Source organism: Stutzerimonas kirkiae, assembly GCF_004327335.1.
Taxonomy (GTDB): Bacteria; Pseudomonadota; Gammaproteobacteria; order Pseudomonadales; family Pseudomonadaceae; genus Stutzerimonas; species Stutzerimonas kirkiae.
In genome coordinates, this window is record NZ_QJUO01000034.1 from 1 (window position 1) to 44,230 (window position 44,230).

General features: G+C 64.5%; 35 protein-coding genes and 2 pseudogenes. 16 read left to right on the plus strand and 21 right to left on the minus strand.

The window, feature by feature from the left end:
- Nucleotides 1–106, plus strand: a pseudogene (locus tag DNJ95_RS19835) (IS110 family transposase); the annotation flags it as partial.
- Between the two features lie 15 nt (nt 107–121).
- Here DNJ95_RS19835 and DNJ95_RS15955 read toward each other — a convergent pair.
- Both DNJ95_RS15955 and DNJ95_RS15960 read right to left on the minus strand, forming a co-directional pair.
- Nucleotides 122–1,048 (minus strand): FecR family protein, encoded by a 927-nt coding sequence (locus DNJ95_RS15955; protein ID WP_131185720.1) that lies wholly within the window; start codon nt 1,046–1,048, stop codon nt 122–124.
- A gap of 5 nt (nt 1,049–1,053) precedes the next feature.
- Nucleotides 1,054–1,560 (minus strand): RNA polymerase sigma factor, encoded by a 507-nt coding sequence (locus DNJ95_RS15960; RefSeq protein WP_242671988.1) that lies wholly within the window; start codon nt 1,558–1,560, stop codon nt 1,054–1,056.
- Nucleotides 1,561–1,959: 399 nt separating this feature from the next.
- Between DNJ95_RS15960 and DNJ95_RS19710 the strand changes: the two genes are divergently transcribed.
- The 5 genes from DNJ95_RS19710 to DNJ95_RS15985 all read left to right on the plus strand — a co-directional run bounded on the left by DNJ95_RS19710 (nt 1,960) and on the right by DNJ95_RS15985 (nt 10,643).
- Nucleotides 1,960–3,273 (plus strand): methyl-accepting chemotaxis protein, encoded by a 1,314-nt coding sequence (locus DNJ95_RS19710; RefSeq protein ID WP_276330893.1) that lies wholly within the window; start codon nt 1,960–1,962, stop codon nt 3,271–3,273.
- 455 nt (nt 3,274–3,728) lie between these two features.
- Nucleotides 3,729–6,296 (plus strand): sensor domain-containing protein, encoded by a 2,568-nt coding sequence (locus DNJ95_RS15970; RefSeq protein WP_131185722.1) that lies wholly within the window; start codon nt 3,729–3,731, stop codon nt 6,294–6,296.
- 178 nt (nt 6,297–6,474) lie between these two features.
- Nucleotides 6,475–7,854, plus strand: a complete 1,380-nt coding sequence (gene dbpA / locus DNJ95_RS15975) for an ATP-dependent RNA helicase DbpA (protein WP_131185723.1) — start codon at nt 6,475–6,477, stop codon at nt 7,852–7,854.
- A 132-nt stretch (nt 7,855–7,986) separates the two neighbouring features.
- Nucleotides 7,987–9,924 (plus strand): putative nucleotidyltransferase substrate binding domain-containing protein, encoded by a 1,938-nt coding sequence (locus DNJ95_RS15980; protein ID WP_131185724.1) that lies wholly within the window; start codon nt 7,987–7,989, stop codon nt 9,922–9,924.
- An 11-nt stretch (nt 9,925–9,935) separates the two neighbouring features.
- Nucleotides 9,936–10,643, plus strand: a complete 708-nt coding sequence (locus DNJ95_RS15985; RefSeq protein ID WP_131185725.1) for a 3'-5' exonuclease — start codon at nt 9,936–9,938, stop codon at nt 10,641–10,643.
- An 88-nt stretch (nt 10,644–10,731) separates the two neighbouring features.
- On the opposite strand, the gene yrfG is transcribed toward DNJ95_RS15985, so the two are convergent.
- Complete coding sequence (yrfG, locus tag DNJ95_RS15990) at nt 10,732–11,403, minus strand: GMP/IMP nucleotidase (RefSeq protein WP_131185726.1); 672 nt, start codon at nt 11,401–11,403, stop codon at nt 10,732–10,734.
- Between the two features lie 74 nt (nt 11,404–11,477).
- On the opposite strand from yrfG, the gene nudE reads away from it, so the two are divergent.
- From nudE to DNJ95_RS16010, 4 genes are read left to right on the plus strand one after another with little or no spacing between them, the layout of a single operon-like run.
- The gene (nudE, locus tag DNJ95_RS15995; protein ID WP_131185727.1) at nt 11,478–12,044 is read left to right on the plus strand and encodes an ADP compounds hydrolase NudE; all 567 of its coding nucleotides are present in this window, start codon (nt 11,478–11,480) and stop codon (nt 12,042–12,044) included.
- A complete protein-coding gene (cysQ, locus tag DNJ95_RS16000) occupies nt 12,041–12,874 on the plus strand; it encodes a 3'(2'),5'-bisphosphate nucleotidase CysQ (RefSeq protein ID WP_131185728.1) in 834 nt (277 codons plus the stop codon). Before nudE ends, cysQ begins: the two co-directional genes overlap by 4 nt.
- 3 nt (nt 12,875–12,877) lie before the next feature.
- A complete protein-coding gene (yccS, locus tag DNJ95_RS16005; RefSeq protein ID WP_131185729.1) occupies nt 12,878–15,064 on the plus strand; it encodes a YccS family putative transporter in 2,187 nt (728 codons plus the stop codon).
- Nucleotides 15,065–15,094: 30 nt separating this feature from the next.
- Complete coding sequence (locus DNJ95_RS16010) at nt 15,095–16,276, plus strand: BaiN/RdsA family NAD(P)/FAD-dependent oxidoreductase (RefSeq protein ID WP_131185730.1); 1,182 nt, start codon at nt 15,095–15,097, stop codon at nt 16,274–16,276.
- Nucleotides 16,277–16,419: 143 nt separating this feature from the next.
- Here the strand turns inward: DNJ95_RS16010 and DNJ95_RS16015 are convergent, their stop codons facing one another.
- From DNJ95_RS16015 to DNJ95_RS16025, 3 genes are all read right to left on the minus strand, one after another.
- Nucleotides 16,420–16,677 carry a hypothetical protein gene (locus DNJ95_RS16015; RefSeq protein ID WP_131185731.1) on the minus strand — a complete coding sequence of 86 codons (258 nt, stop codon included), beginning with the start codon at nt 16,675–16,677 and terminating at the stop codon, nt 16,420–16,422.
- 273 nt (nt 16,678–16,950) lie between these two features.
- Entirely contained in the window at nt 16,951–19,134 is a 2,184-nt protein-coding gene (locus tag DNJ95_RS16020) for a putative bifunctional diguanylate cyclase/phosphodiesterase (protein ID WP_131185732.1), read from the minus strand.
- Nucleotides 19,135–19,624: 490 nt separating this feature from the next.
- The gene (locus DNJ95_RS16025) at nt 19,625–19,903 is read right to left on the minus strand and encodes a DUF3509 domain-containing protein (RefSeq protein WP_131185733.1); all 279 of its coding nucleotides are present in this window, start codon (nt 19,901–19,903) and stop codon (nt 19,625–19,627) included.
- Between the two features lie 419 nt (nt 19,904–20,322).
- Between DNJ95_RS16025 and DNJ95_RS16030 the strand changes: the two genes are divergently transcribed.
- Nucleotides 20,323–20,700 carry a response regulator gene (locus tag DNJ95_RS16030; RefSeq protein ID WP_131185734.1) on the plus strand — a complete coding sequence of 126 codons (378 nt, stop codon included), beginning with the start codon at nt 20,323–20,325 and terminating at the stop codon, nt 20,698–20,700.
- A gap of 99 nt (nt 20,701–20,799) precedes the next feature.
- Here the strand turns inward: DNJ95_RS16030 and fba are convergent, their stop codons facing one another.
- The 7 genes from fba to DNJ95_RS16065 all read right to left on the minus strand — a co-directional run bounded on the left by fba (nt 20,800) and on the right by DNJ95_RS16065 (nt 28,246).
- Entirely contained in the window at nt 20,800–21,864 is a 1,065-nt protein-coding gene (fba, locus tag DNJ95_RS16035; RefSeq protein ID WP_131185735.1) for a class II fructose-bisphosphate aldolase, read from the minus strand.
- A gap of 108 nt (nt 21,865–21,972) precedes the next feature.
- On the minus strand, nt 21,973–22,305 hold the full coding sequence (locus DNJ95_RS16040; protein WP_165491648.1) for an MliC family protein: 333 nt from the start codon (nt 22,303–22,305) through the stop codon (nt 21,973–21,975).
- Nucleotides 22,305–22,496 carry a hypothetical protein gene (locus tag DNJ95_RS16045; RefSeq protein ID WP_131185736.1) on the minus strand — a complete coding sequence of 64 codons (192 nt, stop codon included), beginning with the start codon at nt 22,494–22,496 and terminating at the stop codon, nt 22,305–22,307. Before DNJ95_RS16045 ends, DNJ95_RS16040 begins: the two co-directional genes overlap by 1 nt.
- A gap of 122 nt (nt 22,497–22,618) precedes the next feature.
- Nucleotides 22,619–23,779: a phosphoglycerate kinase gene (locus tag DNJ95_RS16050; protein ID WP_131185755.1), complete on the minus strand. Its 1,161-nt coding sequence runs from the start codon at nt 23,777–23,779 to the stop codon at nt 22,619–22,621.
- A gap of 11 nt (nt 23,780–23,790) precedes the next feature.
- On the minus strand, nt 23,791–24,846 hold the full coding sequence (gene epd / locus DNJ95_RS16055) for an erythrose-4-phosphate dehydrogenase (RefSeq protein WP_131185737.1): 1,056 nt from the start codon (nt 24,844–24,846) through the stop codon (nt 23,791–23,793).
- Nucleotides 24,847–24,946: 100 nt separating this feature from the next.
- Nucleotides 24,947–26,944: a transketolase gene (tkt, locus tag DNJ95_RS16060; protein WP_131185738.1), complete on the minus strand. Its 1,998-nt coding sequence runs from the start codon at nt 26,942–26,944 to the stop codon at nt 24,947–24,949.
- A gap of 162 nt (nt 26,945–27,106) precedes the next feature.
- A complete protein-coding gene (locus DNJ95_RS16065) occupies nt 27,107–28,246 on the minus strand; it encodes a TDT family transporter (RefSeq protein WP_131185739.1) in 1,140 nt (379 codons plus the stop codon).
- A 110-nt stretch (nt 28,247–28,356) separates the two neighbouring features.
- Between DNJ95_RS16065 and DNJ95_RS16070 the strand changes: the two genes are divergently transcribed.
- The 3 genes from DNJ95_RS16070 (at nt 28,357) to metK (ending at nt 31,506) form a co-directional block, all read left to right on the plus strand.
- Nucleotides 28,357–29,238 carry a LysR family transcriptional regulator gene (locus DNJ95_RS16070; RefSeq protein WP_131185740.1) on the plus strand — a complete coding sequence of 294 codons (882 nt, stop codon included), beginning with the start codon at nt 28,357–28,359 and terminating at the stop codon, nt 29,236–29,238.
- A gap of 73 nt (nt 29,239–29,311) precedes the next feature.
- Nucleotides 29,312–30,319 (plus strand): ArsR/SmtB family transcription factor, encoded by a 1,008-nt coding sequence (locus tag DNJ95_RS16075; protein WP_131185741.1) that lies wholly within the window; start codon nt 29,312–29,314, stop codon nt 30,317–30,319.
- A complete protein-coding gene (gene metK, locus DNJ95_RS16080; protein ID WP_131185742.1) occupies nt 30,316–31,506 on the plus strand; it encodes a methionine adenosyltransferase in 1,191 nt (396 codons plus the stop codon). Before DNJ95_RS16075 ends, metK begins: the two co-directional genes overlap by 4 nt.
- 218 nt (nt 31,507–31,724) lie before the next feature.
- Here metK and DNJ95_RS16085 read toward each other — a convergent pair whose 3' ends face one another.
- From DNJ95_RS16085 to DNJ95_RS16110, 6 genes are all read right to left on the minus strand, one after another.
- Nucleotides 31,725–32,105 (minus strand): diacylglycerol kinase, encoded by a 381-nt coding sequence (locus tag DNJ95_RS16085; protein ID WP_131185743.1) that lies wholly within the window; start codon nt 32,103–32,105, stop codon nt 31,725–31,727.
- Between the two features lie 122 nt (nt 32,106–32,227).
- A complete protein-coding gene (locus DNJ95_RS16090; protein ID WP_131185744.1) occupies nt 32,228–34,072 on the minus strand; it encodes a sulfatase-like hydrolase/transferase in 1,845 nt (614 codons plus the stop codon).
- A 125-nt stretch (nt 34,073–34,197) separates the two neighbouring features.
- Complete coding sequence (locus tag DNJ95_RS16095; RefSeq protein ID WP_131185745.1) at nt 34,198–35,037, minus strand: alpha/beta hydrolase; 840 nt, start codon at nt 35,035–35,037, stop codon at nt 34,198–34,200.
- Nucleotides 35,038–35,047: 10 nt separating this feature from the next.
- Nucleotides 35,048–37,438, minus strand: coding sequence for a TonB-dependent siderophore receptor (locus tag DNJ95_RS16100; RefSeq protein ID WP_131185746.1), 2,391 nt, complete (start codon nt 37,436–37,438; stop codon nt 35,048–35,050).
- A 140-nt stretch (nt 37,439–37,578) separates the two neighbouring features.
- A complete protein-coding gene (locus tag DNJ95_RS16105; protein ID WP_131185747.1) occupies nt 37,579–38,517 on the minus strand; it encodes a FecR domain-containing protein in 939 nt (312 codons plus the stop codon).
- A 4-nt stretch (nt 38,518–38,521) separates the two neighbouring features.
- The gene (locus tag DNJ95_RS16110) at nt 38,522–39,031 is read right to left on the minus strand and encodes a sigma-70 family RNA polymerase sigma factor (RefSeq protein ID WP_131185748.1); all 510 of its coding nucleotides are present in this window, start codon (nt 39,029–39,031) and stop codon (nt 38,522–38,524) included.
- A gap of 315 nt (nt 39,032–39,346) precedes the next feature.
- Between DNJ95_RS16110 and mntP the strand changes: the two genes are divergently transcribed.
- A complete protein-coding gene (mntP, locus tag DNJ95_RS16115; protein WP_131185749.1) occupies nt 39,347–39,913 on the plus strand; it encodes a manganese efflux pump MntP in 567 nt (188 codons plus the stop codon).
- A 171-nt stretch (nt 39,914–40,084) separates the two neighbouring features.
- On the opposite strand, the gene DNJ95_RS16120 is transcribed toward mntP, so the two are convergent.
- Nucleotides 40,085–40,846: an ABC transporter permease gene (locus tag DNJ95_RS16120; RefSeq protein WP_131185750.1), complete on the minus strand. Its 762-nt coding sequence runs from the start codon at nt 40,844–40,846 to the stop codon at nt 40,085–40,087.
- On the minus strand, nt 40,843–41,769 hold the full coding sequence (locus DNJ95_RS16125) for an ABC transporter ATP-binding protein (RefSeq protein WP_131185751.1): 927 nt from the start codon (nt 41,767–41,769) through the stop codon (nt 40,843–40,845). The genes DNJ95_RS16120 and DNJ95_RS16125 overlap by 4 nt, the downstream gene beginning before the upstream one ends.
- 572 nt (nt 41,770–42,341) lie before the next feature.
- Here DNJ95_RS16125 and ligB point away from each other — a divergent pair.
- A pseudogene (gene ligB, locus DNJ95_RS16130) lies at nt 42,342–43,994 on the plus strand (NAD-dependent DNA ligase LigB); the annotation flags it as partial.
- Nucleotides 43,995–44,230 lie beyond the last annotated feature (236 nt).

Here is a 44,230-nt window from a genome sequence, read left to right on the forward strand (position 1 = left end):
CGGTAAACAGATCATCTGCGCGGCGATGCGCAAGCTCCTGTGCATCGTTTATGGCGTGCTGAAATCCGGTGTGCCCTTTAACCCCGAATTGGCACTTGCTCGGTGAGGGCCAAGACGGTATCTACGGTAGAGAACGTGCGTCGAGCACCAGCAGGTAATCCGTGTAGCGCTGGATCTTCAATGGAAATGCCTGTTCCAGGGCGGCCAGGCCTTCGTCGAGGCGGTCGAGCTGGAAGGTGCCGCTGACCTTGAGGTCGCGTAATTTGTCGTCGCCGATCAACAGATAGCCGGGACGGTAGCGCTGGAGCCGCGCCAGCACATCCGCCAGCGGGGCCATCTCGAATACCAGGCGCCCGTGTCGCCAGGCCAGCGCCTTGTCGGTGTCCACCTCGAGCTTGGCGCCAAGGGCGCCGCCCAGCCAGGCGACCTGCTCACCCGCGACCAGCGTGGCCCTATCGGCAGCCCCCTTCACCGCTACACGACCCTGGGCGACAGTGACTTCGATCGCATCGCCCAGGCGACCAACGGCATAGACAGTGCCCAGCGCCGTGGCGCTCACTTCACCCGCCAGGACACGAAAGGGCCGGCTCGGGTCATGGGCGACCTCGAACAGGGCGACGCCCTTGCGCAAGGTGATGACGCGGCCATCGGCGGAGAACGCCACATCCACCGCCGAGCCGGCATCGAGCAGTATCCTCGAACCATCCTCCAGCTCGATGCGCCGCTGCTCGCCCTGGGCGGTGCGGTAGTCGGCATCCCAGGCGGCATGCCGCGCCAGCCCCAGGCCGACAGCGAGTACCAGTACGGCAGCGGTAGCCCAGCGCCATATCGGCCGGGCCCGCCGCCGCGTCTCGGGCAACGCAACATGCGCACTGAGCTGCCAGAGCCGGCGCGCGGCGACGAAGGCCTGCCGGTGCTCGGGGTGCTCCTCGCACCAGGCCCGCGCCGCTTCGACATCGCCGGGCTGTACGTTATCCGAGGTCAGGCGCACCACCCAACGCTGGGCGATGTGCTCGATCTGCTCTTGGCGGTCTTCGGGGCTCGACATGGGCGTCAACGCTGCAGGCATCGGCGTAGAAAGTCCAGCGCGCCGGCCAGGTGCTTTTCCACGGTACTCAGGGAAACCCCCAGCTCGCGGGCGACATCCTTGTAGGCCATGCCTTGCAGACGGCATTTCATGAAGATGCTGCGCCCCGGCTCACCCATGCGCTGCACGGCTTCGCTGAGCACCCGCAGGTCTTCGTCGGCGGCGACCAGGTCGATCAGTTGCGGGCTTTCCCCGGTGACTTCGTAAAGGTAGGCCAGCCCCTGGTCGTGGCGCTCGCGGGAGTCACGGATACGCACATGATCGATGGCCAGGTTGCGGCCAATGCGGAAGATCAGGGCCCGCAGGTTTTCCACCGGTTCGCGCGGTGGCTGGCGGAGCAGACGCAGGTAGGTTTCCTGGCTCAGGTCGGCAGCGGTTTCCATGCTCTTCAGTCGCCGATAGAGGAATACACGCAGCTCGCGTGCATGGGCCTTGAAAGCCTGCTCCAGTTCCTCGGTGGTCATGTTCGACATGGCAACTACCGCCATTGCGCTGCGCAGCGGCGGACTCTAGCGATAAGCATTAACAGACGCAAGTCATTCGGATACAGCGACCAGGGCGATCGCGCTATGTCGTTATTCACCGGCAAGGTGCTTCGATAAAAGCGCTGGAGGCTGGAAAGCTGGACGAAAAGCACCGCCTGAGCCATTTCGTCCAGCCAAGCCTCCAGCGCTGTTTTCGGCTGTTTGCCGTGCATGGCGCGACCGCCCTGATACAGCCGCGAGGCCGGCGCCGCCAGCGAAGCGACGAACAGCCCATGAATCGCGACTGCTACAACCGATCCTCACTTATATTATGTACCGTCAGGCTTCAGACCCTGCCCACGCCGCCGATGACCATTCGATAATCACTCATCCAGAGAAGCGACCATGCTGTTCAATCGCCATAAAGCAGAAAACGATCGCCTCAAGCAGTCCCTCTCACTCTATACGGAGGCGATACACCGCCTGGACGATGAGCAGATCTCCGCCCACTTCGATGCCACCGGGCGCTTCCTTCGTGTCGGTCCGATCTTCCGGCAGGAGCTGCAGTACGAACAGGCCGATGTGCAGGGCCGCCATCTGAACGAGTTCGTACCGAAGCATGTGCTCAACGACCCGCATCACCAGCGCATCGACGATGCGTTGAAAAAGGGCCAGAGCTTCAGCGGTGCCCTGCGCCTGCTGCGCAAGGACGGCCACGAGGCCTGGCTGCGCGTGGTCATCGTGCCCGTGCACAACACCGACGGCAGCGTGGAATCCTTCTACCTGTACGGCAACAACGTGACCCGCACCATCGTGGCCTCGCTGGAAAACGAGAACATGATGAAGGCCCTGCTGCGCTCGACAGCCGTCATCGAATTCTCCATGGAAGGCAACGTACTCACCGCCAACCAGCGCTTCCTCGAAGCCATGGGCTATCGCCTCGACCAGATCAAGGGCAAGCACCACAGCCTGTTCTGCTCCAGGGAGGAAACCGAATCCCCGGCCTACAAGGAGTTCTGGGCCCAGTTGCGGGCCGGGAATTTCTTCAGCGACCGCTTCCGCCGCATCGACAGCCAGGGGCGCGATGTCTGGCTGGAGGCGTCCTACAATCCAGTCTCGGATGTCTATGGCAAGCTCTACAAGATCGTCAAGTTCGCCACCGTGATCACCGAGCAGGTGAACCGCGAGCACTCCGTGGGCGAAGCGGCCCGGATCGCCTACAGCACGTCGCAGGACACCGACCACCACTCGCAGCAGGGCACGCGGATCGTCGAACAGACATTACAAGTGGTACGCCAGTTGACCGAGCAGATGCAGCAGGCCTGCGACTCCATCGAAGCGCTCGACCAGCAGGGCCAGCTCATCGCCAGCATCATCAAGACCATTGGCGATATCGCCGGGCAGACCAACCTGCTGGCGCTCAATGCCGCCATCGAGGCGGCCCGCGCCGGCGACCAGGGACGCGGCTTCGCCGTCGTCGCCGATGAAGTCCGGCAACTCGCCTCGCGCACGACCCTGGCCGCCCAGGACATCATCGAAGTCATCAAGCAGAACCAGAACCTCACCGCCAACGCCGTTTCGACCATCAACCAGGGCAAGGTGCAGGTCGAACAGGCACTGTCGCTTTCCACCGAGGCAGGCGCGGTCATCGGCCAGATACAGGAAGGCGCGAAATCGGTGGTGGAGGCGGTCAGCCGCTTCGCCAACGAATACTCGTCCTGAAGTGCGGCACAATGTTGCAAGGCGCTACCTTGACGGCCCTCCGGGCGCTCCTAATAATGCCAACGGTTCGCCTTCAACGTTCCGACGCGGCTGGCGTGATACGACACCCAGGCCGCCCCGAGCGGTTGCCATCCCCCCAGGAAGCTGTTCACGATCTTGCGAGCCAGGTCCTGCAAGGCGCAACGACCAACGGGAGTAACAGCCAGAGGCTGGCCCTGAGGATGAGCGTTGCGAATCAAGCGGACTTTACAAGTGGTGAATGAGCATGACTCGCTCCGCTCACCCCTTCGGGGCCGCACTGAAGCGCATTAGCCGCAAGCGGCTTGCCGGGCCTGTTTCTGACGTGGCAGGGCCGACGCGCAGCAGATCGTGAACAGGTCCCAATGGCGCAATATTTGCCTCGCATCGGCACTGGCGGCCTGTTCGTCGTGCGCACAAGAACAGGAAGCTCAAGCATGTCCGTTGCAGCACCCCGCGAAGCCCAGCAACAAGCACTGCTCACGGCCCTCGACCGCTCCATGGCCATCATCGAGTTCGCGCCCGATGGCCAGGTGTTGCGCGCCAACCGCAACTATCTCGATATCTTCGGTTACAGCGAGGAACAGATACTGCAACGAAGCCATGGCAGCTTCTGTGTCGAAAGCCATGCCCGCTCCGAGGATTACCGTATCTTCTGGGACACCCTGCTGAGCGGCCGCTTCTCCACCGGCCTCTACCAGCGGGTCGCCGCCGATGGCCACTGCGTCTGGCTCGAGGCCAGCTATAACCCGATCCACGACAGCACCGGCGCCCTGCTCAAGATCGTCAAGTTCGCCAGCGACGTCACCGCCCGTATCGAGCATGAACGGCAGCAGCGGGAATATATCCAGCGCCTGGCGCTGAGTGCGGACAAGGCCTCCAACACCCTGATCATGACCGACCGGCATGGCGCGGTGGTCTACGCCAACCAGGCCCTCACGCAGTTGTTCGGCTTCCAGCCGGGCGAATTGCTCGGGCAGCCCATGGAACAGGTGTTCAACCTGCCCCATGCCGGCAGCGATGTATTCGAACGGATTCACAGTTGCCTGCTGGAAGGCCGGAGTTATCACAGCGAAGAGATGATCATCGGCAAGTTCAACCAGCCCCTGTGGTGCTCGCTCAGCGCCAGCCCGGTCCTCGACGAACAGAACCAACTGAACCACTGCATCATCGCACTGACCGACATCACCACGTCCAGGATGCGCGAAATGCTGCAGCACAAGGTGCTGGAAGCCATGGCCCGCGAAGCCTCGCTGACCGACGTGATGCTGCTGATCTGCCGTGAGGTGGAGCGTATCGCGCCCGAAGTCATCGCCTCGATCCTGCAGGTCGACGAGCAGGATTGCCTGCGGCCACTGGCCTCTCCCAGCCTGCCTGAAAGCTACGCCCAGGCCCTCGATGGACTGCCCATCGGCCCCTGTGTCGGCTCCTGCGGCACCGCCGCCTTCCGCAACGCGCCGGTGCTGGTGCGCGATATCGCCACCGACCCGCTCTGGAGCGAATACAAGGCCCTGGCCCTGCCACTGGGGCTGCGCGCCTGCTGGTCGACCCCCATCCCCGGCGGCGACGGCAAGGCCATCGGTACTTTCGCCTTCTACTACCGGGAAAGCCGCGGCCCGGACGACTTCCACAAGCGCCTGGTGGAAATGAGCACCCACCTGTGCAGCCTGGCCCTCGAACGCGAAAGCGCCCGCCTGCGCATCCGCCAGTTGGCGTTCTACGACAGCCTGACCGGCCTGCCCAATCGCAGCCTGCTGCTGGCGCAGGCCGAGCAGGCCATCGCCAACGCCAAACGCCAGGGCGAGAATCTGATGGTGTTGTTCATCGACCTGGACCGCTTCAAGCAGGTCAACGACTCGCTCGGCCACCCCGCCGGCGACGAATTGCTCGGCATCATTGCCCAACGCCTGCGGGAGCAGATGCGCGGCGGGGATATCGTCGGGCGGTTGTCCGGGGACGAATTCGTCGTGCTGCTCAACCCCTGCACCACCGAACAGGCGACCAATACCATCGAGCGGCTGCAGGAACTGCTTTCGCAACCCTGCCGGGTCGCCGGAGTGACCCTGACCCCTTCGGCCAGCATCGGTATCAGCCAGTACCCGGAAAACGGCCACGACATGGAAACCCTGCTGCATCGCGCCGACCTGGCCATGTACCAGGCCAAGGCCAACGGCCGCAGCCATTTCAGCTTCTTCAGCGATGAAATGAACCAGTTGGCCCAGGAACGCCTGGCGCTCGAGACCGCCCTGCGCGAGGCCCTGCAACAACGTACCCTGACGCTGCATTACCAGCCACAGATCAACCTCGAGAGTGGGCGCCTGCACGGTATCGAGGCACTGGCGCGCTGGCATCACCCGACCTTCGGCAACGTCTCGCCGATGCGCTTCATCCCCCTGGCCGAAGAGTGCGGGCTGATCGGCCAACTCGGCCAGTGGGCGCTGGAAGAAAGCTGCCGCCAGCTCGCCGCCTGGCGCCGGGCCGGGCTCGATGTGCCAGCCATCTCGGTCAACCTGTCGCCGACCAACTTCCATAACCTGGAACTGACCCGTTACATCAACGACACCCTGAGCGAACATGCGCTGGCGCCCAGGGACCTGACCCTGGAAATCACCGAAAGCGTCCTGCTGGATACCAACCCCAGCACCTTGCGTACCCTCAACGAAGTGCACGCCCAGGGTATCGGGCTGTCCATGGACGACTTCGGCACCGGCTACTCCAGCCTGGGCTACCTGCGCCGCCTGCCGCTCGACGAGTTGAAGCTGGACAAGATATTCGTCCACGACATGGAACATGACGAAACGGCCCTCGCCCTGACCCACGCCGTCATCCGTATAGGCGAAAGCCTGAAAATGACCGTGGTCGCCGAAGGCGTGGAAACCCAGGCCCAGCGCGAGCTGCTGGAACAGCAGGGCTACAAGGTCGCCCAAGGCTACCTGTTCTCCCGCCCCCTGGCTCCCGAGCAGATGGAGGACTGGCTGCGGCGAACCGTGGATCAGAACACCTGAATGCCATGCTTCCAACGTCTTTGAAAAAGCGGCTTACGGGTAAGTCGCTTGAAGCTTGAAGAGAGTGTGCATGGCGTAGAGAAAATCCCCCCCGCTCATGACTTCCAGCTTGCGGCTGCTCCCGTGGCGATGACATTCGGTTAGACTGCGCGCCACTTCCCCGCCGATGATGCCGCCCGTGTCCAGTCCCGCCTTTTCCAGCCTGCCCCTGTCCGCTGCCCTGCTGAGCAACCTGGAGTCACTCGGCTATACGCAGATGACGCCTATCCAGGCGCAATCCTTGCCGGTCATGCTCAAGGGCATGGACCTGATCGCCCAGGCCAAGACCGGCAGCGGCAAGACCGCGGCCTTTGCCATCGCGCTGCTGGAGCCGCTGAACCCGCGCTGGTTCGGCTGCCAGGCCCTGGTGCTCTGCCCGACCCGCGAACTGGCCGACCAGGTCGCCAAGGAAATTCGCCGGCTGGCCCGCGGCGCCGACAATATCAAGGTGCTGACCCTGTGCGGCGGCGTGTCCTTCGGGCCACAGGTCGCCTCGCTGGAACACGGCGCGCACATCATCGTCGGCACCCCGGGGCGGGTGCAGGAACATCTGCGCAAGGGCACGCTGAAGATCGACGGCCTGCGCAACCTGGTGCTGGACGAAGCCGACCGCATGCTCGACATGGGCTTCTACGACAGCATCACCGAGATCATCGACCAGGCCCCGGGCAAGCGGCAGACCCTGCTGTTCTCGGCCACCTACCCGGCGGCGATCAAGCAACTCGCCGCCCGCTTCATGCGCGACCCGCAGCAGGTACGCGCCGAAGCCCTGCACGACGACGCACAGATCGAGCAGCGCTTCTATGAAATCGCCCCCGAGCAGCGGCTGGAGGCGGTCGCCCGGCTGCTCGGCGCTTTCCGCCCGGAAAGCTGCGTTGCCTTCTGCTTCACCAAGCAGCAATGCCAGGAACTGGTCGAGAAACTCACTGGCCTGGGCATTTCGGCCATGGCGCTCAATGGCGACCTGGAACAGCGCGATCGCGACCAGGTACTGGCGATGTTCGCCAACCGCAGCCTGTCGGTACTGGTGGCCACCGACGTGGCCGCTCGCGGGCTGGATATCGAAGCGCTGGACATGGTGATCAACGTCGAACTGGCGCGGGATGCGGAAATCCATATCCACCGCGTTGGCCGCACCGGCCGCGCCGGGCACAAGGGGCTGGCCGTCAGCCTGGTGGCTCCGGCCGAGGCGCATCGCGCCCAGGCCATCGAAGCCCTGCAACAGGCACCACTCAACTGGCTGCCCCTGGGCAACCTCAAGCCATTGGCCGGCGCGCCCCTGCAGCCGCCGATGGTGACGCTGTGCATCGCCGCCGGGCGCAAGGACAAGCTGCGCCCGGGCGATATCCTCGGCGCCCTGACCGGCGACGCCGGCATCGCCGGCACCCAGGTCGGCAAGATCGCCATCTTCGACTTCCAGGCCTATGTCGCCGTCGAGCGGGATGTCGCTCGCCAGGCGTTGCAGCGTCTCAACCAGGGCAGGATCAAGGGCCGCGCGCTGAAAGTGCGGATGCTCTGACGAGAGAAGCCGCTTCAAGCTTCAAAAACGTCGTCAAGAGCACACATTTAGCAAGGTCTTCGCCCATAGACTTACGTCCAATGTGCCAGCCACGCCTGGCGGCTCAACATCGCCGGAAAAAGGAAGCGGACCATGAGCAAAGCGGACGCCTTCACCGAGGCGGGGAAAACTGCAGTGCTGCAGAACATCCACGGCACCATGGAGTTCCTGCGCAAGCACCCTCCCTTCAACCTGATGGAAAACGCCCACCTGGCCTATCTGGTGGAAAACTCCCTGCTGCGCTTCTACGCCGCCGGGGAATCCATCCTCAAACCCGACGACGGCATCGTCGAGCACTTCTATATCGTCAAGCAGGGCCGCGTCCACGGCCAGCGCCCCTACACCACCAAGCGCGGCACCGAGCCCACCTTCGAGATCAGCGAAGGCGAGTGCTTCCCGGTCGCCGCGCTGGTCGGCGAACGGGCCACGCGCACCGAGCACCTGGCCGCCGAGGACACCTTCTGCCTGGTGCTGGACAAGGCGGCCTTCGTCAAGCTGTTCTCCCTTTCCGACACCCTGCGCGACTTCGCCCTGCGCGGCGTCAGCAGCCTGCTGGACCAGGTCAACCAGCAAGTCCAGTTGCGCGCCGCCGAAAGCCTCGGCGCCCAGTATTCCCTGGATACCCGGCTGGGCGACCTGGCGCTGCAACACCCGGTCACCTGCCCGCCCGACGCCACCCTCAAGGAGGCGGTGCGCACCATGCACGAACAGCATGTGGGCAGCATCGTGATCGCCGACGAGCAGGCGCACCCACTGGGCATCTTCACCCTGCGCGACCTGCGCAGCTTCATCGGCGGCGACGACGGCGACCTGGGCAAGCCCATCGACCAGTTGATGACGCCCCGCCCCTTCCACCTGCCGCCGGCGGCCACTGCCTTCGATGCCGCCATCGCCATGACCGAGCGGCATATCGCCCACGTCTGCGTGGTCGACCACGGCATACTGCGCGGCGTGGTTTCCGAACGCGACCTGTTCTCCCTGCAGCGCGTCGACCTGGTGCACCTGGCGCGCACCATCCGCAGCGCCGCCAGGGTGGAAAACCTGGCCGCCCTGCGCAGCGATATCCGCCAACTGGTGGACAACATGCTGGCCCACGGCGCGTCCTCGACACAGATCACCCATATCGTCACCCTGCTCAACGACCATACCGTGTGCCGGGTGATCGAACTGGCCATCGAGGAGCTGGGCGACCCCGGCATTCCCTTCACCTGGCTGTGCTTCGGCAGCGAAGGGCGGCGCGAGCAGACCCTGCACACCGACCAGGACAACGGCATTCTCTTCGAAGCGGCGGATGCGGCCGAGGCCGCGCATATCCGCGGTCGCCTGCTGCCGCTGGCCGAGCGCATCAACCGCGACCTGGACACCTGCGGTTTCACGCTGTGCCGTGGCAACATCATGGCCAGCAACCCGCAGTTGTGCCTGTCACGCCAGGAATGGCAGCGCCGCTTCAGCTCCTTCGTACGCGAAGTCACGGCGGAAAACCTGCTGTCGAGCACGATATTCTTCGACCTGCGCGCCATCTGGGGGCCGCAGGAAGGCTGCGATCAGTTGCGCGAAGCGTTCCAGCAGGACATCGCCAGCAATGGCGTGTTCCAGCGCCTGATGGCCGAGAACGCCTTGCGCCAGCGCCCACCGATCGGCCGCTTCCGCGACTTCGTGGTGACCCGCAAGGACGACGACGACAAAGGCAAGCTGGACCTCAAGGTGCAGGGGCTCACTCCCTTCGTCGACGGTGCGCGACTGCTCGCCCTGAGCCATGCCGTAGAGTCCTGCAACACCCTGGAACGACTGCGCCAACTGGTGGAAAAGGAAGTGATTGACGCCAAGGATGGCGCCGCCTATGAAGAGGCCTACCACTTCATCCAGCAGACGCGCATGCAGCAACACCAGCAACAGTCCCGCGACGGGCAGCCCTATTCCAACCGGCTCGACCCCGACGCCCTCAATCACCTGGACCGGCGCATCCTGCGCGAGTCCTTCCGCCAGGCCCAGCGCCTGCAGGCAAGCCTGGCATTACGGTACCGACTTTGATGACGACTTTCATGAAGATGGCCTGGCTCAGGAAACGTCGTGGCCCACTGCTGGAGCTCGATCAACTGCAACGGCTCGAGCGCCTGCCGGCACCGGCGGCGGCCGACTCGCGCCCGCTGAAGGAACAGCGCATGGTGGTGCTGGACCTGGAAACCAGCGGCCTGGATACCCGCCGCGACGTGGTGCTGTCGATCGGCGCGGTGGTGATCGAGGATGGCGCCATCTCCATGCGCAACCAGTTCGAGTGCACCCTGCTGCGCCCGGACCAGGCCGTCAGCGAAAGCGTGCTGATCCATGGCATCGCCCCCAGCGCCCTGGCATCGGGGGTGGCACCGGCCGAAGCGCTGCTGTCGTTCATGGAGTTCGTCGGCGACAGCCCGCTGCTGGCCTTCCACGCCGCCTTCGACCAGCGCATGCTGGCGCGGGCGCTCAAGGACAGCCTGGACTACAAATTGCGCCACCCCTTCTACGATGTCGCCGAACTGGCGCCGATGCTCTGCCCGGACAATCGCCCGCGCAAGAGCGGCCTGGACGACTGGACCGGGCATTTCGGCCTGCAAATCCTGCAACGCCACCACGCCAGCGCCGATGCGCTGATCACCGCCGAGCTGGCGCTGATCCTGTTCAGCAAGGCCCGCCGCCAGGGCCTGGACAGCCTGCTCGCCCTCGGCCACCGCCTGAACAACTGGCGGCATCGGCAGCAGGCGCAGATGATCTAAAAAGCTGCAAGCGTAATCAGTGTGAAAGGCCCGCCCAAAACCCTGTCAAGCTCTTACTTGCCGCTTGTAGCTTGCGGCTTGCGGTTCCTCACACCCACCCCTCCAGCCCCTCGATCAGCTTCCTATAATCCTCCAGCGCCGCGAACTCTTCGGTGTCCTTGTCGGTGCCGCGGCTGTCGGGGCGGCGTACGCCGAGCAGGTGGCCGATACCGAAGGTCCGGGCCGCGCGCAGGATCGGCAGGCTGTCGTCGATGAACAGGCTGCGCGCCGGCTCGAAATCCACGTCCTGGCGCAGCGCCTGCCAGAAGCGCGCATCCTCCTTGGCGAAGCCGTAGTCGTGGGAGCTGACCAGGCGCTCCAGCCAGGGTGCCAGCTCGACCCGCTCCAGCTTGATCGCCAGGGAGTCGCGGTGGGCGTTGGTGACCAGCAGCGCGCGCTTGCCGGCCCGCTGCAAAGCCTGGAGAAAAGCCAGGGCGCCAGGGCGCGGGGCGATCAGATGCGCCACCTCACGCTTCATCTCGATAATCGGCAAGTCCAGCTCGCGTGCCCAGTAATCCAGACAGTACCAGCTCAACTGCCCATGCTGGGCGGCGAACACCGGCGCCAGCAGCGCCTTGCTCCGCGCCAGGGGCAGGCCATGCCGTTCGGCATAACGCGCCGGCAGCGCTTCGAGCCAGAAATGATTGTCGAAGTGCAGGTCCAGCAGGGTGCCGTCCATATCCAGCAGCACGGTGTCGATAGCGGTCCAGGGTAGTGTCATGTTCTCTCGTCATCAGGCAGGGGCACGCAGGCAAAGCCGGGTTATGATAGCCGCTCGTATCCAGGAGTGTTGCCATGCGCCAGAAGCCCACAGTGCTCGCCCGCGAGATCGTCGCCTCCAGCCGCCTGTTCCGTGTGGAAGAACTGCAGCTGCGCTTCTCCAACGGCGTCGAGCGCACCTATGAGCGGCTGGCCAGCCGGGGCAGCGGCTATGGCGCGGTGATGATCGTGGCGCTGGACGAACAGGGCCGCGCACTGCTGGTCGAGGAATATTGCGGCGGCACCGACAGCTACGAGCTGTCCCTGCCCAAGGGGCTGGTGGAGCCGGGCGAGGATGTGCTGGACGCGGCCAACCGCGAGCTGAAAGAGGAAGCCGGCTTCGGCGCGCGCAGGCTGGAGTTCCTCGCCGAGCTGTCGCTGTCGCCCGGCTACATGAGCCAGAAGATCCAGGTGGTGCTGGCCCGCGATCTCTACGAAGAACACCTGCCGGGCGACGAACCCGAACCCATGCGCCTGGACCACGTGGACCTGCGCGAGCTGTCGAGCCTGATCCAGCATCCGCAGTTCAGCGAAGGCCGCGCCCTGGCGGCGCTCTACCTGACACGGGACCTGCTGACCCAGCGCGGGGAGTTCAAACCATGAGCCATGCGCTGATCGAACCGGTGGTCGCCCTGGTGCGCGCCGCGGGCGAACGGATACTGCCCTACTGGCACAGCGAACTGGCGGTGCGGGAAAAGGCCGACGCCTCCCCGGTGACCGCCGCCGACCTGGCCGCCCACGCCCTGCTCGACGCCGGCCTGCGCGCGCTGGATGGCGACATCCCGGTGCTGTCGGAGGAAGACTGCGAGCACCCGCTGGCCGAACGGGCCGGCTGGACGCGCTGGTGGCTGGTCGACCCGCTGGACGGTACCAAGGAGTTCATCGGCGGCAGCGATGAATTCACCGTCAATGTGGCGCTGATCGAAAACGGCCGGGTGCTCTTCGGCGTGGTCGGCATCCCGGCGCGCGGCACCTGCTACTACGGCGGTGCCGGGCTGGGCGCGCATTGCCGTGACGCCGATGGCCGCATACGCCCGCTGCAGGTGCGCCAGCGTCCAGCGGAACGCTTTACCGTGGTGGCCAGCAAGCGCCATGGCAGCCCGCAACAGACCCGCCTGCTCGACGCCCTGCGCGAGCAGCATGGCGACCTGGAGCTGGCCAGCATCGGCAGTTCGCTGAAGTTCTGCCTGCTGGCCGATGGCCTGGCCGACTGCTACCCCCGCCTGGCCCCCACCTCGCAGTGGGACACCGCCGCCGCCCAGGGTGTGCTGGAAGGCGCCGGCGGCGAAGTGCTGGACCTGCAAGGCCAACCGCTGGGCTACGAAGCCCACGACAGCTACCTCAACCCGTTCTTCCTGGCGTTGCCACGGGGCGTCGACTGGCGCGGCGAACTGCTGGCGATCAGCACCCCGCTATCAGCATCGGCAAGCTAGATCATGCCCCGCCCTTCACTCGGCCAGTCCCTGCGGCGCCTCTGGGCGCTGGAAAAGTTCGGCTACAGCCTGCGGGTGTTGATCGCCCTCACGGGTGCCATGGGCCTGTCCTGGTACCAGGACCAGCCGGACCTGATGATCCCGCTGTTCCTCGGCATCATCGCCAGCGCCCTGTCGGAGACCGACGACAGTTGGCTCGGGCGCCTGGGTGCCCTGCTGGTGACCCTGCTGTGCTTCAGCATCGCCTCGATCTCGGTGGAACTGCTGTTCCCCTTCCCCAACCTGTTCATCGGCGCCATGGCCCTCTCGGCCTTCGCCCTGGTCATGCTCGGTGCCATTGGCGAACGCTATGCCACCATCGCCCAGGCCACGCTGATCCTGGCGATCTACAGCATGATCGCGGCGGACCAGCGCGGTGGCGAGATCAACCATTTCTGGCACGACCCCGGCCTGCTGGTGGCCGGTGCGGCCTGGTACGGCCTACTCTCGGTGATCTGGAACGCGCTGTTCGTGCACCAGCCGGTACAACACAGCCTGGCCCGGCTGTACCGTGAGCTGGGGCAATACTTCAAGCTCAAGGCGGCGCTGTTCGAACCGACCCGCGCCATCGACCTGGAACGGCAGCGCCTGCAACTGGCACAACAGAACGGCCGCGTGGTCGCCGCCCTCAACGCCGCCAAGGAAACCCTGCTGCACCGTCTCGGGCATGGCCGGCCCGGGGTGAAGATCAGCCAGTACCTGAAGCTGTACTTCCTCGCCCAGGACCTGCACGAGCGGGTCAGCTCATCGCACTACCCCTACCAGGCGCTGGCCGAGGCCTTCTTCCACAGCGACGTGCTGTTCCGCTGCCAGCGCCTGCTGGAAGAACAGGGCAAGGCCTGCCGCGACCTGGGCCGCGCCATCCAGTTGCGCCAGCCGTTCCGCCACGGCGAATCCGGACGCATGGCCCTGGACGACCTGCAGGCTGCGCAGGAACACCTGCGCCAGCAGAACAACCCGGCCTGGCGCGCCCTGCTGCGTTCATTGCGCGCCCTCTCCGGCAACCTCTCGACGATTCACCAGCACCTGTCCAACGCCAGCAACCCCGATGCCCTCGACAGCGAGACCGACAGCAGCCTGTACGATCGCCAGCCGCAAACCCTGCGCGATGCGCTGCAACGCATACGCATGCAGATGACACCCTCCTCGCTGTTGTTCCGCCATGCCCTGCGCATGAGCCTGGCGCTGGTCTGCGGCTACCTGGTGCTGCACGCCATCCACCCGGAACAGGGCTACTGGATCCTGCTGACCACTGTGTTCGTCTGCCAACCCAACTACGGCGCCACGCGCATCAAGCTGGTGCAACGGGTCAGCGGCACCGTGCTCGGCCTGCTGGCCGGCTGGGCGCTGTTCGAACTCTTCCCCCACCAGCAGATACAGGCGCTGTTCGCGGTGGTCGCCGGCGTGGTGTTCTTCGCCACCCGCAGCAGCCGCTACACCCTGGCCACCGCCGCCATCACGCTGCTGGTGCTGTTTTGCTTCAACCAGGTGGGCGATGGCTACGGGCTGATCTGGCCGCGCCTGTTCGACACCCTGCTCGGCAGCCTGATCGCGGCGGCGGCGGTGTTCCTGGTACTGCCCGACTGGCAGGGCCGGCGCCTGAACCAGGTAGTGGCCAGCACCCTGTCGCGCAGCGGCGACTACCTGCGCCAGATCATGCAGCAATACGCCACCGGCAAACACGACGACCTGGCCTATCGCCTGGCCCGGCGCGACGCCCACAACGCCGATGCGGCCCTCTCCAGCACCCTCTCCAACATGCTGCTGGAGCCCGGGCACTTCCGCCGCGACGCGGAAACCGGCTTCCGCTTCCTGACCCTTTCGCACACGCTGCTCAACTACCTCTCGGCCCTCGGCGCCCACCGCGAGAGCCTGCCGGACGGCGCCAGCGACAGCCTGCTGGAGCTGGCCTCGCAACGACTGGCGCAAAGCCTCGACAGCCTGGCCGAAGCCCTGCGCAACAACCAGACGGTGGCCGTCTACGATGAAGAGGAAGAAAGGCTGGCCCAGAAACTGGAACAACTGCCGGACGAACTCGACGAAAACACGCGCCTGGTCTACACCCAACTCGGCCTGATCTGCCGGCAACTGGCGCCCCTGCGCAGCATGGCGGCACATCTGATCCGCAAACCCGAGGCGCAATCGGAGTAAGATGCGCGCCCGGCCACAGGAGGACGCAGGGTGCAGGGTACAGACGTAATCATCATCGGCGCAGGCGCGGCGGGCCTGATGTGCGCCTTCAACGCCGCCCGGCGCGGCCGGCGGGTCACGCTGCTGGACCACGCCAACAAGCCCGGCAAGAAAATCCTCATGTCCGGCGGTGGCCGCTGCAACTTCACCAATCTCTACACCGAGCCGGGCAACTTCCTCTCGCACAACCCGCACTTCTGCAAATCGGCGCTGGCCCGCTATACCCAGAGGGACTTCCTCGAGCTGGTCGGCAAGCATGGCGTACCCTGGCACGAGAAGAAACTCGGGCAACTGTTCTGCGACAACAAGTCCAGCGATATCCTCGACATGCTGCTGGCCGAATGCGACGTGAGTGGCGTGGATCTGCGTCTGGAAACCCGTATCGACAGCATCGAGGCCGAGAACGGCGGCTACCGGCTGCGCACCAGCGCCGGGCCGTTCGCCTGCGGGTCGCTGGTGATCGCCACCGGCGGCCTGTCGATCCCGACCCTGGGCGCCACCGGCCTGGGCCACCAGGTCGCACGGCAATTCGGCCACAACGTCTGGCCTACCCGCGCCGGCCTGGTGCCGTTCACCCTCACCGACCCGCAACTGAAAGCGCTGTGCGGCGAACTCAGCGGCACCTCGCTGGACTGCCTGGCGCAATGCAACGGCCAGAGCTTCCGGGAAAACCTGCTGTTCACCCATCGCGGCCTGAGCGGCCCGGCGATGCTGCAGATATCCTCCTACTGGAACCCCGGCGATACGCTGGAAATCGACCTGCTGCCTGGGCGTGACGCCCTGCAGTGGCTGCAGCAACAACAGGTGGAACACCCGGCGATCGAATTGAAGACCCTGCTGGCCGAAGTCTTCACGCGCAAGATGGCCGGCCTGTTGTGCGAATACTGGTTCGAGTCACGGCCACTGAAGCAGTACAACCTGCCCCAGTTGCGCGATATCGCCCAACGACTAGGCGCCTGGCGCCTGATCCCGGCGGGAACGGAAGGCTACCGCACGGCAGAGGTCACCCTGGGCGGCGTGGACACCCGCGAGGTTTCATCGAAAACCATGGAATCGCAGAAATCGCCGGGGTTGTATTTCATCGGGGAGGTGCTGGACGTCAGTGGCCACCTGGGCGGCTTCAACTTCCAGTGGGCCTGGGCCTCGGCCCATGCGGCGGCCCAGCACGTGTGATGGCGGCTCCGGCGCCGGATCGGCGTCGGGCACGCAAGCCTGCTCCTCGCGCAGGCAGGAACCGAAGGCAGCATAGATCGAAAGAAAACCAGGCTTCATCGGAACCCCCCTGCTGACGAGCGAGGCGGCAGACGCGACCAGACTCAATGAGCCGGGCTGTCGGTCTCCGGCACGCTTCCTTCGGCATTATCGGTTTCGGAATCGGGGACGGTGGTATCGACCTCGGGCGCTACACTCTCCGGCAAGGCATCTACCGGCTCGCTACTGGGAATCGGGTCGGCAACGGGCGGCGCTGGCTGTTCGGCGGGAGCAGGAGCAGGGGGCGTCACAGGCTCGCTCTCGGAACCACAACCCACCAGAAACAGCCCCAGAGCCGGAGCAAACAGATAAGCAAGACGCATCTTCAACCTCCTGAATGAAAGACGATGGGCCTTTTATCAACCCACGAATGAATGGACAACGGAAAGGTCGAAGAGTGCCGCGGCAGGGCTCAACACCGGGCAATCGCATGCAGGTGTCGTTGCATGGAGCTAGGTTTCACCGCGAGGGGAAAGCCCGCCTTGCGGCAGTCTTTCGATTTTCCGAGGTGAATAGCCCGCTATTTGACGAGGGAAAGCGGAAAAATGACCCAATCCGGCTTTCCCGCCGCAGAACGGCCTCGAGACCGGCAGACCCTAGACATTGAAAGCGCCGCTTTCACTGAACATCTCCTGCAACTGCGCGGCCGGTATCGGCCGGCTGAACCAGTAGCCCTGGACGAACGGGCAGTGTTCTGCAGTGAGGAAATCCAGTTGCGCCTGTTCCTCGACGCCTTCGGCCACCACCGACAGCCCCAGGCTCTGGCCCAGTCCTATAATCGCGCGGCTGATCACCAGCGACTCGGCGTTTTCCGGGGTACCGGAGATGAAACTGCGGTCGACCTTGAGGATATGCAACGGAAAACGCTTGAGGTAGCCGAGGGAGCAGTAGCCCGTACCGAAATCGTCCAGCGCCAGGCGCACGCCGAGCCCGGCGATACGTTGCAGGTTGTTCCTGACCAGCATACTGTCCTGCATCAGCAGGGTTTCGGTAATTTCCAGCACCAGGCTGCCTGGCGCCAGCCCGGTTTCATCGAGGATCAGCATGAGCCGGTCGGCGAAATCGTGCTCCTGTAACTGGCGGATGGACAGGTTCACCGCACAGTGCATCTGCGCCTGGCCCGCCAGTTGCCAGTCGCGGACCTGGCGACAGGCCTCCTGCAGGACCCACTCGCCAACCCGGACGATACCGCTGGAGGCTTCCAGCACCGGAATGAACTCCTGCGGTGGAACCAGGCGGCCCTGATCACTCCAGCGCAGCAACGCCTCGACCCCTGCCAGGTAAGGCTTGCCATCGACCAGTTGGCAGATCGGCTGGTAGTGCAGGCTGTATTCATTGCGCTCGAGGGCCTGGGCCAGGGCGCTCTCGAGGGCCAGTTGGCGCTTGGCCGTGTGTTGCAGGCCATCGTAGTACAGGGCGAAGCGATCCTTTCCCGCGCCCTTCGCACTGTAGAGCGCAAGATCCGCGGCCTGTAGCGCATCCAGCGGCTGGCCATCGCGATATAGGGGCGCGATGCCGATGCTGGCACTGATCGTCAGCATATGGAAATCGATCAACATCGGCTGCCGCAGAGCGTCCAGCATGCGCCGTGCGACGCCCTCGGCATCGGCCTCACAGGCCAGATCCCCCAGCAGGGCGACGAACTCGTCGCCACCGAAACGCGCCAGATGATCGCCGGGACGCAAGCAACGCCGCAACCGCGCTGTGACCTCGATCAGCACCTTGTCGCCCGTACCGTGCCCGAGGCTGTCATTGATCAGCTTGAAACGATCCAGGTCGACGAACAGCAGCGCCGAGTCACGGCTATGGACCCTCGTCTGCACCTTCTTGAGCAATTCATCCAAGTGCATGCGATTGGCCAGACCGGTCAAGGGATCATGCCGCGCCGCATGCCGCAGGGAGGCCTCGGCGCGCTTGCGACCGCTGATATCGGCCTGGGAACCGGCCATGCGAGGACCTTGCGGCCCCTCCTCGATGACCCCGCGCGCCAGCACCCACGTATAGTCATCGCGCACGGTGCGAATCCGGTATTCGTGACAGAACGACGGTGCCAGCCCGTTCATGTGCGCACTGATCGCGCCACGCAGGCCAGGCAGGTCATCCGGATGCACCCGGCTGAACCAGTCATCGCTGCTTGTGGTGGTCTGTGGCGGCAACCCCAGCATGCTGGTCCAGCGCTCGGACAGGTAGAGCCGGTCCTGGTTGATATCCCAGTCCCAGATACCGTCCTCGGTGCCGCGCAAGGCCCTGGCCAAGCGCGCCTCACTATCCTCCAGGGCCTGTCGCTGGGCGGTGCTGTAGGTGTCGATGGCAAGCATCATGTCGAAGAACACCGCCTTCAGCAGGCTGCCATAGAGCTTGCTGTTCGGCGCATCCCCCAGCAGTTCTTCGAGTATCTCGCCCAGGTACAGTCGGTAGGCGCCCATATACCACTCGAGATCGACCCCCACGCGCTGGTGTACCAACCCCACCAACAGGCGATCATTGACATAGTCACGGTCGTAAGGCCCCATCCAGAGCCGCTGGTAATAGCGCTTCTGGCTTTGCTTGAGGCGCTCCAGGCCATCGGGGTCGTCGAGTATTTGGGCAGGCCGCTCGAAGCGCGCCAGGTGCTCATAGAGCCTGTCGATGAAATGCGCATGCACCTCATCCAGTGATCCGGCGGCCTGATTCAGGCGCTTTGCATCCGCCGTCCGCCACTGCAACAGGCGCTTTCGCACCTGGATGTCTTCAGCCTTGAGGCTGACTCGCTCGAGGAGCGCTTTCAGTTCGTTCTTCATGCGGCCAGCAGCTTCCAGACACTCGGCAAGACCGTCAGCCACAGGCAAGCGGCAACGCTCTCGCATTCTTGGGGCCTGTTCGAGCCCCGCAAGCGGCCCCGGAAAGGTATGACCAGCAGGCGGCAAGCTACGAAAGGTTCGGTTCTTGCGGATCGAAGAATGACAACGTGAGTACGGCAGAGATGCCCTGACACGCCCTCGGTTCATTGCAGCCCATGCAACGAAAAGGGCCCATGGCGCAACGAGAACACGCAGTGCTGGTGTCAATAGGCCACTAATCGTGACAGGCGGGCAGGGAAGCGTTATTGATATGAATCAATGGGCAGAGAGCGTTGCCGGAAACGTCAGGGCGAAGCGTTTCCGTATCGCCTTGCCTTGTAAGGGCACGGGCATTCATTGCAAACACCAGGGGCTGTTGACGTTTCGTCGCAAGCCGCGTTGTCGCGACGAAACGTCAGCAGCCCCTGGCACCCTGGCCGGATACGCCCGCTCAGGCGTACTCGTAGGAAGGAAGTGCCGAACGGCTCTGGCTCTGCAGATGAGTGATGACGGGGGCCACCCCGGCTTCCAGCGACAGGTCGCGGCGGATGGAACTGACTACCCAATCCAGTTGCACGGCGGTCCGGGCCTGCCCCTTGGACAGGGCGCGGCGCAGGACATCCTGCTCCTCATTGCGCAGGGTCAGCAGCAAACCACCATCAGGGCGGCTGACGATCTGCACTTCGAACTCCGGGAAGGCCGCAGTGAGGATTTGTTGCGCAAGATTCATGGGAGTCTCTCCATACGTTTCCATTTCTTCCTATGGAGCAGACTCCATGCCAACCCCGAATATCAATAAAATAACTTATAAATCAAATAGTTAAATAAAAAACCAAAGTCATTGGCCATGCAATTTGCATGATTCATCAAAAGAGGTCGTGCATTCTGAGATGACATTTTGCCATCTGCTCGACAAACGACTGCTCATCCGTCCACCATGAACTTGCCGGACCACCCCCACTCCAACCCGAGGTGGCAGCAAAGCCGGTCCACTTCAGTAGACGCAGTACAGGCACATGTAGTAGCCCGGCACTCAAGGACCAGACCCATCGTACATTCGGACACGCCACAGGAACGCCGCTTCGCCGCAAGCGAAGCAGGCCGAGTGCGCTTTGCGCCGGGCAATACGACTTGAGAGCCAGCATGCAAATGAACGATCTACTCCATCGCACTGTGTTGCTCGTCGAGGACGAGCCACAGATACGGGCCCTGCTGGCGGACTTCCTGGCCGACGAGGGCTATGAGGTGATGCCGGCGGAAAATGCCGAGCGCGCCTTCGAGATACTCGCCAGCAGCCCCAGGCTGGACCTTCTGATCAGCGACTACCGGCTCCCCGGCGGGGTTTCCGGCGTGATGATCGCGGAACCGGCACTGAAGCTGCGACCGGACCTGAAGGTCATCTTCATCAGCGGCTACCCCCTGGAAATCTACCAGTCGGGCAGCCCCATCGCCCATTCGGCGCCGGTACTGGCCAAGCCCTTTTCCCTCGATTCGCTACACCGGCAGATCGAACGGGTGCTGGCCTGAAGCGGCTCCGGGGAGCGAGACACCGGTAGCGGCCTGTGATGAAACGCACACAGACTGCCACGACCCTCGCCTGCAACTCGAAGCCGCGCTGCGACAGCCTCAGTTGACCTTAGGAGCCAGCTCGCCACGGGCATAGCGCTGGAACATGTCTTCCAGGGAGACCGGCTTGATCTTCGAAGCATTGCCGGCGGTGCCAAAGGCTTCGTAGCGGGCGATGCAGATATCGCGCATGGCGACGATGGTCTTGGCGAAGAACTTGCGCGGGTCGAATTCGCTCGGCTGCTCGGCCATCATGCGGCGAATGGCGCCGGTGGACGCCAGGCGCAGGTCGGTGTCGATATTCACCTTGCGCACGCCGTACTTGATGCCCTCGACGATCTCCTCGACCGGAACACCGTAGGTCTCCTTGATGTCGCCGCCGAATTCGTTGATCACCTTCAGCCACTCCTGGGGTACCGAGGAGGAGCCGTGCATCACCAGGTGGGTATTGGGAATACGCTTGTGAATTTCCTTGATGCGCTCGATGGACAGCACGTCGCCGGTTGGCGGCTTGGTGAACTTGTAGGCGCCGTGGCTGGTGCCGATGGCGATGGCCAGGGCATCGACCTGGGTTTCCTTGACGAACTGCGCGGCTTCTTCCGGGTCGGTCAGCAGTTGGCTATGGTCCAGCACGCCTTCGGCGCCAACCCCGTCCTCTTCACCGGCCATGCCGGTCTCCAGGCTGCCCAGGCAGCCCAGCTCGCCTTCCACGGAAACGCCGCAGGCATGGGCGAAAGCCACGGTCTGGCGGGTCACGCGGACGTTGTAGTCATAGTCGGCCGGGGTCTTGCCGTCTTCTTTCAGCGAGCCGTCCATCATCACCGACGAGAAGCCGAGCTGGATCGAGCGCTGGCACACGTCAGGGCTGGTGCCGTGGTCCTGGTGCATGCACACCGGGATATGCGGGAATTCTTCGATCGCGGCCAGGATCAGGTGGCGCAGGAAAGGCGCGCCGGCATATTTGCGGGCACCCGCCGAAGCCTGCACGATCACCGGCGAGTCGGTCTTGTCAGCCGCTTCCATGATCGCGCGCATCTGCTCCAGGTTGTTGACGTTGAAAGCCGGCACGCCATAGCCGAACTCGGCGGCGTGGTCGAGCATCTGGCGCATGCTGATAAGTGCCATGTTTTCCTGTTCTCCGGTATCTGATCGTATAAGCCTGCTACTGCGACAGGCGATATTCAAGCATCGCGCAATCACGTCGCGGCATTGTAACGGCAGCACGGGTATCGCTCACAGGTTTATCAGCGAAGCACTACAGCCGTGAGCCAGCAATTCGTCATCGGCAAGGCGATAGACCAGGGCGCCACCGCCCTTGTCATGGAAAGCGATAACGCCATCGCTGTAGAAACTTCCCAGAGTGCTCGGCGCGCGCTGCAAGCGGTGCACCTGCGCGGCGTTGCCGAGCTTGAGGTCCACCTGGCGCCGCTCGGTATCGGCATAGCGCCAGTGGATGTCGTTCGGGCTCAGGCATTTCCAGTGCACGAAGGGTGCATCGGGCCCCGCCTGCCAGTGGGAACAACCTGCCAGCAGGACCAGGGCCAGTAGCGGTATGGCACGCAGCATCAGGGGCAATCCTGGGCCTGCGAGCCACTCATTATGGTCGGGTCACCACTGCTCTGGATCGCCACCCGCTGATCGTTCTGCACTGTCGGGCCGGTAGCCGGTGGCGGTGCGATCACCTCGCAGGCATGCCTGGTACCGCCGCTGCAACCAGCCAGAACCAGACACACCAGGGCAAGTATCGGACTACGCATGGTCATTTCTCCTTCGAATGGGCTCAAGGGAAAGACAACGCTCGCCTGCCGTGGTTGCCTGGAACCGCCGCCGTTTCATCCGCAAACCGCGTCACCGCGGCGAAACGGCAAAAGACACCGGCTCAACGTACGCGTTGCTCCAGCACTTCGACGGCCGGCAGCACCTTGCCTTCGACGAACTCGAGGAAGGCGCCGCCACCGGTGGAGATGTAGGAAATGCGTTCGGCCACGCCGTATTTGTCGATGGCCGCCAGGGTATCGCCACCTCCAGCGATGGAGAAGGCCGGGCTTTCGGCGATGGCTTCGGCCAGCACCTTGGTGCCATTGCCGAACTGGTCGAACTCGAACACCCCGACCGGCCCATTCCACAGGATGGTTTTCGAGGATTTCAGCAACTCGGCGAACCGCTGCGCGGTCTGCGGACCGATATCGAGGATCATGTCGTCGTCGCCCACCTCGCCGACAGCCTTGACCGTGGCCTCGGCGTCCTCGGCGAAAGCCTTGGCCACCACCACGTCCACCGGCAGCGGCACGCTGACCTTGGCGGCGATGGCCCTGGCGGTATCGATCAGGTCCGCCTCATGCAACGACTTGCCGACGTTGTAGCCCGCCGCCGCGAGGAAGGTGTTGGCGATGCCGCCGCCGACGATCAACTGGTCGCAGATCTGGCTGAGGCTGTTGAGCACATCGAGCTTGGTCGATACCTTGGAGCCGGCAACGATGGCCGCCATCGGCTTGGCCGGGTTGCCCAGCGCCTTGCCCAGCGCTTCCAGCTCGGCGGCCAGCAGTGGGCCGGCCGCGGCGACCCTGGCGAACTTCGCCACACCGTGGGTCGAGCCCTGGGCGCGGTGGGCGGTGCCGAAGGCATCCATCACGAACACATCGCACAGGGCGGCATAGCGCTTCGCCAGTTCGTCGACGTTCTTCTTCTCGCCCTTGTTGAAGCGCACGTTCTCCAGCAGCACCAGTTGCCCCGGCGCCACCTCGACGCCGTCGAGGTAGTCGCGCACCAGCGGCACTTCGCGGCCAAGGGCCTGGCTCAGGTAGTCGGCTACCGGCTTGAGGCTGTCCTCTTCGCTGTAGACGCCCTCCTGCGGACGCCCCAGGTGCGAGCAGACCAGCACCGCCGCGCCCTTCTCCAGGGCCAGGCGAAGGGTCGGCAGCGCCGCGAGGATGCGCGCGTCGCTCTTCACCACGCCGTCCTTGAGCGGCACGTTGAGATCCTCGCGGATCAGCACACGCTTGCCGGCCAGGTCGAGGTCGGCCATCTTCACTACTTTCAGGGTCGGCGTGCTCATGGAATGTCCTTCTTGTGGTTGATGACGTGCAGATAATGCTCCGCCACGTCGAGCATACGGTTGGCAAAACCCCACTCGTTGTCGAACCAGGCCAGCAGGTTGACCAGGCGCGGGCCACTGCTGCGCGTCTGGCTGCCGTCGACGATGGCCGAGTGCGGATCGTGATTGAAATCGCAACTGGCATGCGGCAATTCGGTGTAGGCGATCAGCCCGGCGAAGCGCTCGCTGGCCGCTGCTTCGCGCATCACCTGGTTGACCTCGTCGGCACAGGTGTCACGCGAGGTCAGCACGGTGATATCCAGGCAGGAGACATTCAGCGTCGGCACCCGCACCGCCTTGGCCTGGATGCGCCCGGCCAGCTCCGGCAGCAGCCGCTCGATGCCACGCGCCAGCCCGGTCGACACCGGGATCACCGACTGGAAGGCCGAACGCGTACGGCGCAAGTCTTCGTGATGGTAGGCGTCGATCACCGGCTGGTCGTTCATCGCCGAGTGGATGGTGGTGATGAACACCTGCTCCAGGCCGATGGCGTCGTTCAGCAGCTTGAGCAGCGGTACCCCGCAATTGGTGGTGCAGGAGGCGTTGGAAACCAGGGTCTGGCCGTGGCTCAGGCGTTCCTGGTTGACGCCGAAGACAATGGTCGCGTCGACATCCGCCTCGCTGGCCATCGGTTGCGAAAACAACACCCTCGGCGCCCCGGCGCGCAGGAAGCGTTCGCCCTGGGCACGATTGACGTACTGCCCGGAACATTCCAGCAGCAGGTCGATGCCCAGCCCGCTCCAGTCGATGCCTTCCGGGGTCGGCTGGCGCAGCACCTTCACGCAATCGCCGTTGATATGCAGGCAATCGCCATCGACCTTGACCTCGCCGGGGAAGCGCCCGTGGGTGGAATCGAAGCGGGTCAGGTACTCGATGCTGGCCTGGTCGGCCAGATCGTTCAGCGCGACGATCTCCAGGCCGGCGCCCGCACCCCGCTCATAAAGCGCGCGCAGCACGCAGCGACCGATGCGGCCGTAGCCGTTGAGGGCGATTTTGTAGGGACGATTGGCCATGGCGATCTCGATGGAGAGCGTGCGTAGACCGTAGGATGGGTTGAGCCTGCGATACCCATCACAGCGGACTGACGGGTATCGCTCCGCCGCTCAACCCATCCTACGCATCCAGCAATTCTTCGGCGGTGGCGACGACGTTTTCGACGGTAAAGCCGAACTCTTCGAACAGTTGCCCGGCGGGGGCCGATTCGCCGTAAGTGGTCATGCCGATGATGCGGCCCTCCAGGCCGACGTACTTGTACCAGTAGTCGGCATGCGAGGCCTCGATGGCGATACGCGCAGCCACCTCGACCGGCAGCACGGCCTGGCGATAGGCGGCATCCTGGGCATCGAACACGCTGGTGCTGGGAATGGACACCACACGCACCTTCCGTCCAGTCGCGACCAGTTGCTCATACGCCTGCATCGCCAGGCCGACTTCCGAACCGGTGGCGATCAGGATCAGTTCCGGCTCGCCGGCGCTGTCCTTGAGCACATAGCCGCCACGGGCGATATCCGCCAGTTGCTGCTCGTCACGCGCCTGGTGCGGCAGGTTCTGGCGGCTGAAGATCAGCGCGCTCGGGCCGTCCTTGCGCTCGATGGCGTACTTCCAGGCCACCGCCGACTCCACCGCATCGGCCGGGCGCCAGGTGTCCAGGTTGGGCGTGCAGCGCAGGCTGGCCAGTTGCTCGACCGGCTGGTGGGTCGGGCCGTCTTCGCCAAGGCCGATGGAGTCGTGGGTGAAGACGTAGAGCACACGCTGCTTCATCAGTGCCGACATGCGCACCGCATTACGCGCGTACTCCATGAACATCAGGAAGGTCGCACCATAGGGAATCAGGCCGCCGTGCAGAGCGATGCCGTTCATGATGGCGCTCATGCCGAACTCGCGCACACCGTAGTGCACATAGTTGCCCGAGGCATCCTCGGCACTCACCGCCTTGCAGCCTTTCCACAGGGTCAGGTTGGAGCCGGCCAGGTCGGCGGAGCCGCCCAGCAGCTCCGGCAGCAGCGGGCCGAAGGCATTCAGGGCGTTCTGGCTGGCCTTGCGGCTGGCAATGGTTTCGCCCTTGCCAGCCACTTCGCGGATATAAGCGGCGGCCTTCTCGGCGAAGTCGGCGGGCAGCTCGCCCTCGATGCGGCGCTCGAACTCGGCGGCCAGCTCCGGGAACTCGCCGCGGTAGGCTTCGAAACGCTGCTGCCACTCGCCTTCGGTCTTGGCGCCGCTCTCGCTGGCATCCCAGGCGGCATAGATATCGGCGGGGATCTCGAACGGCTGATGGCTCCAGCCCAGCGCCTCGCGGGTCAGGGCGATCTCGCCGGCGCCCAGGGCGGCGCCGTGGCACTCTTCCTTGCCCTGCTTGTTCGGCGAGCCAAAACCGATGACGGTCTTGCAGCAGATCAAGGTCGGACGGTCGCTCTTGCGCGCGGTCTCGATGGCGATGTTGATCTCGTCCGGGTCGTGCCCGTCGACGTTGCGGATCACCTGCCAGCCATAGGCCTCGAAGCGGCGCGGCGTGTCGTCGCTGAACCAGCCCTCGACCTCGCCGTCGATGGAGATGCCGTTGTCATCGTAGAAGGCGGTCAGCTTGTTCAGGCCCAGGGTGCCGGCCAGCGAGCAGACTTCATGGGAAATGCCTTCCATCATGCAGCCATCGCCGAGGAACACATAGGTATTGTGATCGACGACCTCATGCCCGGGACGGTTGAACTGGGCGGCCAGCACCTTCTCCGCCAGGGCGAAGCCGACGGCGTTGGCGATGCCCTGGCCGAGCGGACCGGTGGTGGTCTCGACCCCGGCGGTGTAACCGAATTCGGGATGGCCGGGGGTGCGGCTGTGCAGTTGGCGGAAGTTCTGCAAGTCCTCGATGGTCAGGTCGTAGCCGCTCAGGTGCAGCAACGAATAGATCAGCATCGAACCATGGCCGTTGGAGAGTACGAAACGGTCGCGGTCGGCCCACTGCGGGTTGTTCGGGTTGTGCTTGAGGTGGTCGTGCCACAGCACTTCGGCGATGTCCGCCATGCCCATCGGGGCACCGGGGTGGCCGCTGTTGGCTTTCTGCACGGCATCCATGCTCAAGGCACGGATGGCATTGGCTCGCTCACGACGGCTGGGCATCGCTGAATCTCCTGGGTAAGGCTGATCACGGAAAAGGCGGCCATTTTCGCCCAGCAGGCCGTGCGGGGCAATCGAAGAAAGTGCCGGGAGGGCAATACGTACGGCCAGCCCCGCCCCGGCACATGGCTCTCGCCCCCTGTCGAGCACACCGGTTCCGCTCGTTCAACCGCGCAGTGCCGTGCTATTCGCCGGCATCAGGCAAGGCGCGCGGAACAGCTCGCCATGCCAGATGCCGGCCAGGGTGCGCAGCAGCACCAGCAGCCAGACGGCTGCCAATTGCGCGGCAAGCAGCAAGCCGATCAGTCCGAATGCCGCCATGCCGGTCAACGCCTGCAACTCGAAGGTGGCCAGGGTGAAGACCCCGAGCGGAAAGGTGAAACCCCACCAGCCCAGGTTGAACGGCATGTCGTCGCGCAGGTAATGACGGGTGAACAGCGTCGCGGTCAGCAGCCACCAGAGCCCCGCGCCCCACAGCGCCAGGCCACCGAGCAAGCCCAGGTCACGCGCCAGCTCGGCGGCGCCGAGCAGCGGCGTACCGGCGAACGCCAGCGGCGCCACCTGCCCCATGCCCAGCAGCCCCAGGCAACCGGTGGCCAACGGCCCCAACGGCAACCAACTGGTGGCGGCGAAATCGGTGCCCGGTAATTTGTGCAGCGCCAGGCGCAGCAGCACCAGGGTAATCAACGCGAACGCCAGGGCCAGCGACATACCCCAGAGCACGAAACCGACCACCAGCAATTGCCGCGCGGCTTCCGGCGCCAGCTGCGGCACCAGCGCCGCCGCCGTGCTGGCGGCCACCTCGGGCGCCACGATGGGCAGCAGCCAGACGGCGGTGAGCTTCTCCAGCGCATGGCTCTGCCGGGTGAACATCAGGTAAGGCACGACCAGGGCGGCCAGCAGCGCCAGCGCGGCATCCAGCCACCACAGGGCCAGCGCCAGCGCATGCACGGACTCGCCCCAGCGCGGCACGCCGAACAGCAGCAAGCCCTTGATCAGCACCGCCAGCCCCATGGGAATGGCGCCAAGGAACATCGACTGCACCGGATGCAGCAGCATGGGTTTCACCGTATCGCGAAACAGCAGCAGGCGCGCCAGGAACAGCAGCGAGAACACCGCGAACAGCAGTACGCCGAAGCCCCAGAGCCCCTCGGACAACCCCCTGAGAACAGGCAGGCGCCAGGGCAACTGCGCAACCACCAGGGCCAGAACGCCGGTGCCCATGGTCATGGCGAACCAGTTGGGAGTGAAGTGGCGAATGAAAGCCAGCGGCTCGGGCAAGCGGCTGAAAGGATGATAAGGCATGGCCAGGGACTCCCGAGGCTTGAAATGACGGGGTCCAGCCTATGGAACGGCTTGCCATATTAAAAATACATATCCAGTATGAAATCCATATCTTCATATTATGGTTTGCCATGAACCTGCATCACCTCAGGATCTTCCTCGTCGTCGCCGAAACCGGCAGCATCAGTGCCGGCGCCGAACGCCTGCATATCAGCCAGCCAGCCGTGACCCGGGAAATACGCGAGCTGGAGGAAAGCCTCGGGCAGCGCCTGTTCGACCGCCAGCCCCGTGGCGTACGCCTGACCGAAAGCGGCCAGCGCCTGCTGCACTATGCCCAGCGCATCTTCAATCTGGAACAGGCGGCCGAGCGCGACCTGAGCGACTTCGCCCAACTGGAGCAGGGCGAGTTGCGCCTGGGGGCCAGCGCCACCCTGGGCGCCTACCTGCTGCCGCCCTTGATCGGGCGCTTCCGCCAGCGCCACCCGCAGGTCTTCGTCAGCCTGGCCATGGACAACACCACGGGCGTCACCCGCCAACTGGACGATGGCCTGATCAGCCTGGGGCTGGTCGAAGGCCCCTTCGCCCGCGATGCCTACGCCCACCGCCTGCTGGCCCAGGATCCGCTGCTGCCGGTGGTGGCCGCCCATCATCCGCTGGCGGCGGCCAAGCGCCTGCCTGCCAGCAGCCTGCAGGACTACCCGCTGTACCTGCGCGAACCCGGTTCCGGTACCCGCAACAGCATCGAGCAGGCTTATCGCAGCCATGGCCTGGAACCGCGGGCACACATGGCCATCGGCAGCACCGAGGCGCTCAAGCGGTTGCTGCTGGATGGCCAGGGCATCGCCTGGCTGTCCGGGCATGCCCTGGAGCGGGAACTGTCCAGCGGCGAACTCCGGCAACTGGCGGTATTCGATCTGCGCATCGAGCGCGATTTCCACGTGCTCTGGCGCCAGGGTGTCAGCCTGAGCCCGGCCCCTTCGGCCTTTCTCGCGCTGAATGGAATAAGCCCATAACCGGCCACGCTATATCAAAATTTCTTGATATGGCTGTTGCTGTACGAAAAGTGCCCGACTAGACTGCGGCCTCATGAGACTTCGCGCGCACCAGACGGACTTCGACCCCTGCGACGACCTTGCCAGCCTGTGCAAGGCCGGCGGCGACCCATTGCGCCTGAACGTCCTGCGCGTGCTGGCCAACGACTCCTTCGGCGTACTGGAACTGGCACAGATTTTCGCCATTGGCCAATCCGGCATGAGCCATCACCTCAAGGTGCTGGCCCAGGCCGGGCTGGTGGCCACCCGCCGGGAAGGCAACGCCATCTTCTATCGCCGCGCGCTACCTGGCGGAGCCCTGCACACGGCGCTGCTGGAGGAGGTCGACGCCCTGCCGCTGCCCGCCGAGCTGCAAGCCCGCATCACTGCCGCGCATCGTCAACGCGCCGCCATCAGCCGCGACTTCTTCGCGCGCATGGCCAGCAGCTTCCAGGCCAGCCAGGACCTGATCGCCGGCCTGCCGCAGTACCGCGACAGCCTGCTGGCGCTGCTCGACACCCTGCACTTCGCGCCCGAGGCGACAGCCCTGGAAATCGGCCCGGGCGATGGCGCCTTCCTCCCGGAACTGGCGCGGCGCTTCGCCCGCGTCACCGCGCTGGACAACAGCGAGGCCATGCTCGAACTGGCGCGCCAGCGCTGTATCGAGGGGAGGCTCGGCAACGTCGAACTGAGGCTGGCCGACGCCCTGGATACGGCCCGGCAGGAGCCTGCCGACTGCGTGGTGCTGAACATGGTCCTGCACCACTTCGCCACCCCCGCCGAGGCCTTCCGCCAGTTGGCGGACAAGGTCAAGCCAGGCGGCAGCCTGCTGCTCAGCGAATTGTGCAGCCACGACCAGAGCTGGGCCCGCGAGGCCTGCGGCGACCTCTGGCTCGGCTTCGAACAGGGCGACCTGGCGCGCTGGGCCGCTGGCGCCGGCCTGGAGCCCGGAGAAAGTCTCTATATTGGCCTGAAGAATGGCTTTCAGATTCAACTGCGGCACTTCGCCAAACCCTCCCCGCGAAGCGTCACCGCCTACGGCAAGAAAGGAGCCGATAAATGAGCGAATACTCCCTGTTCACCTCCGAGTCCGTGTCCGAAGGGCACCCGGACAAGATCGCCGACCAGATTTCCGACGCGGTGCTGGACGCCATCATCACCCAGGACAAGCACGCCCGCGTGGCAGTGGAAACCCTGGTCAAGACCGGCGTGGCCATCGTCGCCGGCGAAGTCGCCACCAGCGCCTGGGTCGACCTGGAGCAGATCGTCCGCGATGTCATCTCGGACATCGGCTACACCAGCTCCGATGTCGGCTTCGACGGCGCCACCTGTGGCGTGTTGAACATCATCGGCAAGCAGTCGGTGGACATCGCCCAGGGCGTCGACCGCGCCAAGCCGGAAGACCAGGGCGCCGGCGACCAGGGGCTGATGTTCGGCTACGCCAGCAACGAGACCGACGTGCTGATGCCGGCGCCGATCCGCTTCTCCCATGCCCTGGTCGAGCGCCAGGCCGAAACGCGCAAATCCGGCCTGCTGCCGTGGCTGCGCCCGGACGCGAAATCCCAGGTCACCTGCCGCTACGAGAACGGCAAGGTGGTCGGCATCGACGCGGTCGTGCTGTCCACCCAGCACAACCCGGATGTCAGCTACAACGACCTGCGCGACGGTGTGATGGAATTGATCGTCAAGCATGTGCTGCCTGCCGAACTGCTGCACAAGGACACCCAGTTCCATATCAACCCGACCGGCAAGTTCGTCATCGGCGGCCCGGTCGGCGACTGCGGCCTGACCGGGCGCAAGATCATCGTCGACACCTACGGCGGCATGGCCCGCCACGGCGGCGGCGCCTTCTCCGGCAAGGACCCGTCCAAGGTCGACCGCAGCGCCGCCTATGCCGGCCGCTACGTGGCGAAGAACATCGTCGCCGCCGGCCTCGCCGAGCGCTGCGAGATCCAGGTGTCCTACGCCATCGGCGTGGCCCAGCCGACCTCCATCTCGCTCAACACCTTCGGCACCCACAAGGTCGCCGAGGACAGCATCATCGAGCTGGTGCGGGAAGTCTTCGACCTGCGCCCCTACGCCATTACGCGCATGCTCGACCTGCTGCACCCGATGTATCGCGCCACCGCCGCCTACGGCCACTTCGGCCGCACGCCCGAGCAACTGACGGTCGGCGACGACAGCTTCACCAGCTTCACCTGGGAGCGCACCGACAAGGTCGAAGCCCTGCGCGCCGCCGCCGGCCTGTAACAACCAGGTCTTTCAACGTCTTTGAATAAAAGGTCAAGCGCCTTCATTGCGCATGCTGCCGAGGCCAGTGTTCGTTCGAATCCTGAGTGAACTCGTAGGATGGGTTGAGCGCAGCGATACCCATCGAGTGCCTGCCCTGGGTATCGCTGCGCTCAACCCAGGCTACCAGCTCAAGACGAGGCTGAAACAAGCATCAAGGCGATAACCGCGGTAAACGGCTACAGCAGGATGCAGCCCCACACCAGCGCCACCATCAGCAGCCCGACCAATTGCGCCGCGCTGCCCATGTCCTTGGCGCGCTTGGAAAGCGGGTGCAGTTCGAGGGAAACGCGATCGACCACCGCCTCGATGGCCGAATTGAGCAGTTCGATGGCCAGCGTCAGCAGCAACACCAGGACCAGCAGCGCCCGCTCGGCGCGGCTGACATCCAGCAGAAAAGCCACCGGCAGCAACAGCAGGTTGAGCAGCAACAGTTGCCGGAACGCCGCCTCACCGAAAAACGCCGCGCGCAGCCCGGCCAGGGAATAGCCGAAGGCACGCAGGATACGCACCACGCCTCGGCGGCCCTTCAGGCCGCTGGCGTCGCTGGAATTGTGCATGGATGCTCCCTTGTCGGACGAATGGACGATGGCCGCAGGCTGGAAGTCTCAGGGTGCGCCGTGCGCACCGGCACAACGCGATGTACGGCGCACCCGGCTCGCGGGCAAGCCCGCGACTGCGATCAATGTGCCAGGAAACGGCGAATACCCTGCAATTCACTGCGAATCCGCGGCATGAAGCCTTGCAGCACCTTCGAGAGATCGCCGACCGGCCGGTCGCTGGCCGAACTGGCCTGCATCGGCAGCATGCTACCGCTGGTGAACGGCAGCACCACCTTGTGTTCCTCGCCGAGGAACGCCAGGCGATCCCAGTCTCCCGCCACCAGCAACCGCTGGGCGGTGGGGCTGAACAGGCTCTGGCCGATGCTGTAGTCATGCACCGGGTTACGCACGCCCAGCAGCGGCATCAGCGTCGGCAGCAGGTCGACGTGGCTGGTGCGCATGTCCTCCCGCCGCGCCTCGCGCCCCGGCACCCAGAGCACCAGCGGTACGCGCAACTGGGCATCGACGAAGGAAGAGTTGTGCCCCCAGCGGCCATTGTCCATGAACTCCTCGCCGTGGTCGCCGGTGATGACCAGCAAGGTGTCGTCCATCAGCCCGCGCCGCTCCAGGTGGTCGATGACCCGGGCGATCTGCCCGTCAAGGTGGTGCACGGCATTCAGGTAGCGCTTGTGAATCCCGCCGATATCGCGCTCCAGGTTCATGTTGGCGTAGTTGAGGTCGGGCAGGTAATCCGGCTCGATCACCGACTCCGGCGGGAACTCGTAGTTGGCATGGGGCGACTCGAAGAACATGAACGTCATGAAGGGCCGCTGCGCATCGCGCTGGTCGATGAAGCCCAGCAGGTCCTCGACATTCTTGCGGTCGCGCTGCCAGCCCGGGCCCTGGTCGTAGGCCTGCATCTGCTCGGGCGGTACCTTGACGAACAGCGTCTTGTCGAACTCCGGATAACTGAAGCGGGCGCTGGTGAACAGCCTCATCTGGTAGTCCTGTCGCTGCAGCACGTCGATCAGCGGGCTGCCGACACGGGCATCCAGCACCGGGAACCAGAGGTTGGCCGGCAGCCCGTAGAACTGGCTGAACATACCGATACGGGTGCCATTACCACCGGAGAAGTGCCGAGTGAAATGCTGAGCGCGCTCGGCGAAGGCGCTGGTCTGTGGCATCACCCGTGGCGTCAGGCTGTCGGCCCGCCAGGACTCGGCCACCAGCCATACCACGTTCAATGGCTTGCCCGGCGGCTCGATACGCAGCGGCACCTGCGGGTAATCGAGCTGCCCCTTAAGCGCGACATTCTCCACTTCAAGGCGCTGTGGCCGCTCCAGGCCCAACCGCTGCTCCAGCAGGCGGCGCATGGTCAACGGCTGGTAGAGCGGCATGCGCTGGGCAGTCTCCAGCAGCGGGCTGTAGCCATAGAAGTGACTGATGCCATAGCCGACCCGCTCGCCCAGGGTGGCCAACAGGAACAACGGCAACACCCACAGCCATCGGGGCGTCGGCAGTGACGGACGCCAGCGGCTGGCGAAAGCGGCCAATATCCGCAACAGCGCCTGTCCGACGAAACAGGCCGCAGCGATAAACGCAAAACCGACCTGGCTGGACTCGGACGAGCCCAGCGCGGCGATGCCGCCCGGCGTGGTGACGATATTCCAGACGAAGCCGTTGAGGTGGAAGCCATACAGCGACCACAACAGGCCATCGGCATAGATCAGCAGTTGCAGCAGGCCCGCCAGCAGCACCGAAACCACCAGCCCAATCGTACGCGACAGCGGCGCGAGCAGACGCCCGAACAACCAGAGCGGAGCGATGAACAAAAGGGCATAGCTGCCCAGCAATACACCCTGGTACAGCGCCAGACCGGGCGTCTGCGGAGCATCGAACAGATGCCCCAGATGCAGCACGACCGCAATCCAGGTGAACAGCCAATACAGGGCATCGGCACGGCGGGGGACGATGGCGGGGGGCAAGGCGGCTTCCTCGGAGACGGAGAACTGGCCGCATACAGAAGCATCCCCAGCTTAAGCCAACCTTAACCGCTCGACGATCAGCGACAAGCCACACGAAACAGCCTGCCGCAAGTCGACCCAAGCGCTCAGAAACGCCGGGTACGCAGCAACTCGTCCAGTACCCGGTTAGGCACGCGGAACGGCACCGACATATGGTCCTCGCCCGTCTCGATTTGGAAATCGCTGCGCAGACCATACTGCGACAGGTTCTCCAGACGCAGTTGCAGCGAGCGGACGTCCTGGATTTCCTGTGGCATCTCCCGATCACCGACCAGCATGGTCAGGCTGCGGTGGGTCAGGTCCAGCTTGCCCGCATGCGCCCGCTGGGTGAAAGCGCGCTCATGCTCCAGAAGATAGCGATCACGCCACCACAGGCTCGGGCTCACCGCGACCACATGCTGGAACAACTCCGGGCGGGTAAACAGGGCATAGATGCCGAACATGCCACCGAAGGACCAACCCACCAGGCTGCGCTGGTCCTGATCGACCTTGAAGCGCTGCTCGACTCTGGGCATCAGGCGCTGCTCGATGAAATCGAGAAACAGGTCCTGGCCACCCTGAGGTGGCGTATTGCGCTCGGCGGGCTGCGGTGGAGACAGGTCGAAGGCGCGTCGATCGAAGTCCAGCGGCGTATCGCTCGGATAGCCGATGCCCACCAGGATCGCACCTTTCATTTGATCCTGTGCCCGCTTGGCCGCATGGAAGCTCGGAAAATAGGCATTGGCATCGAGCAGGTAGATCACCGGATAGCCTCCGGTATAGGGCACGTCACCCTCCGGCAAGCTGATCATGATGCGGTAGTCGCGCCCCTCGGCGCTTTTCATCGTCCATTGCTCGGTGCCATCGAGTGTCACCGACTCGCCATGGGCGAACGACAGGCCGCTCAACACCATCGCAGCCAGGTATTTCAGTGCAGTACGCAACATGTCCGTCTCCTTACCAGCTATAGCTCAGACTGGTGACCAGGCTGCGCGCTTCGCCGCGATAGCAGAAGCTGTCCTGGCAGGTGATATAGCGCTTGTCCGCCAGGTTGCGTGCATTCAGGGCCAGGCGTACGCCGTCCATCCCCGCGCCGAAGTCATAGTGCACACCAGCGTCGATCAGGGTGTAAGCCTCGTTCTTCAAGGTGTTCACGCTATTGCGGTAGTTGCTGCCGGTATAGCGGGCCCCGCCGGAAAGGCCCAGGCCGAAGGGTAGACGGTAATCCAACCACAAGGCCGCCAGGTGCCGTGGCAGGTTCTTCGGTGCCTTGCCGCGGTAGTCGATATCCTTGCTGACTTCGGCATCATTGAAGCTGTAGCTGGCGGTCATGCGCAGGCTGTCACTCAGATCGGAGACGACCTCCAGTTCCAGCCCTCGCGAGACCTGCTCACCTGTCTGCAACTGGAAATTGCTGTCGGCCGGATCTCGGCTCAGCACATTGGTCTGCGTCAGGTGATAGAGCGACGCAGTGAGCATGGTGCTGCTACCCGGCGGCTGGTATTTGAGGCCGACTTCGTACTGCTCACCCTCGGTCGGCTTGAAACGCTCGCCGCTCAGGCTGCTACCACTCTGTGGCAGGAACGAGGTCGCATAGCTGGCATAAGGTGCCAGGCCATTGTCGAGCAGGTAAAGCACGCCGAGCTGCCCGGTGGTCGCCGAGTCACTGTCCTTGCTGTTGACGTCGCTGCCCCACTGATTACCGTTGAAGCGGGTATGCACCCAATCACGCCTCAGGCCGGCAGACAGACGCCAGCGGTCGAGCTCGATCTGATCCTGCAGGTAAATACCGGCGCGATGCTCAAGACCTTCCCGGTCAACCAAGACCGTGTCGGGGCGGGACACCGGCTGGTGGTGATTCGGTGCGTTACGGTCGATGGACGGCGCGGCGCCAGTGGCGTATTGCAGCTCCGTGTCGATCCAGGCGTAATCCACTCCGCTGACCAGGGTGTGTTGCAACTTACCAGTGGCGAAGCGACTCACCAGACGGGTATCGGTCGCCAGTGATGCCATATCCTCATAGCTGCCAGCGGCGGTACGGTCGAAGGTGTGACCGTCGCTCCGGACAGCGAAGTCGAGGTACTGGTTGGTGGTATCCAGTTGGCTGTAGCGCAGGTTCTGCTGCACGCTGAACGTGTCGTTGAAGGCATGTTCGAACTCGTAACCGACCGACCATTTGCGCTGCTCGAGCTTGTCGAAATACTCGTCGCCTGGCCAGAAATCCGTCAGGTAGTCACCGTCCCTGTAGAACATCGGTGAGCCGGCGGTTTCACGCTCCTGATACTGCGCAAACAGGGTCAGGCTGGTGTCATCGTCGACCTGCCAACTCAGCGAAGGCGCCAGCAGACGAGTGTCATTGTTCATCTGCTCGGTGGAAAATTCGGCATCGCGATAGATACCGACGGTGCGCACCAATACATCGCCCGCTTCATCCAGTTTGCCCCCCACGTCGAACTGCCCCTGACGGTGGTTATAGTTACCGACCTGCAACTCCATCTGGTTCTTCGCCAGCAGGCTGGGACGTTTGCTCACCCGGTTGATCATTCCGCCAGGGCTGATCTGCCCATACAGCACGGAAGCCGGGCCTTTGAGGATCTCCACACGCTCCAGGCTATAGGCTTCCAGGGCCGGCAGGGCCAGCCAGCCACTGCCGGCGTTGCGCAGGCCATCGAGGAAGTCAGCATTCTCCGTGGTCGCGAAGCCGCGCACACTGATGGTGTCGAAGCGCGGGTCCAGGCCCGAACCACCGACACGAACACCAGCGGTGTAGGCGACGGCATCCTCGACGCGGTTCACCTTGCGGTCGGCCATCTGCTCGGCAGTGACCACGCTGATGCTCTGCGCGGTTTCCAGGATCGGCTTGTCACTCTTGGCCGCGCTGCTGGCGTTGCTGGCGAAATACCCAGGAACAGGTGCAAAAGCACTCTGCGCAGCCTTGCCTTCGATACTGGTCGGTGCAAGTTGCAGGCTGGCATCACCCTCCGTGAGCGCCTGCAACGAGTAATTTCCATCGCCCTTGTCCACCAGCACATAACCACTGCCCGCCAGCAGGCGCGCAAAACCCTGACGCAGGCTGTAGTCGCCTTGCAGACCTGGGCTGGTCTTGCCAGCCAGCGGCGCGGGGTCGAAGGACAGCGCGATACCGTTGGTCGCCGCGAAGCGGGTCAACGTCGCAGCCAGCGGCCCGGACGGAATGCTGTACTGGCGACTCTGCGCCACCTCGGCAGGCAATTGCTCGGCCAGCAAAGGAGCGCTCCCGGCCAGGGCAAGCCCCAGCAGGGCAGCGCGAATGGCAAGGCTCAGAGATGTATGACTGCGGTCGATCGGTGGGATAAGGCGGGCGCCCATGACGGGTCTCCTTGTTCGATTCCGGATGATGCGCCGTTGGCAAGGCGCGAGGGGTTCATCGGGTAAACCGAACCAAATCGAAAAAGCATTCACTCTTTTTCAACTTTATTTTCTCTGCCCTCCATTGTAAGGGCGGCCACTCACTCCAGCGGCTGAACGCTGACCCAGTAACGACTGATACGGCTGACGCGCAGCGGCAGGGTTTTCTCCAGCAGGGTCAGGGCACGTTCGTCATTGCCCATGGGGAAAGTGCCGGAAACCCGCATTGCGGCGACACCCGGATGCACCCGCAGGATGCCGCTGCGGTAGCGTGACAACTCCTCCAGCAACTGGTCGAGGCGCAGCTCGTTGGCAACGAACAAGCCACTCTCCCAGGCATCGGCATAGTCCGCGAGTGGTTCGGCAGCCTTCACTTCCAGGGGACCGAACGCGGCCTGCTGCCCTCCCTCCAGACGCAGTGCCGCGCCCTGGTGCGGCGTGATCTCCACCGCATGTTCGAACACTTCTACCCGGCTGCGCTGATCCAGCCGGCGCACGCTGAAACGGGTCCCCAGCGCCCGCACCCGGCCCTGCGCCGTCTCGACGACGAAACGCCGGGGATCGCTGGCGGTGGTGACGAGGATTTCGCCGCGCCGCAACCGTAATAGCCGCTGCCCGGCATCGAAGACGACATCCACGGCGCTGTCGGTGTTGAGCACCAGTTGGCTGCCATCGGCCAGTCGCAACGTCCGGCGCTCGCCCCTGGCGGTGTGCAGGTCGGCGCTCCAGTAGGGCAGGCGCTGCCAGGCCAGCCAGCCAGAGGCAGGCGCTGCGATCAACAGTGCCAGTGTCTGCATCGCCCGGCGCCGGCCAAGGCCCTGGAGACGCTGCAAGGCATCATGCCCCAGGGCCGAGGGCACCCGCTCGCTCATCTGCAGCAACTGCCGGGCACGCTCCCAGGCGCAGGCATGCGCCGGACTCTGCCGGCTCCAGACCTCCAGGGCCTGCTGTTCATCGTCGTCGAGCGGGCCGCTCTGCAGACGAATCACCCAGTCGGCCGCCTCGCCGGCGATGCGTGGGTCGATAGCCTGTTCGCTCATCGCCTCAACCGGCCATGATGCAGGCGATCAGTGCCTTGCGCAGGTGGCGACGCACGGTACTGAGGCTGATACCCAGGTGATCGGCGATGAGCTGGTGACCCAGCCCGTCGAACTGCGCCATGGCGAAGACCTGCCGGGTCAGCTCCGGCATGCCGGCGAGCATGGCCTCGATGCGCAACAGCGAGTCGATGATCAGGTGGCGGGTTTCCTCGCTGGGGATCTGCGCTTCCGGCAAATGGGCGATGGATTGCAGGTAGGCCCGTTCGACTTCGCGGCGGCGCCAGAGATCGATGACCAGCCCCCGGGCGATGTAACGCAGCAATGCACGCGGATCGTCGACCAGCTCACGCCGCCGACTGGCCAGCAGGCGCAGGAAGGTATCCTGTGCTAGGTCGGCAGCATCGCTGGTGTTGCCCAGGCGCTGGCGCAACCAGCCTTGCAGCCAGGAGTGATGGTCCTCGTAGATCGTCTCGATCTGTGTATGGGGATGCTGTTCCGGAGGCAGTGCTGGCATGTACGACCCTTGGTCACTGGCTTGTTAATAAGAGTCATTATCTATTAAATAGCCGGACAATCACCACACTTCGCAACTATTTCTCCGCAAAATTTGTACGCGCCAATCACACATACGCGGAACCTCGGGTATACTCGTGCCCCTCTTTGGGGAGTAGCCAGTCATCACGCTCGTGGTGACGCCCTGGTCAACATTCTCGGCGACAGCCGTGGCCATGGCATCCAGCAGGATCGGCGAGACCAACGACAGACCTGTGCCGCAGTCGGGCGCGCAGTGTCGTGTCGTTGACTCGTAACGCCCGACTGGAGATTCACGTTGAGCCTCGTATCACTCGTTTTCCTTGCCTTCGCCATGTCCACGGACGCCTTCGCGGCCGCCATCGGCAAAGGCTCGAGCCTGCACAAGCCACGCCTGACCGAAGCCCTGCGCACCGGCCTGATCTTCGGTGCGATCGAAGCCATAACACCGCTGGTCGGTTGGCTGATCGGCCAGGCAGCAAGCCGTTTCGTCGTCGAGTGGGACCACTGGGTCGCCTTCACCCTACTGCTGCTGCTCGGCCTGCACATGATCCATGTCGGCCTGCAACCTGACAGCGAGGGAGAAGAAAAGCCCTCGCGCCACTCGTTCTGGCTACTGGCCGTGACGGCCTTCGCGACCAGCATCGACGCCCTCGCGGTCGGCTTCAGCCTGGCCTTCGTCGAGGTCAACATCTTCGTCGCGGCGCTCGCCATCGGCCTGGCCACCACGCTGATGGTGACCATTGGCACCATGCTCGGGCGCGTGCTGGGCGCAGTGATCGGCAAACGTGCGGAAATCCTCGGCGGTGTCGTATTGATCCTGGTCGGCAGCACCATCCTCTACGAACACCTGGCCGGCGCCTGATCCAGCGACTCCGCGGGAGCGGCACTCATCCAGTGCCGCGGTGGACAACAGCGGCGCTGCGTAGGGGGCGCCGCGCGCACCTGAACGATCGACGCCGCTACCCCTTGGAGCACCAGGCGCCCCCTACCCCAAGCACCCGGCCACCTGCCATACTCGAGCCGTGGGGTGACTCTAGTTCTTGAGCCGATACCCGGTGCGGAAGATCCTGCCGATCACCAGCAGGCACAGCAGCATGAAGCCCAGGGTCATACCCAGGCTGACCGCCACGTTGACATCGGACTCGCCGAAGAAGCTCCAGCGGAAGCCACTGATCAGGTAGACCACCGGGTTGAGCAGGGTGATCTTCTGCCACAGCGGCGGCAGCATCTCGATGGAGTAGAAACTGCCGCCGAGGAATGCCAGCGGCATGACGATCAGCGACGGCACGATCTGCAGTTTCTCCCAGCCGTTGGCCCAGATGCCGATGATGAAGCCGAACAGGCTGAAGGTCAGCGCGGTCAGCACCAGGAACAACAGCATCACCAGCGGGTGGGCGATCTGGAAGTCGACGAACAGCCGCGCCGTGGCCAGGATGATCAGGCCGAGCACGATCGACTTGGTGGCCGCCGCGCCGACATAGCCGATGACGATCTCCAGATACGAAACCGGCGCCGACAGCACTTCGTAGATGGTCCCGGAATAGCGCGGCATATAGATGCCGAACGAAGCGTTGGAAATGCTCTCGGTCAGCAACATCATCATGATCAGCCCCGGCACGATGAAGGCGGCATAGCCGACCCCGCCCATATCGGCCATGCGCGAACCGATGGCCGAGCCGAACACCACGAAATACAACGAGGTGGAAATCACCGGCGTGGCGATACTCTGCAACAGAGTGCGCCAGGTACGTGCCAGTTCGAACAGGTAGATCGCTCGGATCGCATGGAAATTCATGCCGCATCCCTCACCAGGCTGACGAAGATTTCCTCCAGCGAGCTCTCCTGCGATTGCAGGTCCTTGAACTCGATGCCCTGCTCGTCCAGCGTCCGCAGCAACTCGGCGATACCACTGCTGTCGCGTTGCGCATCGAAACTGAACACCAGTTCATGGCCATCGTCCGCCAGCGCCAGCGAATACCCGGCCAGGGCCTCGGGGATAGCCGCCAGCGGCTGCTTGAGCTGCAGGCGCAACTGTTTCTTGCCGAGCTGGCGCATCAGCGTCGTCTTGTCTTCCACCAGGATGATCTCGCCCTTGCGAATGACACCGATACGGTCGGCCATCTCCTCGGCTTCCTCGATGTAGTGGGTGGTGAGGATGATGGTCACACCGCGCTCGCGCAGGCCACGCACCATGTTCCACATATCGCGGCGCAGTTCCACGTCGACACCGGCGGTCGGCTCGTCGAGAAAGAGGATGCTCGGCTCGTGGGACAGCGCCTTGGCGATCATCACCCGGCGCTTCATGCCGCCGGACAGCTCGTTGATCCGCGCATTGCGTTTGTCCCATAGCGACAGGTCGCGCAGCAGTTTTTCCAGGTATTCGGGCGCCGGCGGCTTGCCGAACAGTCCACGGCTGAACTTCACCGTCGACCAGACGCTCTCGAAGCCTTCGTTGAACAACTCCTGCGGCACCAGGCCGATGCAGGAGCGGGCGGCGCGGTAATCCGCGAGGATGTCGTGCCCATCCACCAGTACCCGGCCGGAGCCGGGATTGACGATGCCGCAGATGATGCTGATCAGCGTCGTCTTGCCGGCGCCGTTGGGTCCGAGCAGGGCGAATATCTCGCCCCGGCGGATCTCCAGGTCGATGCCCTTGAGCGCGGGCTGGCCCGATGCGTAGGTCTTGCAAAGCTGTTCGATGGAAATGACGGAAGACACGATTTTGCCCCTGCAGCATGCTGGACCGCCGATTGTAGAGAAAAGCGGCCGGGCATGCCGGCCCACCGCATGAAATCCCGCTCCATGGCCGTGGAGCCTGGAGCCTGGAGCCTGGAGCCTGGAGCCTGGAGCCCAGTACGTTGCCTCGTTGCGAGTGGATTGGCAATCGAGTGTTCGTTTTACCGTAGGCCGCTGGCGCTGGCGTCCATGACGTCGCACTCTTTTCCACAGTCGCTGCAGAAGATGGCTGTGCGGATGACTGGTGGCGGGACGGGGCCTTCGCCGCCAGGGATGGCGGCGAAGAGCTACAGGGATGTATTCACGCGTGCCCCGTCCCGCCACCAGGCATTCGCACAGGGACGATGAGCCCGAGATCGCGCTCTACGATCCTGAACTATTGCCAATCCGCTCGCAACGAGGCGGCGCACGATTATCCAGCGTCCACGGCCATGGAGCGGGATTTCATAGGATCGCCCGGAGCGAATTTCAATATCTGTGAACTGCTTCACGGACGCCGCCATACACGAGGAGCACAATTGCCGCGTCCCACAACGAGCAGGGAAGCTCACCCCATGAAATACCTCCTCCCCTGGCTTGGCTGGATTCCACTACTGGTCCAGGCCGCCTGCCCGCTCTGGCCACCCGACAGGGCCGGCGACGAAATCCTTGCACTGCACCGGCAAATCCAGGCATGGGACCAGGCCTACCACCAGCAGGGCCGCTCACCGATCGACGACGACCTATACGACCAGGTACAAGCCCGGCTGCTGGACTGGCAAGCATGCTTCCCCCGCGTGCGAACGCCAGCGGCCAGCCCGGGAGCCGCCGGCCCATTGGTCCACCCGATTGCCCATACGGGCCTGGGCAAGCTTGCCAGCGAGCATGAAGTGGAAGACTGGATCGAGCGGCGCCAGGGCGACCTGTGGATACAGCCCAAGGTCGATGGCGTCGCGGTCACCCTGGTCTATCGGGACGGGCAACTGTGGCAAGCGATCAGCCGAGGAGATGGCTATAGCGGCCAGGACTGGACCGGGCGTGCCCGGGTACTGCCGGCCATTCCCCGGAGCCTGCCGCTGCGACGGCCCCTGGTCGTCCTGCAGGGCGAACTGTACTGGCGGCTCGAACGGCATGTGCAGGCCCGCCTCGGCGGCCTCGGTGCCCGCGCCAGGGTGGCCGGCGCGATGGCAGGCAAGCGCCTGTCCGACGAAGCACGCGAGCGGATCGGGCTGTTCGTCTGGGACTGGCCGGATGGCCCGGAGTCGATGCTGGAGCGGCTGGCGGGGCTGAGCCGCATGGGTTTCGACAGCCAGCGTTTCACCATGCCGCTGCAGAGCTTCGAACAGTCTGCCAGCCAGCGCCAGCAGTGGTATCGCTCAGCGTTGCCGTTCGCCAGCGACGGCGTGGTGCTGCGCCAGGGCCGGCGCCCGCCGGCACAACGCTGGCAGGCCCGCCCACCCGCCTGGGCGGTGGCCTGGAAGTACCCGCCACGCAGGGCCCTGGCCCAGGTGCTCGCGGTCGAGTTCAGGGTCGGCAGGAGCGGCCGCCTCACCCCCCTGCTGCAACTGCAACCTGTGCAGCTCGACGACCGCAGGGTCAGCCGTGTCAGCCTGGGCTCGCTGCGGCAGTGGCAGGAGCTGGACGTGCGCCCCGGGGATCAGGTATCGGTCAGGCTTTCCGGGCAGGCCATCCCCCATCTGGATCAGGTCATATGGCGCAGCGGTGTGCGTACACCTGTGGCTGTGCCGAACCCCGCGGACTTCCATGAACTGAGCTGCTGGCGACCGATAGCGGGCTGTCGCCAGCAATTCCTGGCGCGGCTGCAATGGTTGAGCAGCAAGCAGGGGCTGGACCTTCCCGGAATCGGCAATGGCACCTGGGCCAGCCTGTTGGACGCCGGCCTGCTGCCCGACCTGCTGGCCTGGCTGGAGCTGGACCGGCAACGCCTGCTACGGGTTCCCGGCTTCGGCACCAGGAAAGTGCAGACACTGCTGCACGGCCAGGAGCTGGCACGCACCAGGAATCTCGCAACCTGGCTACGCGCCCTGGGACTGCCCGGCGCGCAACGGCTGGCAATCCCGGAAAACTGGCACACGCTGCTGGACCCCGAGTGGCAACGACGGACGGGGCTGGACGAAAAAACGCTCGGGCGTCTGCGGGCCTTCGTCGGCCACCCGGAGTTGCAAAAACTCCGGGTGGCCCTGGCCAGGGCCACCATCAGCGGCTTCAAGGCGCCGCTACCGGCAGCGCCAGACGCTCCTCCAGACGCCCCGCATCCCCCAGCCAGCCCTGGGCCTGGCGTTGCAACCAGTCTTGCGCGGAAACCCGCTGCTTCAGGCGCGCATCGAGGAACGCCACGCTGAGCGCCTGGATGGCGGCGATCTGCCTGTAGTCCTGCGCAGGCTCGCGGAAGCGCCCCATCCCCTCGGGAGCACGCCCCAACCGCCCACCGCCCGGCCCATTG

Bases quoted from the DNA above. Each gene is read 5' to 3' on its own strand.
- DNJ95_RS15955 (WP_131185720.1), bottom strand. From the start codon at position 1,048: ATGTCGAGCCCCGAAGACCGCCAAGAGCAGATCGAGCACATCGCCCAG.
- DNJ95_RS15960 (WP_242671988.1), bottom strand. From the start codon at position 1,560: ATGTCGAACATGACCACCGAGGAACTGGAGCAGGCTTTCAAGGCCCAT.
- DNJ95_RS15970 (WP_131185722.1), top strand. From the start codon at position 3,729: ATGTCCGTTGCAGCACCCCGCGAAGCCCAGCAACAAGCACTGCTCACG.
- DNJ95_RS15980 (WP_131185724.1), top strand. From the start codon at position 7,987: ATGAGCAAAGCGGACGCCTTCACCGAGGCGGGGAAAACTGCAGTGCTG.
- DNJ95_RS15985 (WP_131185725.1), top strand. From the start codon at position 9,936: ATGAAGATGGCCTGGCTCAGGAAACGTCGTGGCCCACTGCTGGAGCTC.
- yrfG (WP_131185726.1), bottom strand. From the start codon at position 11,403: ATGACACTACCCTGGACCGCTATCGACACCGTGCTGCTGGATATGGAC.
- nudE (WP_131185727.1), top strand. From the start codon at position 11,478: ATGCGCCAGAAGCCCACAGTGCTCGCCCGCGAGATCGTCGCCTCCAGC.
- cysQ (WP_131185728.1), top strand. From the start codon at position 12,041: ATGAGCCATGCGCTGATCGAACCGGTGGTCGCCCTGGTGCGCGCCGCG.
- yccS (WP_131185729.1), top strand. From the start codon at position 12,878: ATGCCCCGCCCTTCACTCGGCCAGTCCCTGCGGCGCCTCTGGGCGCTG.
- DNJ95_RS16015 (WP_131185731.1), bottom strand. From the start codon at position 16,677: ATGCGTCTTGCTTATCTGTTTGCTCCGGCTCTGGGGCTGTTTCTGGTG.
- DNJ95_RS16020 (WP_131185732.1), bottom strand. From the start codon at position 19,134: ATGAAGAACGAACTGAAAGCGCTCCTCGAGCGAGTCAGCCTCAAGGCT.
- DNJ95_RS16025 (WP_131185733.1), bottom strand. From the start codon at position 19,903: ATGAATCTTGCGCAACAAATCCTCACTGCGGCCTTCCCGGAGTTCGAA.
- DNJ95_RS16030 (WP_131185734.1), top strand. From the start codon at position 20,323: ATGAACGATCTACTCCATCGCACTGTGTTGCTCGTCGAGGACGAGCCA.
- fba (WP_131185735.1), bottom strand. From the start codon at position 21,864: ATGGCACTTATCAGCATGCGCCAGATGCTCGACCACGCCGCCGAGTTC.
- DNJ95_RS16040 (WP_165491648.1), bottom strand. From the start codon at position 22,305: ATGCTGCGTGCCATACCGCTACTGGCCCTGGTCCTGCTGGCAGGTTGT.
- DNJ95_RS16045 (WP_131185736.1), bottom strand. From the start codon at position 22,496: ATGCGTAGTCCGATACTTGCCCTGGTGTGTCTGGTTCTGGCTGGTTGC.
- epd (WP_131185737.1), bottom strand. From the start codon at position 24,846: ATGGCCAATCGTCCCTACAAAATCGCCCTCAACGGCTACGGCCGCATC.
- tkt (WP_131185738.1), bottom strand. From the start codon at position 26,944: ATGCCCAGCCGTCGTGAGCGAGCCAATGCCATCCGTGCCTTGAGCATG.
- DNJ95_RS16065 (WP_131185739.1), bottom strand. From the start codon at position 28,246: ATGCCTTATCATCCTTTCAGCCGCTTGCCCGAGCCGCTGGCTTTCATT.
- DNJ95_RS16070 (WP_131185740.1), top strand. From the start codon at position 28,357: ATGAACCTGCATCACCTCAGGATCTTCCTCGTCGTCGCCGAAACCGGC.
- DNJ95_RS16075 (WP_131185741.1), top strand. From the start codon at position 29,312: ATGAGACTTCGCGCGCACCAGACGGACTTCGACCCCTGCGACGACCTT.
- metK (WP_131185742.1), top strand. From the start codon at position 30,316: ATGAGCGAATACTCCCTGTTCACCTCCGAGTCCGTGTCCGAAGGGCAC.
- DNJ95_RS16085 (WP_131185743.1), bottom strand. From the start codon at position 32,105: ATGCACAATTCCAGCGACGCCAGCGGCCTGAAGGGCCGCCGAGGCGTG.
- DNJ95_RS16095 (WP_131185745.1), bottom strand. From the start codon at position 35,037: ATGTTGCGTACTGCACTGAAATACCTGGCTGCGATGGTGTTGAGCGGC.
- DNJ95_RS16100 (WP_131185746.1), bottom strand. From the start codon at position 37,438: ATGGGCGCCCGCCTTATCCCACCGATCGACCGCAGTCATACATCTCTG.
- DNJ95_RS16105 (WP_131185747.1), bottom strand. From the start codon at position 38,517: ATGAGCGAACAGGCTATCGACCCACGCATCGCCGGCGAGGCGGCCGAC.
- DNJ95_RS16110 (WP_131185748.1), bottom strand. From the start codon at position 39,031: ATGCCAGCACTGCCTCCGGAACAGCATCCCCATACACAGATCGAGACG.
- DNJ95_RS16120 (WP_131185750.1), bottom strand. From the start codon at position 40,846: ATGAATTTCCATGCGATCCGAGCGATCTACCTGTTCGAACTGGCACGT.